Annotated in this window: 62 protein-coding genes and 1 pseudogene (1 of these 63 only partly in view); 26 read left to right on the top strand and 37 right to left on the bottom strand. The window is 64.7% G+C overall.

All coding sequences use genetic code 11. From position 1 onward, the window contains the following. Nucleotides 1–13: the 5' end (the start) of a GNAT family N-acetyltransferase gene (locus tag V2I30_RS14540; protein WP_330662905.1), read on the bottom strand. The gene continues 593 nt to the left of window position 1, outside the view; only the first 13 of its 606 coding nucleotides appear in the window; it begins with the start codon at nucleotides 11–13; its stop codon lies off the left edge, out of view. A 186-nt stretch (nucleotides 14–199) separates the two neighbouring features. Here V2I30_RS14540 and V2I30_RS14535 point away from each other — a divergent pair, with 186 nt between their 5' ends. From V2I30_RS14535 to V2I30_RS14525, 3 genes are all read left to right on the top strand, one after another. Further along, entirely contained in the window at nucleotides 200–1714 is a 1515-nt protein-coding gene (locus V2I30_RS14535) for an SLC13 family permease (protein ID WP_330662904.1), read from the top strand. Between the two features lie 216 nt (nucleotides 1715–1930). Then, nucleotides 1931–3259, top strand: coding sequence for a cystathionine gamma-synthase family protein (locus V2I30_RS14530; RefSeq protein ID WP_330662903.1), 1329 nt, complete (start codon nucleotides 1931–1933; stop codon nucleotides 3257–3259). A gap of 39 nt (nucleotides 3260–3298) precedes the next feature. Continuing rightward, a complete protein-coding gene (locus tag V2I30_RS14525; RefSeq protein ID WP_330662902.1) occupies nucleotides 3299–4123 on the top strand; it encodes an SDR family NAD(P)-dependent oxidoreductase in 825 nt (274 codons plus the stop codon). Between the two features lie 432 nt (nucleotides 4124–4555). Here V2I30_RS14525 and V2I30_RS14520 read toward each other — a convergent pair whose 3' ends face one another. Beyond that, nucleotides 4556–6424: a serine hydrolase domain-containing protein gene (locus tag V2I30_RS14520; RefSeq protein WP_330662901.1), complete on the bottom strand. Its 1869-nt coding sequence runs from the start codon at nucleotides 6422–6424 to the stop codon at nucleotides 4556–4558. Between the two features lie 168 nt (nucleotides 6425–6592). Next, nucleotides 6593–7126 (bottom strand): J domain-containing protein, encoded by a 534-nt coding sequence (locus V2I30_RS14515; protein WP_330662900.1) that lies wholly within the window; start codon nucleotides 7124–7126, stop codon nucleotides 6593–6595. 193 nt (nucleotides 7127–7319) lie between these two features. Here V2I30_RS14515 and V2I30_RS14510 point away from each other — a divergent pair, with 193 nt between their 5' ends. Beyond that, nucleotides 7320–7466 carry a hypothetical protein gene (locus V2I30_RS14510; RefSeq protein WP_330662899.1) on the top strand — a complete coding sequence of 49 codons (147 nt, stop codon included), beginning with the start codon at nucleotides 7320–7322 and terminating at the stop codon, nucleotides 7464–7466. 99 nt (nucleotides 7467–7565) lie between these two features. Here V2I30_RS14510 and pal read toward each other — a convergent pair whose 3' ends face one another. The 12 genes from pal to hisB all read right to left on the bottom strand — a co-directional run bounded on the left by pal (nucleotide 7566) and on the right by hisB (nucleotide 16318). Further along, nucleotides 7566–8090, bottom strand: coding sequence for a peptidoglycan-associated lipoprotein Pal (pal, locus tag V2I30_RS14505; RefSeq protein WP_330662898.1), 525 nt, complete (start codon nucleotides 8088–8090; stop codon nucleotides 7566–7568). Nucleotides 8091–8200: 110 nt separating this feature from the next. Further along, nucleotides 8201–9622, bottom strand: coding sequence for a Tol-Pal system beta propeller repeat protein TolB (gene tolB / locus V2I30_RS14500; RefSeq protein WP_330662897.1), 1422 nt, complete (start codon nucleotides 9620–9622; stop codon nucleotides 8201–8203). Between the two features lie 2 nt (nucleotides 9623–9624). After that, complete coding sequence (locus V2I30_RS14495; RefSeq protein ID WP_330662896.1) at nucleotides 9625–10428, bottom strand: TonB C-terminal domain-containing protein; 804 nt, start codon at nucleotides 10426–10428, stop codon at nucleotides 9625–9627. 12 nt (nucleotides 10429–10440) lie between these two features. Next, nucleotides 10441–10887, bottom strand: coding sequence for an ExbD/TolR family protein (locus V2I30_RS14490; RefSeq protein WP_330662895.1), 447 nt, complete (start codon nucleotides 10885–10887; stop codon nucleotides 10441–10443). 136 nt (nucleotides 10888–11023) lie between these two features. Further along, nucleotides 11024–11734 carry a protein TolQ gene (gene tolQ / locus V2I30_RS14485; protein ID WP_330662894.1) on the bottom strand — a complete coding sequence of 237 codons (711 nt, stop codon included), beginning with the start codon at nucleotides 11732–11734 and terminating at the stop codon, nucleotides 11024–11026. Between the two features lie 4 nt (nucleotides 11735–11738). Then, a complete protein-coding gene (locus tag V2I30_RS14480) occupies nucleotides 11739–12191 on the bottom strand; it encodes a YbgC/FadM family acyl-CoA thioesterase (RefSeq protein ID WP_330662893.1) in 453 nt (150 codons plus the stop codon). Between the two features lie 210 nt (nucleotides 12192–12401). Further along, nucleotides 12402–12785 (bottom strand): histidine triad nucleotide-binding protein, encoded by a 384-nt coding sequence (locus tag V2I30_RS14475; RefSeq protein ID WP_330662892.1) that lies wholly within the window; start codon nucleotides 12783–12785, stop codon nucleotides 12402–12404. Continuing rightward, on the bottom strand, nucleotides 12785–13102 hold the full coding sequence (locus V2I30_RS14470; protein ID WP_330662891.1) for a phosphoribosyl-ATP diphosphatase: 318 nt from the start codon (nucleotides 13100–13102) through the stop codon (nucleotides 12785–12787). Before V2I30_RS14470 ends, V2I30_RS14475 begins: the two co-directional genes overlap by 1 nt. Before the next feature lie 14 nt (nucleotides 13103–13116). Then, nucleotides 13117–13917, bottom strand: coding sequence for an imidazole glycerol phosphate synthase subunit HisF (gene hisF / locus V2I30_RS14465; protein WP_330662890.1), 801 nt, complete (start codon nucleotides 13915–13917; stop codon nucleotides 13117–13119). A gap of 175 nt (nucleotides 13918–14092) precedes the next feature. Continuing rightward, complete coding sequence (hisA, locus tag V2I30_RS14460) at nucleotides 14093–14821, bottom strand: 1-(5-phosphoribosyl)-5-[(5-phosphoribosylamino)methylideneamino]imidazole-4-carboxamide isomerase (RefSeq protein WP_330662889.1); 729 nt, start codon at nucleotides 14819–14821, stop codon at nucleotides 14093–14095. A 109-nt stretch (nucleotides 14822–14930) separates the two neighbouring features. Next, nucleotides 14931–15557: an imidazole glycerol phosphate synthase subunit HisH gene (hisH, locus tag V2I30_RS14455; protein WP_330662888.1), complete on the bottom strand. Its 627-nt coding sequence runs from the start codon at nucleotides 15555–15557 to the stop codon at nucleotides 14931–14933. Between the two features lie 125 nt (nucleotides 15558–15682). Beyond that, entirely contained in the window at nucleotides 15683–16318 is a 636-nt protein-coding gene (gene hisB / locus V2I30_RS14450) for an imidazoleglycerol-phosphate dehydratase HisB (RefSeq protein WP_330662887.1), read from the bottom strand. A gap of 180 nt (nucleotides 16319–16498) precedes the next feature. Between hisB and V2I30_RS14445 the strand changes: the two genes are divergently transcribed. The 3 genes from V2I30_RS14445 to gmk all read left to right on the top strand — a co-directional run bounded on the left by V2I30_RS14445 (nucleotide 16499) and on the right by gmk (nucleotide 18314). Then, the gene (locus V2I30_RS14445) at nucleotides 16499–17017 is read left to right on the top strand and encodes an SspB family protein (RefSeq protein WP_330662886.1); all 519 of its coding nucleotides are present in this window, start codon (nucleotides 16499–16501) and stop codon (nucleotides 17015–17017) included. A gap of 66 nt (nucleotides 17018–17083) precedes the next feature. Then, entirely contained in the window at nucleotides 17084–17554 is a 471-nt protein-coding gene (locus V2I30_RS14440) for a hypothetical protein (protein WP_330662885.1), read from the top strand. Between the two features lie 112 nt (nucleotides 17555–17666). Continuing rightward, nucleotides 17667–18314, top strand: a complete 648-nt coding sequence (gene gmk, locus V2I30_RS14435) for a guanylate kinase (protein ID WP_330662884.1) — start codon at nucleotides 17667–17669, stop codon at nucleotides 18312–18314. On the opposite strand, the gene V2I30_RS14430 is transcribed toward gmk, so the two are convergent. The 4 genes from V2I30_RS14430 to V2I30_RS14415 form a co-directional block, all read right to left on the bottom strand. Further along, on the bottom strand, nucleotides 18311–18868 hold the full coding sequence (locus tag V2I30_RS14430) for a superoxide dismutase family protein (RefSeq protein ID WP_330662883.1): 558 nt from the start codon (nucleotides 18866–18868) through the stop codon (nucleotides 18311–18313). The two genes, gmk and V2I30_RS14430, sit on opposite strands and share 4 nt — an antisense overlap. A gap of 128 nt (nucleotides 18869–18996) precedes the next feature. Further along, nucleotides 18997–19803 carry an SDR family oxidoreductase gene (locus V2I30_RS14425; protein ID WP_330662882.1) on the bottom strand — a complete coding sequence of 269 codons (807 nt, stop codon included), beginning with the start codon at nucleotides 19801–19803 and terminating at the stop codon, nucleotides 18997–18999. Between the two features lie 118 nt (nucleotides 19804–19921). After that, nucleotides 19922–21061, bottom strand: a complete 1140-nt coding sequence (locus V2I30_RS14420; RefSeq protein ID WP_330662881.1) for an acyl-CoA dehydrogenase family protein — start codon at nucleotides 21059–21061, stop codon at nucleotides 19922–19924. Between the two features lie 93 nt (nucleotides 21062–21154). Beyond that, nucleotides 21155–22348 carry an acyl-CoA dehydrogenase family protein gene (locus V2I30_RS14415; protein WP_330662880.1) on the bottom strand — a complete coding sequence of 398 codons (1194 nt, stop codon included), beginning with the start codon at nucleotides 22346–22348 and terminating at the stop codon, nucleotides 21155–21157. Nucleotides 22349–22517: 169 nt separating this feature from the next. Here V2I30_RS14415 and V2I30_RS14410 point away from each other — a divergent pair, with 169 nt between their 5' ends. From V2I30_RS14410 to V2I30_RS14390, 5 genes are all read left to right on the top strand, one after another. Then, nucleotides 22518–23402 (top strand): SDR family NAD(P)-dependent oxidoreductase, encoded by an 885-nt coding sequence (locus tag V2I30_RS14410; protein ID WP_330662972.1) that lies wholly within the window; start codon nucleotides 22518–22520, stop codon nucleotides 23400–23402. After that, entirely contained in the window at nucleotides 23402–24892 is a 1491-nt protein-coding gene (locus tag V2I30_RS14405) for an MFS transporter (protein WP_330662879.1), read from the top strand. The genes V2I30_RS14410 and V2I30_RS14405 overlap by 1 nt, the downstream gene beginning before the upstream one ends. Before the next feature lie 111 nt (nucleotides 24893–25003). Then, a complete protein-coding gene (locus V2I30_RS14400; RefSeq protein WP_330662878.1) occupies nucleotides 25004–26371 on the top strand; it encodes an acyl-CoA dehydrogenase family protein in 1368 nt (455 codons plus the stop codon). Nucleotides 26372–26491: 120 nt separating this feature from the next. Then, complete coding sequence (locus V2I30_RS14395; RefSeq protein ID WP_330662877.1) at nucleotides 26492–27580, top strand: Zn-dependent alcohol dehydrogenase; 1089 nt, start codon at nucleotides 26492–26494, stop codon at nucleotides 27578–27580. A 26-nt stretch (nucleotides 27581–27606) separates the two neighbouring features. After that, nucleotides 27607–28695 carry a phosphotransferase family protein gene (locus V2I30_RS14390; protein ID WP_330662876.1) on the top strand — a complete coding sequence of 363 codons (1089 nt, stop codon included), beginning with the start codon at nucleotides 27607–27609 and terminating at the stop codon, nucleotides 28693–28695. Between the two features lie 35 nt (nucleotides 28696–28730). Here V2I30_RS14390 and V2I30_RS14385 read toward each other — a convergent pair whose 3' ends face one another. Next, nucleotides 28731–30905: a S8 family peptidase gene (locus V2I30_RS14385; protein WP_330662875.1), complete on the bottom strand. Its 2175-nt coding sequence runs from the start codon at nucleotides 30903–30905 to the stop codon at nucleotides 28731–28733. A 423-nt stretch (nucleotides 30906–31328) separates the two neighbouring features. Here V2I30_RS14385 and dapD point away from each other — a divergent pair, with 423 nt between their 5' ends. The 6 genes from dapD (at nucleotide 31329) to V2I30_RS14355 (ending at nucleotide 33522) form a co-directional block, all read left to right on the top strand. After that, nucleotides 31329–32165 (top strand): 2,3,4,5-tetrahydropyridine-2,6-dicarboxylate N-succinyltransferase, encoded by an 837-nt coding sequence (gene dapD, locus V2I30_RS14380; protein ID WP_330662874.1) that lies wholly within the window; start codon nucleotides 31329–31331, stop codon nucleotides 32163–32165. Between the two features lie 109 nt (nucleotides 32166–32274). Further along, complete coding sequence (locus tag V2I30_RS14375; protein ID WP_330662873.1) at nucleotides 32275–32430, top strand: hypothetical protein; 156 nt, start codon at nucleotides 32275–32277, stop codon at nucleotides 32428–32430. A gap of 103 nt (nucleotides 32431–32533) precedes the next feature. Beyond that, nucleotides 32534–32767, top strand: a complete 234-nt coding sequence (locus tag V2I30_RS14370) for a DUF2945 domain-containing protein (protein WP_330662872.1) — start codon at nucleotides 32534–32536, stop codon at nucleotides 32765–32767. 5 nt (nucleotides 32768–32772) lie between these two features. Beyond that, nucleotides 32773–32964 carry a DUF3008 family protein gene (locus V2I30_RS14365; protein ID WP_330662871.1) on the top strand — a complete coding sequence of 64 codons (192 nt, stop codon included), beginning with the start codon at nucleotides 32773–32775 and terminating at the stop codon, nucleotides 32962–32964. A 3-nt stretch (nucleotides 32965–32967) separates the two neighbouring features. Further along, a complete protein-coding gene (locus tag V2I30_RS14360) occupies nucleotides 32968–33303 on the top strand; it encodes a DUF3140 domain-containing protein (RefSeq protein ID WP_330662870.1) in 336 nt (111 codons plus the stop codon). Nucleotides 33304–33357: 54 nt separating this feature from the next. After that, nucleotides 33358–33522 (top strand): hypothetical protein, encoded by a 165-nt coding sequence (locus tag V2I30_RS14355; protein ID WP_330662869.1) that lies wholly within the window; start codon nucleotides 33358–33360, stop codon nucleotides 33520–33522. Nucleotides 33523–33529: 7 nt separating this feature from the next. On the opposite strand, the gene V2I30_RS14350 is transcribed toward V2I30_RS14355, so the two are convergent. Next, entirely contained in the window at nucleotides 33530–34897 is a 1368-nt protein-coding gene (locus tag V2I30_RS14350; RefSeq protein ID WP_330662868.1) for a dipeptidase, read from the bottom strand. A gap of 54 nt (nucleotides 34898–34951) precedes the next feature. On the opposite strand from V2I30_RS14350, the gene V2I30_RS14345 reads away from it, so the two are divergent. The 3 genes from V2I30_RS14345 to V2I30_RS14335 are packed head-to-tail and all read left to right on the top strand — an operon-like array spanning nucleotide 34952 to nucleotide 36115. Continuing rightward, a complete protein-coding gene (locus V2I30_RS14345; protein WP_330662867.1) occupies nucleotides 34952–35419 on the top strand; it encodes a cupin domain-containing protein in 468 nt (155 codons plus the stop codon). Continuing rightward, nucleotides 35416–35823 (top strand): DoxX family protein, encoded by a 408-nt coding sequence (locus tag V2I30_RS14340; protein WP_330662866.1) that lies wholly within the window; start codon nucleotides 35416–35418, stop codon nucleotides 35821–35823. Before V2I30_RS14345 ends, V2I30_RS14340 begins: the two co-directional genes overlap by 4 nt. A 10-nt stretch (nucleotides 35824–35833) precedes the next feature. Next, on the top strand, nucleotides 35834–36115 hold the full coding sequence (locus tag V2I30_RS14335; protein WP_330662865.1) for a DUF3253 domain-containing protein: 282 nt from the start codon (nucleotides 35834–35836) through the stop codon (nucleotides 36113–36115). 1 nt (nucleotide 36116) lies between these two features. On the opposite strand, the gene V2I30_RS14330 is transcribed toward V2I30_RS14335, so the two are convergent. Together V2I30_RS14330 and V2I30_RS14325 are read right to left on the bottom strand one after the other, a co-directional pair. Next, the gene (locus V2I30_RS14330) at nucleotides 36117–36368 is read right to left on the bottom strand and encodes an SWIB/MDM2 domain-containing protein (protein ID WP_330662864.1); all 252 of its coding nucleotides are present in this window, start codon (nucleotides 36366–36368) and stop codon (nucleotides 36117–36119) included. Between the two features lie 75 nt (nucleotides 36369–36443). After that, the gene (locus V2I30_RS14325; protein ID WP_330662863.1) at nucleotides 36444–37055 is read right to left on the bottom strand and encodes a YbhB/YbcL family Raf kinase inhibitor-like protein; all 612 of its coding nucleotides are present in this window, start codon (nucleotides 37053–37055) and stop codon (nucleotides 36444–36446) included. Nucleotides 37056–37369: 314 nt separating this feature from the next. Between V2I30_RS14325 and V2I30_RS14320 the strand changes: the two genes are divergently transcribed. Further along, nucleotides 37370–38851 carry a S41 family peptidase gene (locus V2I30_RS14320; protein ID WP_330662862.1) on the top strand — a complete coding sequence of 494 codons (1482 nt, stop codon included), beginning with the start codon at nucleotides 37370–37372 and terminating at the stop codon, nucleotides 38849–38851. 33 nt (nucleotides 38852–38884) lie between these two features. Here V2I30_RS14320 and V2I30_RS14315 read toward each other — a convergent pair whose 3' ends face one another. From V2I30_RS14315 to V2I30_RS14305, 3 genes are all read right to left on the bottom strand, one after another. Next, a complete protein-coding gene (locus V2I30_RS14315) occupies nucleotides 38885–39337 on the bottom strand; it encodes a COG3650 family protein (protein WP_330662861.1) in 453 nt (150 codons plus the stop codon). 131 nt (nucleotides 39338–39468) lie between these two features. Then, nucleotides 39469–40053, bottom strand: a complete 585-nt coding sequence (locus tag V2I30_RS14310; protein WP_330662860.1) for a fasciclin domain-containing protein — start codon at nucleotides 40051–40053, stop codon at nucleotides 39469–39471. 185 nt (nucleotides 40054–40238) lie between these two features. Further along, nucleotides 40239–40583, bottom strand: coding sequence for an HPF/RaiA family ribosome-associated protein (locus V2I30_RS14305; RefSeq protein ID WP_330662859.1), 345 nt, complete (start codon nucleotides 40581–40583; stop codon nucleotides 40239–40241). Nucleotides 40584–40731: 148 nt separating this feature from the next. On the opposite strand from V2I30_RS14305, the gene V2I30_RS14300 reads away from it, so the two are divergent. Next, nucleotides 40732–41157: a pyridoxamine 5'-phosphate oxidase family protein gene (locus V2I30_RS14300; protein WP_330662858.1), complete on the top strand. Its 426-nt coding sequence runs from the start codon at nucleotides 40732–40734 to the stop codon at nucleotides 41155–41157. A gap of 197 nt (nucleotides 41158–41354) precedes the next feature. Here the strand turns inward: V2I30_RS14300 and V2I30_RS14295 are convergent, their stop codons facing one another. The 4 genes from V2I30_RS14295 to V2I30_RS14280 all read right to left on the bottom strand — a co-directional run bounded on the left by V2I30_RS14295 (nucleotide 41355) and on the right by V2I30_RS14280 (nucleotide 42825). Continuing rightward, a complete protein-coding gene (locus V2I30_RS14295; protein ID WP_330662857.1) occupies nucleotides 41355–41663 on the bottom strand; it encodes a hypothetical protein in 309 nt (102 codons plus the stop codon). 173 nt (nucleotides 41664–41836) lie between these two features. Then, nucleotides 41837–42061: a hypothetical protein gene (locus V2I30_RS14290; RefSeq protein ID WP_330662856.1), complete on the bottom strand. Its 225-nt coding sequence runs from the start codon at nucleotides 42059–42061 to the stop codon at nucleotides 41837–41839. A 101-nt stretch (nucleotides 42062–42162) separates the two neighbouring features. Next, nucleotides 42163–42378: a cold-shock protein gene (locus tag V2I30_RS14285; protein WP_330662855.1), complete on the bottom strand. Its 216-nt coding sequence runs from the start codon at nucleotides 42376–42378 to the stop codon at nucleotides 42163–42165. Between the two features lie 264 nt (nucleotides 42379–42642). Beyond that, a complete protein-coding gene (locus V2I30_RS14280) occupies nucleotides 42643–42825 on the bottom strand; it encodes a hypothetical protein (protein WP_330662854.1) in 183 nt (60 codons plus the stop codon). A gap of 258 nt (nucleotides 42826–43083) precedes the next feature. On the opposite strand from V2I30_RS14280, the gene V2I30_RS14275 reads away from it, so the two are divergent. After that, nucleotides 43084–43797 (top strand): DUF2726 domain-containing protein, encoded by a 714-nt coding sequence (locus V2I30_RS14275; protein ID WP_330662853.1) that lies wholly within the window; start codon nucleotides 43084–43086, stop codon nucleotides 43795–43797. Between the two features lie 16 nt (nucleotides 43798–43813). On the opposite strand, the gene V2I30_RS14270 is transcribed toward V2I30_RS14275, so the two are convergent. The 6 genes from V2I30_RS14270 to V2I30_RS14245 all read right to left on the bottom strand — a co-directional run bounded on the left by V2I30_RS14270 (nucleotide 43814) and on the right by V2I30_RS14245 (nucleotide 49483). Further along, on the bottom strand, nucleotides 43814–44002 hold the full coding sequence (locus V2I30_RS14270) for a hypothetical protein (RefSeq protein WP_330662852.1): 189 nt from the start codon (nucleotides 44000–44002) through the stop codon (nucleotides 43814–43816). Between the two features lie 75 nt (nucleotides 44003–44077). Further along, entirely contained in the window at nucleotides 44078–44335 is a 258-nt protein-coding gene (locus V2I30_RS14265) for a cold-shock protein (RefSeq protein ID WP_330662851.1), read from the bottom strand. A 236-nt stretch (nucleotides 44336–44571) separates the two neighbouring features. Further along, nucleotides 44572–45108 carry a DUF3833 family protein gene (locus tag V2I30_RS14260; protein WP_330662850.1) on the bottom strand — a complete coding sequence of 179 codons (537 nt, stop codon included), beginning with the start codon at nucleotides 45106–45108 and terminating at the stop codon, nucleotides 44572–44574. Nucleotides 45109–45113: 5 nt separating this feature from the next. Next, complete coding sequence (gene thiC, locus V2I30_RS14255) at nucleotides 45114–47006, bottom strand: phosphomethylpyrimidine synthase ThiC (RefSeq protein WP_330662849.1); 1893 nt, start codon at nucleotides 47004–47006, stop codon at nucleotides 45114–45116. Nucleotides 47007–47184: 178 nt separating this feature from the next. Continuing rightward, on the bottom strand, nucleotides 47185–48051 hold the full coding sequence (locus V2I30_RS14250) for an AraC family transcriptional regulator (RefSeq protein WP_330662848.1): 867 nt from the start codon (nucleotides 48049–48051) through the stop codon (nucleotides 47185–47187). A 67-nt stretch (nucleotides 48052–48118) separates the two neighbouring features. Then, entirely contained in the window at nucleotides 48119–49483 is a 1365-nt protein-coding gene (locus tag V2I30_RS14245; protein ID WP_330662847.1) for an MFS transporter, read from the bottom strand. A 259-nt stretch (nucleotides 49484–49742) separates the two neighbouring features. Between V2I30_RS14245 and V2I30_RS14240 the strand changes: the two genes are divergently transcribed. After that, on the top strand, nucleotides 49743–51935 hold the full coding sequence (locus tag V2I30_RS14240) for a TonB-dependent receptor domain-containing protein (RefSeq protein ID WP_330662846.1): 2193 nt from the start codon (nucleotides 49743–49745) through the stop codon (nucleotides 51933–51935). Nucleotides 51936–51988: 53 nt separating this feature from the next. Next, complete coding sequence (locus V2I30_RS14235) at nucleotides 51989–52993, top strand: DUF6607 family protein (protein WP_330662845.1); 1005 nt, start codon at nucleotides 51989–51991, stop codon at nucleotides 52991–52993. A gap of 97 nt (nucleotides 52994–53090) precedes the next feature. Here V2I30_RS14235 and V2I30_RS14230 read toward each other — a convergent pair. Continuing rightward, a pseudogene (locus V2I30_RS14230) lies at nucleotides 53091–53289 on the bottom strand (hypothetical protein); the annotation flags it as partial.

Below are 53289 nucleotides of genomic sequence, written 5' to 3'. Positions count from 1 at the left end.
GCTTGGTAGCCATGATCAATGCTTAGACATCCCTGCCGAGCTTGCCAGTCCAGTCAGCTACCGGGCCGAGCCTTTCCGGATCGATCCACAGATCAGAAGTACTTAGTGCCTTGCACTACAGCCGTCGCGCCGAGACAAGAGCGAGTACTCTGGCAGTTAGGCTGGCAGACAGGGACACTGGGGAAGGGAACAGCTTCGCATGACCGCGCGCCGGATCGGCCTGTTTCTCGGCCCTCTCGCATTCGCGCTGACGGCGCTTTTCCCCGCGCCTTCGGGCATGAGCGACGGGGCGTGGCTGGTCGCCGGACTCACCGTGTGGATGGCGGCCTGGTGGATGACCGAGGCGGTGCCGCTGGCGGTGACGGCGCTGCTCCCCTTCGTGTTGCTGCCGCTTGCAGGCGTGATGGATGCGCGCGCGGCGGCGAGCGCCTATTATGCCCCGATCCTGTTCCTGCTGCTGGGCGGGGCGTTCATTGCGCTGGCGATCGAGCGCACCGGCCTGCACCGCCGCCTGAGCCTCGCGATCCTCAAGGCGATCGGGTCGGACGGGGGCCAGGTGCAGCTGCTGCTTGCCTTCATGATCTCGGCAGCCCTGCTCTCGAACCTCATCTCCAACACCTCGACCGCGCTCATCATGATGCCGATGGCGCTGGCGGTGCTTGCGGGCGGGGGAGGTGCCGCGGTTCCAGGCCACCCTCTCTGCCGCCCTTCCTCCTTTGAGGATACCATTCCGGGTGGAAGGGCGGGGGAGAGGGTGGCTGGGCATGCGAGCGACAGTGAACCGCGCACGAGCGGCCTTTACGGCGCGCTCCCGATGGGCATCGCCTTCGCCGCCACCATCGGCGGGCTCGGCACCATCGTCGGTTCGCCCACCAACGGGATCGCGGTGCAATTGCTGGACGACATGATCGGGTTGCAGATCACTTTCGCGCAATGGATGTTCTTCGGCGTTCCGATCATGGTGGTTGGCGTGCCGATCGCCTGTTTCGTCGTGGCGCGGGTCCAGAACGTCGCGGGCCACCCGTTCGACGTCGGTGCCGCGCGCGCGGCTATCGACGATGCCGCGCCATGGTCGAGCGCCGAAAAGCGGCTCGTGCCCGTCATCGCGATCACCTTCGTGGCATGGATGACGCAGCGCTGGGTCGCGCCGCTGCTGCCCGGCGGCAGCTGGACCGACGGGACAATCGCCGTCATCGCCGCGCTGTCGCTGTTCCTGCTGCCCGACGGGACCGGACGCCCGTTGCTCAAATGGCACGAGGCCGACCGCGCGCCCTGGGGCGTCATCCTGATGTTCGGCGGCGGGCTGGCGTTGGCAGCGGGAATGCAGGCTTCCGGATTGGCCGAGTGGCTGGGGCAGTCGCTGCTGCCGTTGGAAGTCATGCCGCTGGTCGTCGTCGCGCTGGCGATCGTCGCGATGATCGTGCTCGTCACCGAGTTCGCCAGCAACGTCGCCACAGCCAGCGCGATCATTCCCGTGGTCGCCAGCCTCGCCGCCGGCCTCGGTCTTGGCGAGCAGGCGATCCTCATCGCCATGCCCGCCGCGCTCGCCGCCAGCTGGGGCTTCATCCTTCCCGCCGGGACCGGCCCCAACGCGATCGCCTGGGCAACTGGACGCCTACGGATCGAGAAGCTGGTCCAGGCGGGCATCGTCCTCGATCTTCTCGGCATCGGCCTTATCGTCGCGTTGGTCTGGGCGATGGCGAGCCTAGGATAGCGCGCCGACCGGGCGTCGCCTTCCTCCCCCGGCGCGCCCGCGCCAAACCGGTTGCTCCTGTAACCACCGCACGCTAGTCGGCACAGGCATTCTCGCGGCCAGGGGAGAGGCGTTCCTGCGGAGGTTAGGAACGGGCGCCCCGCGCGCCCGAACTGTCCCCGCCTGCCATCGGCTCCTGCCTTCCTGGGAGCGCACATACGAAGGAAGGTACCCACCATGACCGACCGTCCCGTCGACCAGAACTCCGCCACCGATACGCCGACGCCGCGCCGCAAGCCCAAGCCCGAACGCACCGAGATCGACGGGCGTCCCCTGAAGCCCTCGACGCTGATGATGGGGCATGGGTTCGACCCGGTCCTGTCCGAAGGCTCGCTGAAGGCGCCGATCTTCCTCACCTCGACCTTCGCCTTTCCCAGCGCCGCCGACGGCAAACGGCATTTCGAAGGCATCACCGGCAAGCGCGAAGGCGGCGCCGAGGGCCTCGTCTACAGTCGCTTCAACGGCCCCAACCAGGAGATACTCGAAGACCGCCTCGCGATCTGGGACGGGGCCGAAGACGCCCTCACCTTCTCGAGCGGCATGACCGCGATCTGCATCTTGATGCTCGCCTATGTAAGCCAGGGAGACGTTATCGTCCATTCCGGCCCGCTCTACGCAGCGTCCGAGGGCTTCGTTGCCAAGGTGCTGTCCAAGTTCGGCGTCACCTATGTCGACTTCCCCGCAGGGGCCAGCCGCGAGGAGCTCGATGCGGTGCTGGCGAAGGCCAAGGACCAGGCAGCCGAGAATGGCGGCAAGGTCGCGATGATCTACCTTGAAAGCCCGGGCAACCCGACCAATGCGCTGGTCGATATCGAAGCGGTCAAGGCGGCGCGCGACGACGCGCTCGACTGGGACTGTCCGATCGCCATCGACAACACCTTCCTCGGCCCGCTGTGGCAGCGCCCGCTCGAGCATGGGGCGGATATCGTCGCCTATTCGCTGACCAAGTACGTGGGCGGGCATTCGGACCTTGTCGCCGGCTCGATCGCGGGCGCGACGAAGTGGATGGATCCGGTCCGCGCCCTGCGCAACACGATGGGCGGGATCGTCGATCCCAACACTGCATGGATGCTCCTGCGCAGCCTCGAGACGGTCGAGCTGCGGATGGACCGTGCCGGCAAGAACGCGGCTGAGGTCTGCGCCTTCCTCAGGGATCATCCCAAGGTCGAGCGGTTGGGCTATCTCGGCTTCATCGAGGACGAGCGCCAGCGCGACATCTACGAGCGTCATTGCCTCGGTGCCGGTTCGACCTTCAGCGTCTTCCTGAAGGGCGGGGAGGAGGAGTGCTTCCGCTTCCTCGACAACCTGACCATCGCCAAGCTCGCGGTGAGCCTCGGCGGCACCGAGACCCTGGCGAGCCACCCCGCCTCGATGACACATCTCTCGGTCCCCCATGCCCGCCGCCAGACGCTCGGCATCACCGACAGCCTGGTGCGCATCAGCATCGGGATCGAGGATGCCGGCGACCTGATCGCCGACTTCAGGCAGGCGCTGGAGCACGTCTGAATCCCCTCCCCCTGGAGGGGTGTCACGCAGGGAACACGCATGGCTACATCGGACAAACCCGTCCTTCTCGTGATCGGCGCCGGCGCCGGCATCGGCGGCCATGTCGCCGCGCGCTTCGCTCGTGAGGGCTACCATGCGGTCCTCGCAAGGCGCTCGGACGAGGAGGGCTTGCAGCGCCTCGTCGCCGAGATCGAGGAAGCGGGCGGGAGCGCGACCGGGACTCTGCTCAATGCCAGCGAGGACGGGACGATCGAGGAGCTGGTCGAGCATACCGAGCACGATGTCGGCCCTATCCATTGCGCGCTCTACAACCTCGGCGCGCAGATCGGGAACCGCGCGCTTCACGACACGCCGCACCGCACCTTCGAGCTCGGCTGGCGGCTGGGCTGTTTCGGCCTGTTCCGCCTCGCCCATGCGGCCTTTCCGGCGATGGTGGGACGTGGCCACGGGACCCTGCTCGTCACCTCCGCCACGGCCGCGGTGCGCGGGAACGAGGGTCAGCACAGCCACGCCGCCGCGATGGCCGGACGCCGGATGCTGTGCCAGACGCTCAATGCCGAGTTCGCACCCCAGGGCATCCATGTCGCGCATGTCGTGGTGGACGGCAGCGTCGATGCGCCCGACACACTGGGCAAGCTGCTCGGCGACCGGTTCGAGGCCTACAAGGCGTCCAAGGGCGAAGACGGCGTGATCGACCCCGCCGCGCTCGCCGAGACCTACTGGCACCTCGCCCAGCAACCCCGCAATGCCTGGACCCACGAGCTCGACCTGCGCCCCTGGACCGACACGCCGTGGTGGAACGACATACCGATTGGGGCGATCGACACGGGCACCTCCGATTCGCGGGGTCCGCGCTCGAAGTGACGCCGGATTGACGTGCGGCCGGACGCATGTCCTACATGATGGAACAGGTGGAACACGGTCCAGAGGCAAAACCGCCCGAAGTGTCACCTTGGCGGCGCAAAGCGTAACCTTGGCGCGTGAAGTGTCACTTTTTTCGAGCAGACTGTCACCCTTGCGCTCATGACCGACACCGTAGCGCGACGCAAAGTGTGACCTTGGCATTTGCGCAGTGTCATCCTGCACGGACCACGATGGGGCCATACCCGGTGCGTCGGTCGCCGCGAAAACCTCAACCTGCCGTTGCATGGCGGTGATTGGACCAGATCGAGGGGAAGTAGGAAATGACCGTGTCCGCTACGGGGTGGGGAGCGGGCGATCGGACTCTAGCTAGTCCTGGGATGCAAGCTCCAAATTCGCAAGGCTTAATCTAGCGCTAAGTCGAGGACGCTCCTCTCAATAGTCGTACCATTCCCATGAACTTAATTCTTCTTCGAGCAGAGGCATTTCGGCCCCACGTTTGAAAGCAGCCTCGACGACGGCACGGATCAAAGCGAGACCGGCCCCGCTGCTTGTCGCGATTACGACCGCATCACGCGCTTCAGGATCGACAACGATCAGCGTGCGTGCTCCCATCGCGCTGCCGCCATGGCCGAATATGGGTAATTTGCCATCGGCGATCGGATCGAAAACGAAAAAACCTTCCCCGATTTGTGAATTGTCGTCTTCTTTGCGAAGCGTTTCCGGGTTCGGCGTCAAAACGCGCGCCCAGCTCGTTGGTGAAAGGCCTGCGCCATTCGCCAGCCATGCGGCATACTGGCCGAGATCGGCAGCCGTCGCGACCAGATCGGAAGCCGCGCTCGCCTCTTCGGTGGGCTTGTCGAAATCGAATGCGTAATCGCCGAAGTGGAACCCGGCGGCGTGCTCGTCACCATCGGCAGGCCACAGGAACGACATCGCCTGTGTGTCCGCCGGTCCGAAAACGTATTCCCCCGCCAGTTCCTGCAGCGACGCATTGAACTTGCGAATGAGCGCGCGGCGAGCATACTCGTAGGCTTCGCCCGAATACGACTGCGCCGATCCCAACTCGCCTGCAAAGGCAAGCTGTTCCTCGCCACGCCAGTTGGGCAAGGTTGTGAGGTGGCGAAGCGCCATTCGGAAAGTCAGCGCGAAATGGCGTGGATCGTTCGCAAGATCCGGGTCGACCCAGTATTTGGCGAGCCTTTCATCGAGGTCGAGAAGACCGCGTTCGGCTAATGAAATCATCGTCATCGCCGTGACGGTCTTGGTCACCGATTCCATTCCAAACAGCGTCTGCGCTCCAGCCGGAGCACCATCGAGTTCAACGCCATAACTCTCGGCAAAGACTGGGTTGCCGTCTTTCACGACAGCAACGGCCGCGGCCTTGATCCCGGCCCGATCGAGGATTGCAGGTATGAGTTCGCGGAGTGGTTCGGAAGCCGTTTGCGCGACGACTGGGCTGTCGAGGTTCGCATCTTCGCCGTCGCCAACGTTGATCGAGACAGTCGAACGCTTCAACCCGATGCGGGAATCCAAGGCGAAAACCGCGTAGTCTCCCGCAGGCAAGCGCAGTCTGAAGCTGCCATCGCCCTCGACCGGCCCTTCGATCCGCGCGTCGGAGGATCGGGCGACGACCCGCATGGGAGGCGATAAGTCACGACCCCCTGTCCACTCGACCGTGCCTGATAGTGATGCCACGCGATCGCCCTCGTTCAGAAGCATCAGGTCCCCGAGCTTTCTGCGGTTTCCGCTCATCCCTGCGGATCCGGGCCAAGAGAAATCGCCTTGCGAGGTAGACATGGAAACGCCGAGGCCAATCACACGGCCTGTCCTCTCCGGAAGCCGTATGGTCCACTCGACCCCGCCCGGAATAGCCTTACCGCTCGCAACCGGTCTGTGGATCGACTGCATCACCGTCAGTTCGTCATCTTGAAGGGCAAAGTGCATCGGCCGGTCGAGCACGCTCGTATGCGCCGGGTCCAGAAACAGCTCCATCCGTTCGGCGTCGCCCTCTGTCCGGACACGCAATACCATGTTCCCGGCGTGGAAGCACTTCATCTCCAGCATTAGTTCCGATTGCGTGTCGAGGCGCTGGAACCGATTGGCCTCGCAATTCGCGGCGAGCGTATTACCGGTATGGGCCGCCACCGGCGTGGGTGAGAAGGCGAGAATGCCGAGCATCGAAATTGCAGCCGAAGCGACGCATGATCTGCGCATCATGGGTTCCTTGTTCGAGATAATGGACTGGATTGGTGAGCTAATTCCCCTGCGCACGATGTCGAAACCTTTCGGATCAACCGCCAAGTCAGTCGGTCGAAAGGAGATCTTTTCTCGGCCTTGAAGTTAGCGGTGGGGCCTATCCCAGTTTCTCCAACCGGGAGGTAGGCGTAAGGTCGCTTGTTTAAGCTGCGAGCCATGGGACGATCCTGACTCGCGATTCAATGTACCAACCCGCGTCGAAACCCGCCGCCCCTATCCCTTCCACTCGCGCCGCTCCTCGGCGGCGCGCAGGACTTCGTAGGCGACCTGCAGTTTCTGAAACTCCGCGGCCGCTTCCTCGTCACCCGGTTTCACGTCGGGGTGCACTTCCTTAGCCTTCGCGCGGTACGCTTTCTTCACCGCGGGGAAGTCCGCGTCGGCCTCCAGTTCGAGCACGTCGAGCGCGCGCATTTCGTCGGGGCTGCGCGAGCCGTCGCCCGAGCCTGACCAGCCGTAATGCGAGGCCTCGGCATAGCCGGCGCTTTCCTGGCGCTCGGCGTGCTGGCGGGCTTCCTTCTGCTCCTTGTCGAGCCCTTCGAAATAGTCCCAGCCGCGGTTGTATTCCGCCGCATGTTTCTGACAGAAATACCAGCGATCGGGACTGTTGGGCGATTTGGGCGCGGGGCAGTGGCCCGGCTCCTCGCAGCCGTGGCGATCGCAGATGCGCACATTGGTCGCCTCGCGCGAGGAACCGTAACCGCGCCAGCGAGGGAAACCCCAGTCGTTGGATCGCCGAGCCTTAGGCATGGCGGCGCATCATCATGTCGTTGGTCGGATCAGGCACGCGCTCAATCTAGGGGGACTGGCGGCTATTGGAAAGGTGTGGGAACCAGTTGCGGCTTGAAATGTTGCATCGCAACACGTTCTTCACTTCCCCGTGGCAGGACGCATTTCCACCAAACACGACACCTCCGACGAAAGAATGACGGCAACCTGAGCGATGAGCCAGCAATTGACGATCTCCAGCCTCGCCTCGGCGCTTGCACTGGTCTGCCTGTGCCTGGTGGCGCGGGCGGGGAGCGACGGCGAATTGCGGCTTGGCCAGGACGGCATCGTCATGGAGGCGGACGGCGGCAGTTCCAGCTGACCGGCGCGTCCTCGCCGCACCAATCCCCATCCCTTAAACGCGAAAACGCCCGCCTCGCGGCTTGCGAAGCGGGCGTTTCGTTCTTTCCGGTAAGCGCGATCAGTTGATGACGACGCTCGCCGCGCGCCGGTTCTGCGACCAGGCTTCGGGATTGGAAGCCAGCGCCACCGGGCGTTCCTTGCCATAGCTGATGGTGCGGATGCGGTCGGGCGTCACACCCAGGCTGACGAGGTAATTCTTCGCCGAATTCGCGCGCCGTTCGCCCAGCGCAAGGTTGTATTCACGCGTGCCGCGCTCGTCGGTGTGGCCTTCGATGGTGAAGGTCAGCTGCGGATATTGCGCGAAATACTGTGCCTGGCTCTGCAGCGCGGCGGCATCGGTGCTGTCGATATTGTAGCGATCGGTGTCGAAATAGACCACCGTGGAGCCGCCCACCGCATTCTCGAAATGGGCCTGCGTGCCCACGCTCGCAACGCTCGACGCGCTCGGCGTGGGCGTCTGCGTCGTGGCAGCGGCGGCGGGCGCGGGGGGAAGCTCCTCGGGCGCCTCCTTGGAGCAAGCGCCGAGCGCCAGAGTGGAGGCCGCGAGGGCAAGGGTGGCTGCCTTTGAAACAGAGATATTCATGGTATCGTCTCCGAATGGTGCCCTTGCGTTTGGCCGCAAGGTCTAAGGTTGGTCTGGGCACTTCGCCGGGGCGACCGCCTTGAAGCGCAGGTCTTGGCAGTTTTTCCGCGTCAGGGCCGGATCGGCCCCCAGGCGGGATCCGACGCGTCCACCGGCGTCGGCAATCTCCTCTCATTGCGACCGGTCAGGTCGACTTGCCACAGGGAGGACCGCCCGGAATTGCGGGTGGTCCTGAAGAACTGGATGATGCGCCCGTTGGGGGCCCAAGTCGGCGCCTCGTCCTGCCAGCCATCGGTAAGAATGCGCAAATTTCCCCCCGTTGGCGTCATGACCGCGACGTTGAAATCCCCGGCGATGCGGGTGAACGCGATCTGGTCGCCGCGCGGGCTCCATTCCGGGGTCGCGCAGCGTCCACCGAAAAAACTGATGCGCCGTTGATTGGTTCCGTCCGCATCCATGACATAGCATTGCTGCGAACCGGAACGATCGCTCTCGAACACGATGCGGCGGCCGTCGGGCGAGTAGGAGCCGCCGATGTCGATCCCCGGCGTATCCGTTAGCCGGGTGGAGCGCCCGCCGGTGACGGGCACGCGGTAGATGTCGGTGTTGCCGGCAACCGCCATCGAATAGAGGATGTGCTGCCCGTCGGGCGACCAGCGCGGCGCGAGCGTCGGATCGCGGTTTTCCGTCACCAGCGTCTGTTCGCCCGAGCCGATGTCGTAGACATAGATGCGCGGGTTTCCATCGACATAGGAAAGATACATGATCTTCGAATAGTCGGGCGAATAGCGCGGGGTGAGCGCGGTCGCGCTGCCCAGCGTCAGAAAGCGGTGGTTCGCGCCGTCCGAATCCATGACGGCTAGGCGCTTGACCCGGTTATCCTTGGGACCGGTTTCGGCGATATAGGCGATGCGGCTGTCGAAGAAGGGGCTTTCGCCGGTCAGCCGCGCATAGATGAGGTCGGAGCATTTGTGCGCCGCGCGGCGCCAGTCGGCGGGCTGGACGACCCAGCCTTCGCGCACCAGCTCGTCCTGCAGCGCGACGTCGTAGAGATAGCAGCCAACCACAAGGCGATCGTCGTCGCGCGCGCGGACATAGCCGTGAACCAGCATCTCGGCGCCGCGCCCGCTCCAGCTGGGCCAGGCAGGGGCGGTGATCTGCGTAAATTCGGGGCGCGGCAGGCTGTCCGGGCCGGTCGGGGCGAACAGGCCGTTATTGCGCAAATTCGCGGTGATGATCTGCGCGATCTCGCGGCCCAGCGCCGCGGTGCCCTGGTTGCTGGCCGGGGTGGACGTATCGCGGTCGGTCGCGAAGGCGGGGATCGCGATGCCGAGATCCTCCCATTCGCTTTCATCGGTGGTCGATCCGGTCAGCCCGCCCGCCTGCGCGTCGCGTTCCTCGGTTTCGAACGCCGTCTCCACCGCGGCGCCGTCGCCCACCGGCTGCTCGAGATCCTCGTTCTGCGCGGTGAGCGGGGCGCTCAACAACAGCGCCGCCAATGCAAGCGCGGGGGTGGTCAATGTGGTTATCATGCTCACAGCCTTCTGTCGAACCTCCATTCGGAGATGTTCTTCCATGCTTCGTAATATTCGTCCGGCAGATCGAAGGGCGCGGCGCGCTGGACGGCGCGGATCGCGCGCTCTGCATGCAGGGGCGCCTGCGGACGGTTGGAATCGGTCACCCCGCTCTGCCCTACCACACGCGGCGCTCCGGCGAGCGAACCGTCTTCGTTCAAGCGAAAGGCGAGCACGGTGACCAGTTGTTCCGCATCGAGGCCCGAAGGTGCGTCCCAATAGGGTCGCAGCTGGCGGTTGATCGCCTGTTGCAGCGACGCGCGCGCGCTGCGTCCGATCTGCGAGGCGGGGACGCGGGTTTCGTCGGTGTTGGTCGCCGCGCCCTGCCCTTCGAGGAAATTGTCGCCGATCCGGCTGCCGCCCGGTGCTCGCGACGAACGCTCGACCGGTGCCTGGCGCTGGGGCTCGGGACGGCGGCGTTCGCGCGTGTCGCTGGGGGGCGCGGGGCGCGGCTGAGTGCGCGCTTCGGGCCGCGGCGGGGGCTTGCGCTCCGGCTGCGCGGCATCGGGTGCATCCTCGGCTTCGGGTGCGGGTGCCTCGGCAAGCGTCGGCGCGATCGCGGCGCGGCTTTCGCGGACCGGTGACGGCGCGGTGGATTCAAGGCTGACATCGGTGGCGAGGCTGACGGTCACGCGATTGGGGATCGGCGGGGGCGCGGGGTTCCAGAACGCCTGCACCGCCAGCAGAGCCGCGAGCGCCGCATGCAGAACCACCGCGACCACAAGGCCGATGCGGTCTTCGCTGCGAAAGGTGCTCTCGCCCATACTCACCCACCGCTATGGCGCGGTAACTGAACCGTCGGTGACCAGCGAGATGGACGTGAACCCGGCGCGGCCCAGCTCCCCCATCACCGCCATCACCCGGCCATAATCGAGCCCGCGATCGCCGCGCAGCACGACGGTCGGCAATTCGCCCTCGCCGCCGCGCTCGATCGCGGTAAGGGCCTGCGGGAGCTCGCCCACCGGCACCGCATCATCGCCGATATAGACCCGGCCATCGCCATCGATGCTGATCGTGACCTGCTCGGGCGTTTCCTCGACCGGGTTGGCGCGGCTTTCGGGCAGTTCGATTGGAACGCCGACGGCCGGCAGCGTCACCGTCACCATGAAGATGATGAGCAGCACGAGCATGACGTCGACCAGCGGGGTGACGTTGATCTCGGCCATCGCCGCGCGGCGCGAGCGGCGGCCTTTGCGCGGCGAGGAGGCGAGGCCCATCGCCATCAGATTGCTCCTCGCCGAGCGGACACGCCGATCGGCTGCGAAGCGGCCGCAAGGGCGACTGCCCGCCCGCAGCGGGCGCAGCTATGCTGCGCGTCTAGCGAGGACCGCGCGCCCGGATGGGTGTGCGGAAAACAGGTCATGCCTTGTCCAATTCGCGGCTCAGCCCGGCATGGACCTTGTCGGCAAAGCGCTGCAGCTTCGCCTCGTAGACATTCACTGACTGGCTGAAGCGGTTGTAAGCGATCACCGCGGGGATCGCGGCGAACAGGCCGATGGCGGTCGCGAACAAGGCCTCCGCGATGCCGGGCGCGACGACCGCGAGCGAGGCGGATTGCTGCGCGCCGATCTGGAAGAAGCTGTTCATGATGCCCCAGACCGTGCCGAACAGGCCGACGAAGGGGGCGACAGAGCCGGTGGTCGCAAGGAAGGTGAGCTTGGCCGAAAGATCGTCGGCTTCCTCGGCGACCTGCCCTTCCATCGCCGCGCCGATACGCTCGCGCGAGGCAGCCCGGTCGACCGGTGAATTGCGGGTCGAGCGCTTCCACTCGTCGATCCCCGCGCCCGCGACCCGCGCCGAGGGTACGCTGTTGCGAAGCCGCCGACCCAGCACGCTCTCGCGGTCCTGCGCCTCCCAGAAATCGCCTTCATAATGGCGCGAGCTCTTGTTGAGCTTGCCGATCCGCAGCGAGAAGGAGACGATAATTGCCCAGGTCCAGATGCTGGCGAGGATCAGGCCGATCATCACCGCCTGAACGACGATATCGGCCTGCAGGAACAGTTCGATCGGATCGAGCCGGGTGGGGCTGGTTGCCCCGCCCGCAATCGCGCCCAAGAGGTTCAGTAGCACTCCTTCAACCGTCCTTTCCGGTCATGAATTCGCGAAACGCGGCGCGCCATTCTTCAGGCTGTCTGCGAGGGCGGCCCTCGGGCGTCAGAAAACCGGCGCGCACCTCAGCGCTCGCCAGCACATCAGCGCCCCGCCGCGCAATCTGTTCCATGCGCACGCTCGCTGCACCGATTTCGCTGGCGGTCGTCTCGATGACGACATCGTCGTCGAGCCTGGCCGGCTGGCGATATTTGATCGCGATTTCGGTGACCGCATAGGCGCCGTCCCCGGCCTCGATCCCGGCTCGCTGGTCGATGCCCAGCAGGCGCAGCAGGTCGGAGCGTGCCCGCTCGAACCAGCGCAGGTAATTCGCGTGGTAGGTAATGCCCGAAAGATCGGTGTCTTCGTAATAGACCCGCACCGCATAAAGATGCCGCGCGCCGTCAACGACGCCTCCGGGTAGGTTGGGTTGCACCATTTCGTAAGGCCACCTAGCGCAGCATGGATTCGCTGCAAAGCCGCCATTGTGCTTGCCCTCATGAATGGCGGCGAAACGAATCGGGCTTGCGGTTAAATGCATGGCAATCCCTCCCCCCTGAGGGGGAGGTTAGGTGGGGGTGTGCGGCGTTGGTAATCCGCGCCGAGCACCCACCCCCGGCCCCTCCCTCAAGGGAGGGGAAAAGAGAGATCACCCCTTTTTCCAGATCATCGGCCCCAGCGGCTCGCCGCCGAAGATATGGACGTGGAGGTGCGGCACTTCCTGCCCGCCATGCGCGCCGACATTGGCCATCATGCGATAGCCCGGTTCCACCAGCCCCTTCATCCGCGCAACTTCGCCAACTGCGCGCACGAAGCCCGCTATCTCCTCCGCGCTCGCCTTGGCCGAGAAATCGTTCCAGCTGACATAACGGCCCTTAGGGATAACGAGCGTGTGAACTTCGGCCTGCGGGTTGATATCCTCGAAGGCGAGCGCCCAGTCGTCCTCGTAGACTTTGTTGGACGGGATGTCGCCGCGCAGGATCTTCGCGAAGATATTGTCGTCGTCGTAGGGCTCGGTCGGGTCGATCGGCATTATGCGTCCTTCCTGCTGGCCTTTTCCGCGATCCCCGATAGCCCTTCGCGGCGTTCGAGTTCGGCGAGGACGTGGTCGAAGCTCACTCCCTTGGCGTCGAGCAGGACCAAGAGGTGGAAAAGGAGGTCCGCGCTTTCGCCGACCAGTTCCTCGTTCGATCCCGAGAGCGCCGCGATCACTGCCTCGGTCGCCTCTTCGCCCAGTTTCTGCGCGATTTTCGGCAGACCCTTCGCGTTCAGCTTGGCGACGTAGCTTTCCTCGGGCGAGGCGTTGCGCCGGGCGGCGATGGTCGCTTCGAGGTGGGCGAGGGTGTTCATGGTGGCGATGTCGCTCAAACCCCCCGCGCCGGCAACCCCGCATCGCGCAGCGCCTTGTGCGCGTCGGCGACGGAATACGTACCGAAATGGAAGATCGAGGCGGCCAGAACGGCGCTGGCATGGCCGTCGCGCACGCCTTCGACCAGATGTTCGAGCGTCCCCACTCCGCCGCTCGCCACCACCGGGATGCTCACTGCATCAGCGATGGTGCGCGTAAGTTCGAGGTCGTAGCCAGCTTGCGTCCCGTCGCCGTCCATGCTGGTGACGAGCAATTCGCCCGCGCCCAACTCCGCGACCTTTGTCGCGTAATTGAGCGCATCGATCCCGGTGGGTTTGCGCCCGCCATGGGTGAAGATTTCCCAGCGCAAGGTCGGATCCGGTGTTTCGCCCACGACCGGCACCTCGGGCGCCACCCGCCGAGCATCCACGCTTGCGACCACGCATTGGCTGCCGAATTTCCGCGCGATTTCGCCCACCAGTTCGGGCCGGGCGACCGCGGCGGAATTGATCGCCACCTTGTCCGCTCCCGCCAGCAGCAACGCCCGCGCATCCTCGACACTACGCACCCCGCCGCCAACTGTCAGCGGCATGAAACATACCTCCGCCGTACGCTTGACGATATCGAGCAACGTCCCACGCCCTTCGTGGCTGGCGGAAATGTCGAGGAAGCACAATTCGTCCGCCCCCGCCTGGTCATAGGCCTGCGCCTGTTCGACCGGGTCGCCGGCATCCTTGAGGTCGACGAAATTGACGCCCTTGACCACACGGCCCTCGGCGACGTCGAGGCAGGGAATGACGCGGATGCGGACGGTCATGATGGGTTCTCGGCTTCGCTCGAACCAGTCCTTCGAGATGGTTCAGCCTTCGGCTTCACGTCCTCAGGACGAACGGAGGTAGGGTAGTAAATCTCCAGACTACCCTTCGCCCTGAGGAACGAGGACGCAGTCCGAGTGTCTCGAAGGGCCTGTTCGAGCGTAGCCGAGTGCAAGCTCACCCCCTCGCCCCCATCTGGATCGCCGCGGCAAGGTCGAGCCGCCCCTCATAAAGCGCCCGCCCCGTGATCACCCCCTCGATCCCCTCATGTGCGTGCATCGAGAGGACGTGAATGTCGGCCAGCCCCTTGACCCCGCCGCTGGCGATCACCGGGATGTCGACCCGCTGCGCAAGCTCTACCGTCGCGTCGATATTGACGCCCTTCAGCATCCCGTCGCGTCCAATATCGGTGAACAGTAATGCGGCGACGCCCGCATCCTCGAACCGGCGGGCGAGGTCGACCACGGGCACGTCGGACACCTCGGCCCAGCCTTCGGTCGCGACCATGCCGTCCCTTGCATCGACCGCGACGACGATGCCGTTCTCCCATTCGCGCGCCATCTCCTTGATGAAATCGGGATCCTTGAGCGCGGCGGAACCCATGACGATGCGCGCGACGCCGAGCTCGAACCAGCCCTCGACCGCCTTCGCATCGCGGATGCCGCCGCCCAATTGGACGTAGCCGGGAAAGCGCTCGACGATGGCCTTCACCGCATCGCCGTTGCGGCTCTCGCCCGCGAAGCTGCCGTCGAGATCGACGACGTGGAGGTGCTCCGCACCGGCTTCGGCGAAGATCATCGCCTGCGCGGAGGGATCGTCGCCATAGACGCTGGCGCGGGCCATGTCGCCTTCGGCCAGACGCACCACCTCGCCGCCCTTGAGGTCGATGGCGGGGAAGACGATCATGGGCTCACTTGTCCCTTCAGTGTCATCCCCACGAAAGCGGGGACCCGCGGCGAGTTTGCGACCAGCGCATTCTGGGTTCCCGCTTTCGCGGGAATGACAATAAGGTGGTTCACGGCCGCCATGCGAGGAACCTTTCCAGCGTCTCCAGCCCGTAGGCCTGGCTCTTTTCCGGATGAAACTGCACGCCGGCGATATTGCCCCGGCTGACGGCGGCGACAAGGCCTTCGCCATGATCGGTCAACGCCGCGACGTGATAGGGATCGTCGGCGACGAAGTGATAGGAGTGGAGGAAATAGGCCTCGCCTTCCTCGATCACCTGATGCCCTCGCGCGTGGGGCATGATTGCGACATCGTTCCAGCCCATATGCGGCACCTTTATCGCTGGATCGTGCGGCTCATTTCTGCGCACCTCGCCCGGAATCCAGCCCAGCCCCTTGTGGCTGCCATGCTCCAGGCCGCGCGTTGCCAGCAACTGCATACCCACGCAGATGCCGAGGAACGGCGCGCCGCCGATCTCGACCCGTTCGCGCAAAGCCTCGATCATGCCGGGGACAGCCTTCAGCCCGTCGGCGCAGGCCTTGAATGCGCCCACGCCGGGAAGCACGATCCGGTCGGCCGCGCTCACGACCTTCGCATCGGCGGTCACCTTAACCGTCGCACCGACCGCTTTCAGAGCGTTGTGAACCGAATGCAGATTGCCCGCGCCGTAATCTATTAGAGCAACCTGCTCAGCCATAGCGAAACCGATCGGTTGCGCAGCAACCGCAAGGGCGACTGCCCGCCCGCAGCGGGGCCGCAGCGGAGCGGAGGCCGTCTAGCGAGGACGCGCGCCCGGATGGGCGTGCGCAAAACACAAACGCCTTACCCACCGAGCTGCCCCTTCGTGCTTGGGATCGCCCCGCCCTTCCTCGGGTCGCGCTCGACACCCTGGCGCATGGCGCGCGCGAAGCCCTTGTAGAGGCTTTCGCAGATATGGTGATTGTTGGTGCCGTAGAGCAGTTCCATGTGCAGCGTCAGCCCCGCCGACTGCGCGACCGAATGAAACCAGTGCTCGATCAGCTCGGTGTCCCATTCGCCGAGCTTTTCCTGCGTGAAGCCTGCCTTCCACACGAAAAAGGGCCGCCCCGATATGTCGAGCGCGACGCGGGTCAGCGTCTCGTCCATCGGCGAATAGGCATGGCCGTAGCGCCCGATCCCCGCCTTGTCGCCCAGCGCCTGCGCGATCGCCTGGCCCAGCGCGATCGCCGAATCCTCGGTGGTGTGATGTTGATCGACGTGAAGGTCGCCCTCGACCTTCATCGACACGTCGATCAGCGAGTGCTTGGAGAACTGTTCGACCATGTGATCGAGAAAGCCGATGCCGGTTGCGACCTCGTACCGCCCCGTGCCGTCGAGATCGACGCGGATCGCGATTTTGGTCTCCGCGGTGTCGCGCGCGATCTGGCCTGTACGCGCGGGGCCCGTTCGCGCAGTCGATTTATCGAGGGAATCTGCCATATATCTGCGCGCTATAGGCGGCCCCCGCTTGTGTGCAAACGCCGTAGTTTCCTCTCGGTCGCCCGTCGCCTGCCGGTGCTTGCGCGGCGCCGGCCTCGGTAAGCAGCGCGACAATCGCGTCCGCGCCTTCACGAAACGCTTGACCCGCGCCGCGCGCTTGGTCACGCTCCCGGCCCTGTGATGAGCGAAGATACGCCCGATAGCCTGATCCCCTATGACGAGATCGTGCAGGAAGCCCTGCGCGCCGTCGTCGGCCGCGTGCTGGGCGAGATCGAGCGCGGCGGCAGCGAGTTGCCGGGCAATCATCACTTCTACATCACTTTCAAGACCGGGGCGGCGGGCGTTTCGATCCCCGCCCATCTGCGCGAACGGTTTCCCGACGAGATGACGATCGTGCTGCAGAACAAGTTCTGGGACCTCGACGTGCGCGAGGACGGCTTCACCGTAGGCCTTTCGTTCAACCAGATCCCGGCCAAGCTCGAAATCCCCTATGCCGCGATCACCGCCTTCGTCGATCCCGCGGTCGATTTCGGCCTGCAATTCCAGGCGTCGGTCGCCGAGATGGAGCCCGAAGCGCACGAAGATGCGGAGAACGACGCCGAGATTGCCAGCGATGGGTCCGGCGATGGGGAGAGCGAGGAGGGCGCGGCCGACGACGGCTCGAACGTCGTCACCGTCGATTTCGGTCGCAAGAAATAGCCGCTATCGCAAAGCGCGATCTGCCCCGCGCGGAAACAAGCTGCCCGTTCGCGAGTTGATTGGGGCATGAGCGACAAAAATCCTGCAAGAAAACGCGACCGCGCCAAGGCCAAGGCGAGCGAACTTACGGAAAAGGCGCTCGAGCGCGACAAATTGGCGAGCGAATTCGTTCGCCCGAGCGAACAGAGCAAGCGCAAGCGAAGCCTGCTCGCGCCCAGCCCCAATCCGGCGACCAATCTCGTCATCGTCGACATCTTAGTACGAGGGGCCGCCCGGCTGATGCGCAAAAAGCTCGAACGCAGCGTCGCCAAGGCGGGTTACGGCGATGAGAGCAAGGCGAGCGAGCTTGTCAATGGACGCTCCACCGCGACCTCGCTCGGCCTTTACGGGGCGAGCAAGCTGGCGACGCGCTCACCCCTCGGCCTTGGCATGGTCACCAGCGCGCTGATCGCAAAGACGCTCTACGATCGCGGCAAATCACGCCAGGCGCGGCTACGCTCGGCGCAAGATTCGCCTCTCGGGCCCGAAGACGAATAAACGCGGGAGGACAGGGCAGAAGAGCCGTCGCGTTTCGCGGCCCTCCCCCGCTTCCCGTCGTTCCCGCTCTGCGACGCTTGATTTACCCCGCCAGGCTGGGGCAGGGGACGCTATGGACGCCATCAAGAGCATCGACAAACTGCACCGGCGCGGGCTGCTGTTCATCCTGTCTTCGCCTTCAGGTGCGGGAAAGACCACCCTATCGCGTAAGCTGCTCGAAGCCGATCCCGACATTCGCCTGTCGGTTTCCGCCACCACCCGCCCCCCGCGCCCCGGCGAAAGGGACGGTGTCCACTACCACTTCGTCTCCGACGCGGCCTTCGACGCGATGGTCGAAGCGGACGAGTTCTACGAATGGGCGCATGTCTTCGGCTATCGCTACGGCACCCCCAAGGGGCATATCCGCGAGGGGCTGAAAGAGGGGCAGGATTACCTGTTCGACATCGACTGGCAGGGCACGCAACAGCTGAAGCAGAAGGACGATCAGGATGTCGTCACCGTCTTCGTCCTGCCGCCGAGCCTCCCCGAACTGCGCCGCCGCCTCGAAGCGCGCGCGCAGGACAGCGACGACGTGATCGACGAGCGCATGGAACGCGCCCGCGCCGAAATCAGCCACTGGGCCGAATACGATTACGTCGTCATCAATGACGATGTCGAGGAATGCTTCGCGCGGGTACGCGAGGTGCTGGATGCCGAGCGCATGCGCCGCACCCGTCAGACCGGACTGATCCCCTTCGTGCGCGAGCTGATGGGGGGTTAGCCCTCCGCCACCTCGAACACACCGCAGGCGATTCGATCATCGTTGCCGGGTGCCGTTTCCATCGCCGGATCCGCCTCGCGCTGGTGGATCATGAAGGACGCGCCATCGCCGCTCATCATCGTCTCGAAGCTTTCCTGCGTGGCGAGCGTGTATTCGAGCATACCGGCGCCGTCTTCGCCGACCGTGACCGTGGCATTGTCGCTATCGTTCGCCGGATCGTCGTCGCCAAGGCCTAGCGCGGCGTCGAACGGCGCCCAGTGCGGGCCGGCGGCCATGAAGTCGGGCTCGCACGCGGCGGTGTCGTGAATATGCGCGCCGTGCTCGCCGGGCGACAGCCCCTCCACGGCAATACTGAGCGCAATTCCGCCCTCGGCCTGGCGCGCGGTGGCGGTGCCGATCTCTTCGCCCGCCGCATTCAGCAGCACGGCGCGGGCTTGCTGGTCGCCGATGGCGGCTGTGGCCTCGGCGGCTGGTTCCGCCTCCACTGCATCGTCCGCGCCCCCGCATGCGACGAGCGAGAATGCGAGAAGGGTGGCAGCAAGATGGCGGGTCATGGGCTTGAGGCTCCTGTCGGTCTAGGGTTTCAATGCGCTGCGGCTGCGGATGAAGAGCGCGCAGGCTAGCGCTAAAACAACCGTCCGACAGATCGACGGTTCCGATTCCTCCGTCCGGTCAGGCCAGATCACCCGCCCGAGGGATCGACGAAATTGCCCGCGCCGACATTGGCGTTCACCACCCCGCCGTCGATCGCGATGGTCGTGCCCACCACGTAATCGCCCGCGCGGCTCAGCAGGTAGATCGCGCCGCCGGCCATGTCCTCTGTGACGCCGACGCGCTTGGAAGGAATGCCCTTGGAAACCGAGTCCTCGTTGTCGCGCGCGGCGCGGTTCATGGCGCTGGGAAAGGCGCCGGGGCCGATGCCGTTGACGACGATATTGTCGCCGATCAGTTCGGCCGCCATCCGCCGGGTCAGATGGATGAGGCCTGCTTTCGATGCCTGGTAGGGATAGGTCGGCCAGGGATTGGTCTTCATCCCGTCGATTGAAGCGATCATCAGCACCTTGGCCGGTTTTTCGGGCGTGCCCGCGGCCTTCAGCAGAGAATGCAGTTTCTGCGTCAGGAAGAACGGCGTCTTCACGTTCAGATCCATCGTGCGGTGCCAGCCAGCCTCGCTGAATTCGGTGAACGGCTCACCCCAGGCGGCGCCCGCATTGTTGACGAGGATGTCGAGCTTGTCCTCCTTCGCCGCGATCTCGTCGGCGAGTTGCTGGATACCGTCCATCTGGGAGAGGTCCGCAACGAAGCCGATGACCTTGTCGCCCAAATCGGCAACCGTTTCATCGACCTGTTCCTTCTTGCGCGCGCAGATATAGACCCGCGCCGCACCAGCGGCGAGCAGCCCCTCGACGATCATCCGCCCGATCCCGCGCGAGCCACCGGTAACGAGCGCTACGCGGCCCTCGAGGCTGAAAAGGTTCTGTATGTCCATTATGATGCTTCCTCTCTCGTCATCGCGAGCGAAGCGAAGCAATCCAGAGCGTATCGCTCAGCGGCTCTGGATTGCCACGTCGCCTGCGGCTCCTCGCAATGACGAGGAGTGCTTGGTCTCAATACCCGCTCAATTCCGCGACCCGGTTGGCGTGATAATAGGCATCGCCCAGGAACTCGGAGAGCGCGCGGTCGCGTTTCATGTAGAGGCCGATATCGTATTCGTCGGTCATGCCGATGCCGCCATGCATCTGCACGCCTTCCCTGACCGCGAGGCCGGCGGCTTTCGCGACCTTGGCCTTGGCGACGGAGGCGAACAGGTCCGCGCTTTCGGCGCCCGCATCGAGCAATTGCTGCGCCTTGATCGTTGCGGCGCGGGCGATCTCGACCTCGGAATAGAGATGCGCGGCGCGGTGTTGCAGCGCCTGGAATTCGCCGATCAGCTTGCCGAACTGCTTGCGCTGCTTGAGGTAGTCGACCGTCATGTCCATCGCGCCGCTGGCAACGCCCACGCCTTCGGCGGCCGCGCCCACGCGGCCCGCGCTCAGCATGGCATCGAGAATATCGCGCCCGCCATCGACCTCGCCGATCACCGCATCGCCGTCCAATTCGACCCCGTCCAATATGATGTGCGAGGCGACCGAACTGTCGACGAGCCGCACCGCGTCCTGACGCATCCCTGCCGCATCTTTGGGCACCGCGAACAAGGTCACACCGTCCGCGTCCTCGTCGCTGCCCGATGTGCGGGCAGCGACCACGATCATGTCGGCGCTCGCTCCGTGCACGACGAAGCTCTTGGAGCCGCTCAGCTTGAACCCGTTGCCCGATTTTTCGGCACGGGTGGCGATACGTTCGGGCCGGTGTTTCGCGCTCTCGTCGATGGCAACGGCGAAGACCCTCTCGCCCTCGACGAGACCGGGGAGATAGCGCTGTTTGATCTCGCTCGATCCGTGCTTCAGCGCGCTTGCGGCGAGCACCGATGAGGTGAGGAAGGGCGAAGGCGTCAGGTTGCGCCCGATCTCCTCGAGCACGATGCCCGCCTCGACATGGCCGAGACCGAGCCCGCCGTCGGCCTCATCGACGAGGATGCCGGTGAAGCCCATTTCTGCCATCTGCTTCCACAGGCCGTGGCCGAAACCGTCCTTGCAATCGCGGTCGCGCCAGTGGCGCAGCTGCTTGGCGATATTGCCTTCCTCGGCCATGAAGCCGCTGGCGGTATCGGCGAGCATCGCCTGATCGTCGTCGTGATAAAGTGGCATGTCTTTCCTCTCCGCACCCGTCATCCCGGACTTGATCCGGGATCGGTCCGAAATTGTGAGCGGCCCCGGATCAAGTCCGGGGCGACGAATTTGTTACCCGCCCGGCAATTCGAGAATGCGCTTGGAGATAACGTTCAGCATCACCTCGCTGGTGCCGCCCTCGATCGAGTTGGCCTTGGTGCGAAGCCAGCTGCGCGCGGGCTTGCCGCCGCTCGTATCCTCGCTCTCCCATTCGAGGCTGCGCGAACCGCCCGCGCTCATCATCAATTCGTGGCGACGCTTGTTCAGCTCGGTGCCGACATATTTCATCATGTTGGGCTGCGCCGGGTGGCCCTTGCCCGCCTTCATCTCGTCCATGAAGCGTTCCGACATCGCGGTGAAGGCGAGCGCGTCGACGTCGAACAGGGCAAGCTCGCTGCGCAGGACGGGCGCGATCTCGTCGCCGGTTTTTCCCGCATGCCGCTTCATCGCGGCGCCGATCGCCGCGGTGCGCTCGCCCCCGCCCATGCCGGAGATCATCTCGCGTTCGTGGCCAAGCAGATATTTCGCAACGTCCCAGCCGCGGCCGATCTCTCCGACATAGCCCGGCACATCCTCGCCATAGGATTTGGGCACCTTCACATCATCGAAGAAGGTTTCGCAGAACGGACTGTTGCCGCTGATGAGGAGGATCGGCTTGGTCGAGACGCCCTCGCTCGCCATGTCGAACAGCATGAAGGTGATGCCGCCATATTTGTTCTGCTTGTCGGTGCGCACGAGGCAGAAGATCCAGTCGGCCTCGTCGGCATAGGAAGTCCAGATTTTCTGGCCGTTGACCACCCATTGGTCGCCCTGATCGTCGCCATAGGTCTGCATCGAGACGAGGTCCGAGCCGCTGCCGGGTTCGGAATAGCCCTGGCACCAGCGGATTTCGCCGCGCGCGATTTCGTTCAGGAAACGCTGCTTCTGGCCTTCGGTGCCGAATTTAAGGAGCGCGGGGCCGAGCATCCAGATGCCGAAGGAGGATAGCGGCGGGCGCGCGCCGATCGCCGCCATTTCCTGGCGCAGCACCTTGGCCTCGGCCGCGGAGAGCCCGGCGCCGCCATATTCCTTGGGCCAGCTCGGCACGGTATAGCCCTTGTCACGCGCCGCCTCGAACCAGGCTTTCTGCGCTGCGTTCTTGAAGGTCGCGTTTCGGCCACCCCAGTAGACATCGTCGTCGTCGCGGACCGGCTCGCGCATTTCGGGCGGGCAATTGGCTTCGAGCCATTCGCGTGTTTCCTCGCGGAAGCTCTCCAGATCGGCCATGGGTGTTCCTCTCGCTTGCATTGCGTGCTTGACGCCGACGTTATCGTGATTCGCGCCGAGGTCGCAAGCGTCTTGGCTGCATGGCAAGCCGGAAGGGCATGCCGTAACGTCCGCGCGAATGCTCGCGATTAGGTTGCAAAGTCGAACCGGGTGGATGACAAGCACCCCCATGCGATTCTCCGACAAGATTGCAGTCGTCACCGGTGCGGCTTCGGGCATCGGCGCGGAAACCGCGCGGCTGTTCGCGCGCGAGGGAGCCATTGTGTTTGCGGGCGACATCGACGAGGCGGGCGGCGCGAAACTCGCGGCGGAGGCCGAGGGCGATATCCGCTTCGTTCCCTGCGACGTCACCGATCCCGCCGCGATCGAGGCGCTTATGAACGCAGCCGCGGGCGTGGACGGCGGGATCGACATCCTGATGAACAACGCCGCTGCCGGCGGGGCCCGGGCGAATATCGACGAGATCGAACCTGCCGACTGGGACATGACGATGAACCTCGTCCTGCGCTCGGTCGCGCTCGGCATCCGCTATGCCGTGCCGCACATGAAGGGGCGTGCCTCCACGAAAAACGGCGGCGCGAATATTGTCAACGTCTCGAGCGTCGCGGCGGTGGGGCCGGGCTATGCGCCGACCGCCTATTCCGTCGCCAAGGCGGGCGTGCTGCACCTCACGAAATGCGCCGCCGCCGATCTGGCGCAATTCGGGATCAGGGTGAATGCGGTGCAACCCGGCTTCATCAACACCAATATCTTTACCGCCTCGCTCGACGTTCCAGGCGAGATGAAGAAGCTCGCCAACGCCGCCATCGCCCAGATCTCCTCCAACGCGCAGCCTGTGCGGCGCGGCGGGCAGAGCGCCGACATCGCCGAGGCGGTAGCCTATCTCGCAGGCGCGGGCGCCGGCTTCGTCACCGGCACCTCGCTGATCGTCGATGGCGGAATTACTCTGGGGCCGCGCCATAGCTGGGACCCGGAGGAGCCGGGCCTGTTTTCCGCGCTCGAGAAGATGGAAGAGGACATGAAGGCGAAAGCGGGCGAGGCGGCACCGGACTGATGCAAGCCGCAGCCGGCCCGCTTTCGACCCGCCTGAATCTCGTCCACGGCTTCGGCGCGGTCGCCTTCGGGGTCAAGGATTTGGGCTTCTCCTTCTTCCTGCTCATCTTCTACAATCAAGTGCTGGGCATGGACGCCCGGCTGGTCAGCCTCGCGCTGCTGATCGCGCTCTTGGTCGATGCGGTGATCGATCCGATCATCGGCAATCTTTCCGATCGCACCTACACGCGCTGGGGACGCCGCCTGCCTTGGCTCTATGTCGCGCCGATCCCGCTGGCGGTGGTGTGGGTGCTGTTGTGGTCGCCGCCGGGCGGCGAGGCGCCAAGCTTCGCCGGACTGGTCGGGATCGCCATCTGCGTGCGCATCCTGCTGTCGGCTTGCGAAGTCCCCTCGGTCAGCCTGGTGCCCGAACTCACGCAGGATTACGACCAGCGCACCACGCTCTTCCGGTTTCGCTTCTTGTCGGGCTGGATGGGCGGGCTGACGATGATGGTGCTGGCCTACACGGTCTTCATGCCAGGGCAGGACGGGCTTTTGCAGCAGGAGGGTTATTTCGCCTTCGGGCTGTTCGGCGCGGTGCTGATGGCGGCGTCGGTGATCGGCTCGGCGGCAGGGCAGCACTATCTCGTCGCGCGCCTGCCCGAAACGCGGCCTGCACCCTTCACCTTCAAAGGCGCCTTCGCCGAGATCTTCGAGGCCTTTTCGGAGAAGAGCTTTCTCATCTTCGGCGCAGGCGCCCTCGCCGCCTATGTCAGCCAGGGGATGCTGTTTTCGATCCTCAACTACCTCAACCTCTTCGTCTGGCAATTGACGCAGACCGACCTCATCCTGCTCCCGGCTACCTTGTTCCTCTCGGTCGTCCTCATGTTCGTCGTGGTCGGGCCGATGCACCGCGCCTGGGGCAAGGCGAAAACGGCCATGATCGCGGCGATCGGATCGATGATGATCGGACTTACGCCCTACGCCCTGCTGCTCGCCGGTATCTGGCCGGAGGTGGGGACCGCCGCTTCGACCTACGGCTATTTCGCCTTCCTGCTGTTCGGCAACACGCTGGGCGTGGTGATGATGATTTCTGCCACCTCGATGATCGCCGAAATCGTCGAAGCGTTCGAGGAGCGCACCTATCGCCGGGCGGAGGCGGCGTTCTATTCGGGAAATTGGCTGATCCAGAAATGCGCGACCGGGGCGGGCATCTTCGTTACCGGACAGATCATCGGCGCCGCCGGGCTCGCCGCTGATGCCGATCCGGGCGCGGTGCCGGCACAAACGATTGCGGACATGGTGCTCTATTTTGGCGGGGCGAGCGCAGTGCTGGCGCTGATCGCGGCCTATTGGCTCGGCCGCTTCCCGATCAGCCGCGCCGAGCATGAGGCGCGGCTCGAAAGGCTGGCGGCGCGCAAGGACGCAGCGCCGCCGCAAACCGCGCTCCCCGAAAATCCGATCGGCAACGCCTCGCGCGCCAGCCCGGATGGCAGCCCGCTCGCGCCCTGACCACCCGATCTGAGTATAGTGCCCTTCCCAAAATCAAGGGTTGGCGCGCCCGAAGCGCTCTGCCACTCTTGATCAGAAGAGATTCGAACGAGAGACGAGAGGAACGCCCCCATGGATTTCGAACCCACCGAACGTCAGGCCTATTGGCGCGATCGCGTGCGCAATTTCATCGAGAAGCACATTCGCCCCAATCTCGATACCTATGCCGAGCAGGATGCCGAGGGCGACCGCTGGAAGGTCATCCAGATCATCGAGGATAAGAAGAAAATCGCGAAGGACGAAGGGCTGTGGAACCTCTTCATGCCGCCGCGCAATGACAGCCACCACCATGTCGATGAGACATTCGAATTCGAAGGGCCGGGCCTCACCAACCTCGAATACGCGTTGTGCGCCGAGGAAATGGGCCGGATCGGCTGGGCGTCGGAAGTCTTCAACTGCTCCGCGCCCGACACCGGCAATATGGAAGTCTTCCACCGCTACGGCACGCGCGAGCAGAAAGAGGAATGGCTCAAGCCCATCATGAACGGCGAAATCCGTTCCGCCTTCCTGATGACCGAGCCGTTCACCGCTTCCTCGGACGCGACCAATATCGAAACGAAGATCGAGCGCGATGGCGATGAATATGTCATCAACGGGCGCAAATGGTGGTCTTCGGGCCTCGGCGATCCGCGCTGCAAGGTCGCGATCGTGATGGGCAAGACCGATTTCGGAGCCAAGCGCCACGCGCAGCAATCGATGGTGCTGATGCCGATCGATGCCAAGGGCGTGAACATCATCCGCCACCTGCCCGTCTTCGGCTATGACGATGCGCCGCACGGCCATATGGAAGTCGAAATGAAGGACGTGCGCGTCCCTGCCTCCAACATGCTGCTGGGCGAAGGGCGCGGCTTCGAGATTGCGCAAGGGCGCCTTGGCCCGGGCCGTATCCACCACTGCATGCGCACGATCGGCGTCGCCGAAGAAGCACTCGCCAAGATGTGCCGCCGGCTTCAGGAGCGCGAGGCGTTCGGCAAGCCGATCTACAAGCATTCGGTCTGGGAAGAGCGCGTGGCGCGCGCCCGTATCGATATCGACATGACGCGCCTTCTCTGCCTCAAGGCCGCCGACATGATGGACAAGGTCGGCAACAAGTCGGCCAAGCAGGAAATCGCCATGATCAAGGTGCAGGCGCCCAACATGGCGCTGAAGATCATCGACGATGCGATCCAGGCGCATGGTGGCGGCGGCGTGTCGAACGACTATGGCCTTGCGAGTGCCTATGCGCATCAGCGCACATTGCGCCTCGCCGATGGCCCGGACGAGGTTCACGCCCGCTCGATCGCGCGCATGGAGTTCGGCAAGCATGCGCCCAATGAAGGCCCCAGCGCCAACGCCCTGCGCGCCAATGGTGCGGCGGGCGGCGCCCATGCTGCGGGCAGTGCGGCTGCGAGCGCAACCGCGATGGGAATGAGCAGCGGCGAAGTCGGCGCGGCGCGTTAAAGCACAACAAAAACAAACCCGCTCGTGCTGAGCCTGTCGAAGCACCGCACTTCTTTGAGCGATGGTCCAGAAGTGAAGGACGGCCCTTCGACAGGCTCAGGGCGAGCGGGAACGTAATATATGGCAAAAGCCGCAATTCTTGAAAAACCCGGCGAGGGTCTGACCATCGGCGAGATCGAGCTCGCCGATCCTCTGCCGCACGAAGTGCTGATCGACACCAAGGCGTGCGGGCTGTGCCATTCGGACCTGCACTTCATCGACGGCGCCTACCCCCATGCCCTGCCCTGCGTGCCCGGACACGAAGCGGCGGGCGTGGTCCGCGCGGTCGGCAGCGAAGTGTCGAGCGTCAAGCCCGGCGATCACGTCGTCTCTTGTCTCTCCGCCTTTTGCGGTCAGTGCGAGTTCTGCGTTACCGGTCGCATGGCGCTTTGCCTCGGCGCTGGCACGCGGCGCGGCAAGGGCGAGAAGCTGCGCCTGACGCGCGGCGGCGGAGAGCCGGTTCACCAGATGCTCAACCTGTCGGCACTCAGCGAACAGATGCTGATCCACGAAAATGCCTGCGTCGCGATCGACAAGGACATGCCGCTCGATCGCGCCGCCGTCATCGGCTGCGCGGTGACGACGGGGGCGGGGACGATCTTCAATGCCTGCAAGGTGACGCCGGGCGAAAGTGTGCTGGTGGTCGGCTGCGGCGGCGTCGGGCTCGCCACGATCAACGCGGCGAAGATCGCCGGAGCGGGCATGGTCATCGCCGCCGATCCGCTGCCCGAAAAGCGCGAGCTGGCCAAGGTGCTGGGCGCAACGCATACAGTCGATGCGCTTGCCGAGGATGCCGCGAAACAGGTGCTCGAGTTGTCGGGCGGCGGGGTGCATTGGGGGATCGAGGCGGTGGGCCGGCAAACATCCGCCGATCTCGCGGTCGCTTCGCTGCGGCGCGGGGGAACCGCGGTGATCCTCGGCATGATGCCGCTGGACTGCAAGGTGGGCCTCGGTGCGATGGACCTGCTCGGCGGCAAGAAACTGATGGGCGCGATCATGGGCATGAACCACTTCCCGGTCGACCTGCCGCGGCTCGTCGATTTCTACATGCGCGGCCTGCTCGATCTCGACACGATCATCGCCGAGCGCATCGGGCTGGACGAGGTCAATAAAGGTTTCGACACGATGCGCGCCGGGCACCATGCGCGCAGCGTGGTGGTGTTCGACTGATGGCAGAGCAGAACAAGGCGAGTGGCATGCCCGACATCGATTTCGACAAGGAGATGGTCGGCACGGTCGAGGTCGAAGGGCAAGACAAGCTCGATCTGGACGCGCTCACCGCCTGGTTCGAGGCCAATGTCGAAGGCTTCGCCGGACCGATCACTTACACCAAGTTCAAGGGCGGCCAGTCCAACCCGACCTACAAGATCGAGACGCCCGGAAAAGATGGGGGGGGCACGAATTATGTCCTGCGCCGTCAGCCCTTCGGCAAATTGTTGCCCAGCGCCCATGCGGTGGACCGCGAATACAAGGCGATGACGGGTCTTTACCCCACCGGCTTTCCCGTGCCGCGAACCTATGGTCTTTGCGAAGATCCGGAGGTCATTGGCTCCAAGTTCTTCGTCATGAGCATGGCCGATGGGCGGTCCTTATGGAACGGCGCGCTGCCCGGGATGGAGCCCGAGCAACGCCGCGCGATCTACCACGCGCTGATCGACACGATGGCCGAGCTGCATCTGAACGATCCGGAGAAGATCGGGCTTGGCGATTATGGCAAGCCGACCGATTATTGCGCGCGCCAGATCGCGCGGTGGTCCAAGCAATACAAGCTCTCCGAAACCGAGCACATGCCGCAGATGGAGCGGATGATCGAATGGCTGCCCGAGACGATCCCGCCGCAGCACGAAAGCAGCGTGGTTCACGGCGATTACCGGCTCGACAACGTTATTTTCGCAGCCGACGAGGATCGGATCATCGCGGTGCTCGATTGGGAGCTGTCGACGCTGGGCGATCCGATCGCCGATTTCAGCTATCTCATGCTCAACTGGCACAATCCGGCCGACGGACGCGCGGGGCTGCTCGGGCTCGATCTGGAAGCGCTGGGCATTCCAAGCCAGGAAGAGGCGGTCGAACGCTATGTCGCGCGCACCGGCTATCCGGTGCCGCCGATGGACTGGTATTTCGCCTACAACCTGTTCCGCCTCGCCGGGATCATGCAGGGCATTAAGAAGCGCGTGATCGACGGCACCGCCTCTTCCGCGCATGCTAAGTCGATGAGCGAACGGGTCGCCCCGCTGGTCGAGCGCGCTTACATGTTCGCGCGTGATGCCGGGATGCCTGAATAGGATATCCCGAAAAAAGGACGCATGCCTGAATAGAGCTAGAAGGCGTTCGTGAGGCTGACGAGCGCGCCGGCATCGCTTGGCGCCTCGGTGATATGGCCAGGTTCGCGGCGGTAATAGATGCTGGCGGCGAGCGTTCCGATCGACATTCTGCCGCTCCAGGCCAGTTCGCCGATCAACTCGCGCCCCGCGGGACTCAGCGACAGCGATTGCCGTCCGATCATCGCGCTTTCGCTGGCATAGTCGTAGGCGATGGGCAGATCGAAATCGAGCGTTCCGCCGGTAACCCGCAGCGGCTGGCTGACCCGCAGGCCGAAAGCATCGCCGGGCAGGACAGTCGAACGCCGCGTCAGGTCGAGCGACCAGCCGCGCGTGGCGATCCGGCCCCCGGCGGCGATCGCCGAACTGCCGCGCGGTGTGGTGCTGCCGACGCGAAGGCTCGCACCAAGCCGCCACTTTGCGCCGAGCGGATAGCCGATCCGGCCATCGATAAAGACGCTGTCCGCCCCAGCTACGCCCAACGCCGGCGTGAAATGCGCGCCGAGCAGCGTCTCCTCCTCCTGCAACCAGGACAGCGCAAACCCGGTCTCGAGCGCACCCCAGCGGCGATCCGCGGCAAGCCCGATCCGCGTCGTCGGGCGGCTTTCGGCTTCACCCGATGCCGCGCCGCCGAACTCGCGCCAATCGCCGAGCCAGGCGCGCCCGCGCTCGGCGGAGACGGTCAGACCCCACGACCCCACCATATGGCGGCTGGCGAACGCAACGTCGCTGCGCGCGAGAAAGCCGCTGTCGCCGCCCGCTTCCCCCGCGATGCGGAAAGCCGCACCCGAAGCGCCCTGCATCTGCGCGACCAATCCCTCGGCGCTTTGAGACAGGGCGAAGCCGACTTTCATGTCCGGGGCGATCGCCGCGACGATCCGCGATGCGAGCACACGCGTGCCATGCGCCTCCTCGCTCGTCAGCTGCAAGGGCTGTGACCAGCCGAGGCCCGCCGCGCGGCTCCCCTCGCCCACCGTCACCGCCAGCGACAGCGCCCCGTTTCCAGCCGAACGCGTATGCGCGCCCGGCCCCACCGCGCCGCGCAGGCGCTGGACCTGCGCGGCATTGGCGGTGCGGCGCGACAGATCGAGCGTGTAGGCACGATCGTAGCGGTCGGTAACGATGGTGCTCAGCTGCGCGCTTTGAAGCGCATCGCCCATCGCCGCCGATCCGACGGCGAGCATGTCGCTCGTCAACAGCGCCGCATCGGTGCCCGCGATCCGTGTCGTGCCCGACGGCTGGAACGCGGCGGCGATATCGAGAATGCCGGTGCCGTAAGTGCTGTCGATCCCCGCGGCGCCCGCATCGCGTGCGGTGTCGAGCAGGATTTCGACGATCTCGGCCCCGGTCAGGTTGGGAAAGGCCTGCGCCAGCAGCGCGACCGCGCCCGAAACTTGCGGCGCGGCGAAGCTGGTGCCCGAAAAGACCGTCACGAATTGCTGGTTGCCGACCGTCTCGACGAAGATTTCGCCGTCTTCGTAAACGCAGCAGATCCGCTCTCCCAGAGCCGTGATATAGGAGGCGGCGTTGGGACCGGCGCGGTTGCTGAAGCTCGATATCGTCCCGTCCTGATCGACCGAGCCGACGACGATGACATTCGCCCCGCCCGCGGCGATGAGATCGTTACTGAAAGGGTCGACCTCGCCCACCGGCAGACCGTCATTGCCCGCCGCAACCACGATGACCAGGCCCGCCGCGGCGGCTCTGGCGACCGCAGCTTGAAGCTCGGTGGATGCGTTGCCGCCGCCAAGGCTCAGATTGACCACCGCCGCGCCGGTTTCCACCGCGACATCAATCCCGCGCGCGATGTCGCTATCGAGGAAACTGCAACCCAGCGAAGGGTCCTGCGGCGTGTCGTTGCCGCAGCTTCCGGGGCGGTCGGCGCGCAAAGCCAAGACCTGCGCATCGAAGGCGATGCCGAGAACGCCGGCGTCGTTGCGCCCGCCGGCGGCGACGAGCGCGACATTGGTGCCGTGATCGTCCTGCGGATCGATGCCGCGATCGTTGCCGGCGACATCCTGCGAATTGGGGTGGATGCGACCGGTAAATTCCGGGTTGTCGCTGTCTAGGCCGCTATCGACGATGGCGATGATCTCGCCCGTTCCGGTTGCGCCATCCTCCCACGCGGCGACGGCGCCGTGGAAGTTCGGACCGTCCGATTGGCCGAACTCCACCGTATCGAACGCGCCGGGCGGCGGAGGGGGTGGAGGCGGCGGAGGCGGTGGAGGGGGCGGCGGCGGTGGGGGTGCCGGCGGCGGCAGGACCGCGACGCCGGGCCCGCCGCCGCCCCCGCCACCGCAAGCGGCGAGCGCGGCGCAGGCGAATGCTGCTGCGGCGACGCGAGGCCAGCGCCTTCGCGAATGCTTCATAGGTTGTGCAGGTCCGTCAGCCATGCGCGCCGATCCTCAGCCGAGATACCCCACCAGGTCCCTCCCATAGGCGCAGGCACCGCGCGCATTCAAGGCGATCGGCAACAATGCGTAGTCTCGGCAGGGTCTTGGAGGTCGCCCCGCCGTCCTCCCGCCCTTGCCGCTGGCGAAGCTGCAAGCTAGCAGCTTCGTCGCACGACCGGACGGCGCAAGGAGACACGGCCCAGCATGACCAAAGCATTGATCGATCAGATCGAGGAAGCCTGGGAGGCGCGCGACACGCTTTCGCCGGGAAGCGACGTGCGCCACGCGGTCGGCCAGGCGATCAAGCTGCTCGACAATGGCGAGGAACGCGTGGCCGAGCCCGACGGCGAGGGCGGCTGGCGGGTCAATCAATGGCTAAAGAAAGCCGTGCTTCTCTCCTTCCGCCTCAACGACAACCGCGTGATGGAAACCGCCGCCGGCGGCGAATCCGCCTATGACAAGGTGCCTCTGAAATTCGCCGGCTGGGGCGACAGCCGCTTTAGCGAGGCGGGCTTTCGCGCGGTGCCGGGCGCGATCGTGCGGCGTGGAAGTTTCATCGGCAAGGGCGCGGTTCTGATGCCGAGTTTCGTCAATATCGGCGCCTATGTCGGCGAAGGCACGATGGTCGATACCTGGGCGACGGTCGGCTCATGCGCGCAGATCGGGAAGAACGTCCACCTGTCGGGCGGCGCCGGTATCGGCGGCGTGCTCGAGCCGCTCCAGGCCGAACCCGTCATCATCGGCGACGGCGCCTTCATCGGCGCGCGCGCGGAAGTCGCCGAGGGCGTGCGCGTGGGCGAAGGCGCTGTGCTGTCGATGGGGGTCTATCTCGGCGCATCGACCAAGATCGTTGACCGCGCCACCGGCGAAGTGCATCGCGGCGAAGTGCCGCCATATGCCGTCGTCGTCCCCGGATCGCTGCCGGGCAAGGACTTGCCGGACGGCTCGCCCGGCCCATCGCTCTATTGCGCTGTGATCGTCAAGACGGTCGATGCGCAGACCCGCTCTAAGACCGGTATCAACGAGCTGCTGCGCGACTAACCCGGTCCCCTTTCCCTCGCGCAATCTTCCCTCGCACCCGCCCGGGTGCGCAATCGCCTCTTTCCCGGGCGACGTCCTCTCGGCTATAAGACATCCAAACGGAGATTGTATGGCATACGAAAAAGACAACGAAGTCCACATCGAGGACGATGACGCTCGCGCGGCGAGCACGCCTGGCATCCTGCGGTGGATACTCGGCATCAGCCTGGTTCTCGCCGTGGTCGCGATGAGCCTGGTCTGGATCATTCCCGCACTCTTTGCCTGACGTCGAACGGGCTCTTGCCCCCTGCGTCCGTTAGTGCGCGCCTCCCGGAACGCTGCGAGCGAGCTTGCGTTGTCTCTCCCGTAAACCCTTTACGGAGACGACAATGAGCAATTCCAACAGCTTCCAGACCAACCAATACGTAAAATGGGAATGGGGCGATGGTTATGGCAAGGGCCAGATCGAAGAGCGCTTCGAAAAAGAAGTGACGCGCACCCTGCAGGGCAGCGAAGTCACCAAGGACGGCGATAAGGACAATCCCGCCTACCTGATCAAGCAGGAAGACGGCGACAAGGTCCTGAAACGCGGGTCCGAGCTCGAAGACTGGGACAAGGACTGAGCGCCGTGCCCAAGGCCAAGAGCAAAGCACAGCAACAGGCGGCGGGCGCAGCGCTCGCCGCCAAGCGCGGCGAGCAGGACAAGTCCGACCTGCAGGGTGCGTCGGTCGAAATGTATGAAAGCATGTCCGAAGACGAGCTCGAGGAAATGGCCTCGACCTCGCGAGAGGACCTGCCCGACACCGCGGACGAGGACTGAGCCATGGACAGCGACGAGAAAGACGAGATCTACGACACGTTCTACGACCGCGTGAACATGCAGCCCAAGGAGCTCGAGGAATGGCTCGAGACCGAGGAATCGAAGTCGGTCGGCGACAGCGATGACGGCGAGAGCACCGGCCACAAATCGGGCCGGCGCATCGTGGAGATCAAGCGCACGAATAAGGACGACCTGACCGACGACCAGTTCGAGCACATGAACAAGGTCAACAACTACATCAAGCGCCACCTCTCGCAGCAGCCCGACGGCGATGTCGAGGACACCGACTGGCGCTACAGCCTGATGAATTGGGGCCACGATCCGATGAAGGACGATTGAGGCGCGTAACCGATCGCGCGCCGGCGGCGAATGGGGGCATGAATGGAATGATCCATGTCGACCATGCCTGCCCAACCCCGCATCCCCGCACGCGCTACAGCCATCGCCATACGCGCCGAGGTCGATGACGACCTGACGCCCTATGTGCTTATCGCCAGTCTGACGCTCGCGATCGCGGCGATGAGCCTCGCCTGGATCGTCCCGGCGCTATACCTCTGAAGATCGCCTAATCCGCCTCCGGGATCAGCCGCTCGATCGGCGGCTGCCCGGCGGCGCGCGCGGCGTAGCGTTCGGCTTCGCGCAAGACGCGCATGGCATTGCGGCTCGCGATCAGTTCGAGCTCGACCTGCGAATAGCCGCGGCGCACCAGTTCGGCGAAAAGCTGCGGATAGCCGCTCACATCCTCGAAACCGTCGGGCCCGGTCGGCATGCCGTCAAAATCGCCGCCGATGCCGATATGTTCGACGCCGATCGTGTCTCTGATGTGATCGATGTGGTCGGCCATGTGCCCGATCGTCGTCGCCGGTTCGGGATTGGCCGCGTCCCATTGGGCCATCGCCGCCTCGACGATTCCCGGCTGTCCCAGATTGAGCGACTCGAGCCGGGCTTCTTCGGCAACGCGCGCGGCATACCATTGACGTCTTTCCTCGTTGAGAAAGCCGGGAAGCCCCACCACCATTACAATACCGCCATTCTCGGGCAGGCGCGCGAGCACGCTCTCGGGCACGTTCCTCGCATGGCCATTGACCGCCCGCACGCCCGAATGACTGAAGATTACCGGCACGCGCGAGGCGTCGAGCGCGTCGTGCATCGCCTCTTCGCTGACATGGCTGAGATCCACCAGCATACCGATCCGGTTCATCTCGCGCACCACGTCCTTGCCGAAATCGGTGAGGCCGCCATGCTCGGACTCGTCGGTCGCGCTGTCAGCCCAGGGGGTGTTCTCGCTATGCGTCAGCGTCATGTAGCGCGCGCCCAGGTCGTACATCTGGCGCAGCACGGCGAGGCTCGATCCGATCGAATGGCCTCCTTCCATGCCCAGCAGCGACGCGACGCGGCCATTGGCGATGGCGGTCTCGATGTCGCCGGAGGTTTCGGCATAGGCGAGTGCGTCCGGATAGCGCGCGATCAGCCGCTTCATCACGTCGATCTGCTCCATCGTCATACGCACCGCTTCGGGTTCGGAAAGGCTGACGGGCACATAGACCGACCAATATTGTGCGCCGACCCGGCCTTCGCGAAGCCGCGCGAGGTCGGTGTGCATCACCCGGCCTTCGGGATGGGCCGCGCCGGTATCGGTGGTGTCGGTGAAGTCGAAACCGCCCAACTGATTGTCGAACCGTGCGCGCAGCTGGATCGGCAGATCGTTATGCCCATCGAACACCGGCGCGATGTCGAGCGCGACGAGCGCGGCTTCGAGCGCGGGATCGGGTGCGGGCGCGGGCGCCGGTTCGGTCGCCACCGCGGCATCCTCGATCGGCGGCGGCGCTGTATCCTGCGCGGCAAGCGGGGCGGCGGCGAGACTTACGAGCGCGAGTAGCGGAAGGATCGCGGGAAGGCGCGGGCTCTGGGTGCGGCGCTGGGCAGGTTGCATAATGGGGCTTTCTCCCGATAGGACTGGCCCCCGAAGCGACTGGGAGCGGCGAGAATGAACCCGAATAGCGCGGCCGGGCTGATCGAACAATTGGGCTTGGCGCGGCATCCCGAGGGCGGGTGGTATCGCGAGACCTGGCGCGGCGCCCCCGGCGCGGACGGACGGGCGAGCGGCACCGCGATCCAGTTCCTGCTGGCAGCGGGCGAAGCGTCGCACTGGCACCGCATCGATGCGGACGAGCTCTGGCTGTGGCAGGGCGGCGACCCGCTTGAATTGCGCACTGCCGACGGGGACGAGAAGCGTGTCAGCACCGTCGTGCTCGGCCCCTCCCCCGCCTCCGGACATGAGCTGCAAGCCCGCGTTCCGGCCGGAGCCTGGCAGGCGGCGCAGCTGCAATCCTCGGCCGTCGGCTATTGCCTCGTCTCCTGCATCGTCGTCCCGGGCTTTGAGTTTTCCGCCTTCGAACTCGCGCCGCCCGGCTGGTCGCCCAACTCCACACCCAATCAGGACGCTGCCGCATGATCCGCGTTGTCCTGAGATTGGTGCTCGCCGCATTCTACGGCTTTGCCGGGGTAATGCATGTCCTCCGGCCAGAGCCGTTCCTGTCGATCATGCCGGAAATGGTGCCCTACCCCGAGGCGATCGTCTTCTGGACGGGCGTTGCCGAGATCGCGGGCGCGATGGCGCTCGTCCAGCCCTTCGACATCCGCCTGCGCCGCGCCGCCGGGATCGGACTTGCGCTCTATGCGCTGTGCGTGTGGCCGGCAAATATCAATCACTTCGCAATGGACATGGCGCGCGAGGATGGCGGGCTGGGACTGCCCTATCACGTGCCGCGCATGCTGGCGCAGCCGGTCCTTATCGTGTGGGCGTTGTGGGCGGGAGAGGTGCGTATTCCGCACCGCAAGGATGCGCGTGCCGGGTAGCGAGATGTCCGTGACCCCTTCGCCGAACGTCGCAGAAGACGCTATCGCCGAATTGCTGGCGCAGCGCGGGCCCGGCAAGACGATCTGCCCGAGCGAGGTCGCCCGCCGTCTCGCCGGCAAAGGCGGCGACTGGCGCGCGCTGATGGCGGGGGTGCACGAAGCGGTCGATACGATGCTGGGGCGCCGCGACATCGCCATTTCCTGGCGCGGTCGGCGGCTGGACCGGCGCCGCGGTGCCTATCGCATCGCCACGCGCCGGTCCGCCTCGAGGGAAGCCGTCAGCTTCCGCTAACTCAGCTGAGGTGCTTGGATACCGCAGCCGTCATCTTGAACATCGAAATCTGGTCGTGGCCGATCACCGCGCCCAGCTTCTTGTCCGGATTGATCTGCCGTTTGTCCTTGGAATCCTGCAGGTCGTTCGCCTTGATATATTCCCAGACCTTCGAGGTCACCTGGGCGCGCGTCATCGGACCCTTGCCGACGACGTTCTCCAGATCGCTCGACAGGTTCACCGGCTTTTGCAGTGCGTTGGTCTTTGCTGCCATATTCAGTCTCCCTTGTTTTCTACGCTATTGCTCTTGGATTATGCGAGCGGCCACCATGCCGGCGACCGCGGCGGATCAGGTCATGTCCCCATCTATCGGATCGTCGATCATGCTGGCATCGGCGGCCTCGACCCCGGTGAACTGCGCGTGGAGCACGCTGCAACCGGTGACGGAACCCTCGATCGCATGGATCAGCTCTTCGCGGCTCGCCCCCGGCATGAGGGTCAGCGGCAGATCGGTCGCGAACAGCTGAAACACGTAGTCGCGCGTCTCCCCGATCGGCGGGTCCGGCAGGAGCCATTCCGAATTGCCGTGCGCGTTCTTGCCGGTGCGCGGCGGGGCCTCTCCTTCAAGCAGCTTGCCGCGCTGTCCGGCGAGTCCCCAGACCAGCCAGTGACACGCCGGCTCGCCCGCTGCACCGGCGCCGCCGGTGGCGTCCTCGACGATCACGATCAGCTCCTGCGAACCCGGCGGCGGCGCCGTCCATTCGAGCGGCGGCGCGACTGCGTCCTCTTCCGTGGCGGTGAAACACGGATCGAGCTGCCCGCCGGCTGCGAATGCCGGGCTCGAAAGCTTGAGCCCCCCGCGCTCGAAACTCTTCGCATCGCCGAGCCGGGCGATCGCGAGACCGGGATGGCGCGCGGATTCGGGCAGGGCGCCGGTCAGCCAGCTTGGCAGTTCAGGCATGATTCTGTCTTTCCATTCCCCGCCTGCTAGTCGAGGGATGCTGCCGAGACGAGGGGAAAGGCGGCGATTTGCCCCGGTTTGTTGCGGAAAAGCGCTCATACGCGCGTTCCTGGCGGCGGAAATGGCTGCCCGGGCGGCGCAGATAGTGACCGCGCGTCGGTCCGCGCCCGCCCTGCGGCACCCCTCCCAGCACCCTGCACATCATACCTACGCAGATCGGACTTGCCGTTCGTGCTCGGGCAGGACATGAAAGGCTGGGGGGTCCGCTGGTGGAGGATCGCCCACCTTGTCGTTTCGGAGTCGCGATCTTTCCCATGCCCATCCATTCCTTTCCCTCGCCCGTCCCTGCTGCGCGTACCGCGCTTACCGCGACGCTCGCTATCGCGCTCGCGGCCTGCGGCGGCGGCGGGCCGAGCGACCGGGGGCCGATCGCCGGCCCCAGCCCGACGCCCGTTCCATCGCCGACCACCACACCCACGCCGCCCCCGCCGCCGACCGGCACCTGCGCGATCCAGAACCAGCTGCAATTCGCCGACGACGTGCTCGAGGAATGGTATCTCTTCCCCGATCTGCTCGCTGATGTCGATCCCGCCGCCTTCAATTCGGTCCAGGGCTTTCTCGATGCCCGCGTCGCGCCCGCGCGCGCGCAGCGGCGCGATGTCGGCTTTACGTTCGCCACCTCGATCGAGGAAGAGAACGAGCTCATCAATTCGGGCTCGAGCGCGGGCTTCGGTATCCGGCTGAACTACGACACGGTGAACAACCGCGTCTTCGTGCTCGAGGCCTTCGAAAACGGGCCGGCCTTCGATGCGGGCTTCGATCGCGGCGTCGAATTGCTCGCGATCGGCACCAACGGCTCGAACCTTGAGTCCGTCGGCGCACTGCTCGCCTCGGGCGGGGTCGGCGCCGTGGTCAACGCGCTCGGTCCGTCCGATCCGGGCGTCACCCGTACCCTGCGGTTCGCGCGGCCCGATGGCACTGTCATCACTGCCACCGTGACGAAGGAGGAATTCGCGCTCGATCCGATCTCCGACCGCTATGGCGCCCGCATAATCTCCGATGGCAGCAGGACCGTCGGCTACGTCAATCTACGCACCTTCATTATCGCCGACGCGGCGGACCAGCTGCGCGAAGCCTTCGCGCTGTTCAACGCCAACGACGTCACCGAACTGGTCCTCGATTTCCGCTACAATGGCGGCGGGCTCGTGAGCGTTGCGGAGACGCTCGGCGACCTACTGGGCAAAGGGCTGGAGGGGCAGGTCTTCAGCGAGACCATTCTGCGGCCCGAAAAGTCGGAATTCAACGACACCGCGCTGTTCAGGGCCGAGCCAAACGCCCTGCGCCCCGAAAAGATCGCCTTTATCACCACCGACGCCAGCGCTTCGGCGAGCGAGCTCGTCGTCAACGCGATGTTGCCCTATTTCGAACCGGAGGACATCGCGATCATCGGCCAGAACACGTCGGGCAAACCGGTGGGCCAATTCGCCTTCGACCTCGAGGAATGCGACCTGCGCATTCGCGCGGTGACCTTCCGCACGGTCAATGCCAACGGCAATGGCGAGTACTTCAATGGGCTTGCCGATGTCGTCCCCAACACCTGCCGCGCCGACGACGACTTCACCCGGCAATTGGGCGATCCGGCGGAGGATTCGCTGGCGACCGCCCTGTCCTTCCTACGCGGCGAAAGCTGTACGCCTATCGCTAGCAGCATCACCGCGCAAAGCGTGCGCGGGCGCAAGATGCTGACGCCGGCCAATCGCAGCGCGGCGCAATGGCAGATCCCGGGTCTGTTCTAAGCGCCTTACACGGTAGCTATCCTGCACGGCCGATCACGGCGCCGGATCGCCGGTGAAAGGCGCCGCGTCGGTATAGGCGCAGCCGAACAAGGTCTCCTCGCCCACGGCCAGCGTTGCGGTAAACGGATAGACGCGGTCGCTCATGCCGTCCGAGCATTCGCCCGGCGTGAGCGCGAGGTTGACCGCACGGCCGTCCAGCTCGCCCGAATAGCCGAGCCCGTTATTCCCGGCAAAGCGCGTGGCTGTAAAGGCGGATCCGTCGATATTTTCAGGGGTCGCATAAACCGCCTGGTAGCGCCCACCCTCGGGCGAGATTTCAAGCTTCCAGAACGGTTCGGTGCCGAGCGCGGTAATCGTCTCGTCCGCCGCGATGCCGGCAAACGGTTCGGCGTCGCGGCTGATATCGCCCGGACTATCGGCGCAGCCGGCGATAAATGCGCTCGCGCAAAACGCGATCGTATAACGGGCGAAGGGGAGCATCCTCATCGTGCGCGCCCTATCATGCGCTCGCCGGCGTAGGAAAGCGGCGCTTGGCCCCACGCCGCGGGCCGGAAGCGAAAGCGGGCGGGCCGCATGGTGCGACCCGCCCGCTTTCAACGTAATCTTGGCAGTCCGAATTACTGCGGCATCAGGACGGTGTCGATCGCGTGGATCATGCCGTTCGAAGCCTCGACATCCGTCGCGGTCACGCGCGCGGTGCCGCCCGTCGCATCGGTAAGCACAACGGCATCGCCGTCCATCATCGCGGTCAGCGTGCCGCCATTGACGGTGTTGATCTCGTAGCCTTCCTCACCCGCATCGGCGATCGCCGCGGTCAGCGTGGCGGCGTCGATCGAGCCTTCGACGACATGATAGGTGAGGATGTTGCCGAGCGTATCGGTGTCTTCGGTAGTCAGCGTTTCCAGCGTGCCGTCGGGCAGCTTGCCGAAGGCGTCGTTGGTCGGCGCGAAGACCGTGTACGGACCTTCGCCCGACAGCGTTTCGCCGAGTTCGGCGGCGGTCACCGCTTCGACCAGGGTCGAGAAGTTCTCATCGCCCTGCGCGACCGCAACGATCGTATCGGGCGCAGTCGCCTCGTCCGCCATCGCGGTTTCGTCGGCCACCATGGCATCGTCGGTATCGGCATCAGGGGCACACGCGACGAGTGCCAGGGCGCTGGCGGCGGCAAGAGTGGTCGCGAACGTATTCTTGATCGAATTCATAGTCGTTTTCCTTTGGGAATCAGTTCATTACTGGAAATTCAGCAGCAGCGTCGCGCATTATTGCGCCCGCTCCAATTACCTATACAAAAGCATGTCTGCCGCAGTTGTTCCAAGAAATGTGGTAAAATTGGGGCGGGCCGCTGGCGCCGCCACTGGCTCATCGTGCGCGCGCTTAATGCCCTTGCTCAAAGCACCTTGTCGGGCCGCGCGGCGTGCTTGTCCTTCTCGCCCTTGCCGAAGTGCCGCTCGAGCCGCTGCGCCAGCGTATTCGCCGCCTTGCGCGCGGCGTCGTCGACCTTGTCCGCCTTGCCGTGCACCCCGATCGGCTTGCCGCCGCGCGGGCGCGCCTCGATCATGCATTCCTTGTCGTCCGCCCCGTGCTTCGAACTGTTCACGTCGCGCACATGCACCTCCACCCGCGTCAGCCGGTCCGCGAACCGCGCGATCTTCTCGCGCACCATGTCCTCGATCCGTGTCGCCACGTTCTCGGTGCCCATGACGCTGCTGTCGGAGTTGAATTGGAACTGCATCGGGGGTTTCTCCTCTTTTGGTCTTGATCCACTCATCTGGAGACGAAGCCCCGCGCCCGCAAGCGGTATTCGATCGGGCACGGATGCGCCTCGGATGCGTTGATCGCGGGAAAGCCTACTCCCCTCGCTTCGACCACAAGGAGCCCACATGGCCGACCGCACCCTTTCCCAGATCACCAAGACCCTGCGCGACATCGACATCTGCATGCTCGTTACCAAGACCGGCGCCGACGCCCAGATCGCCGCGCGCCCGATGTCCAACAACGGCCAGGTCGAGCGCGATGACGCCACCACCTATCACTTCGCCACCGACGATGGCCGGATCGACGACGACCTCAAACGCTCGGACGAGTGCGGCGCGACCTATGCGAAGGGCGAGTTCTACGCCGCCGTTCAGGGCACCGGCACGCTAATCCACGACCGCGCGGTGATGGAGAAGCACTGGACGCCCGAGCTGGAGAAGTGGTTCGAGAACGGTCTCGACACCGAAGGCCTGATCCTGATCGAAGTCCGCCCCGCGCGCATCGCCTGGTGGGAAGGCCGCGAGGATGGCGAGGTCGTGATCGAAGGCTGACCCGGCGCGGGTTTTCCAACGCGATGGAACAGGTGGAACACGGTCCAGGGCGGAAAACCATGATTGTGTCACCCTACGCGGCGAAACCGTAACACTGGCGCGTGAAGCGTGAACCTGGGGCGCGCGAAGTGTCACCCGGCGGCGGCAAAGTGTCACGCTCGGGCGCTGCGAAGTGTCACCTTGGCCACCGCTCGGTGTCACTCTGCACCGCGCGTCGCATCGTGGTCGGGTCGCGCGTTTGGAGGCCCCTTGGCCAGAAGCGGATGGACGGGCTTACCCCGCTGCCCCGTCCCCGCCGACGCCTTACGGTTCGCCGCCACTTCCATCGCCGCGTCCCAGTATCTCGCAAATTCGGGAGCCCGCGCCCGCAGGCGATAGGCCGACTGGCGCGTCATGCCGACCGAGCGGGCAGCAGGCGCGACCTTCCCGGTGCGGGCGAGGAGTTTGAGGAAGGCCGACGCCTTGGCGCCGGTCCAGCGGGTGAGATCGGGTTTGGTGGTGGACATGGCGCCGAGGATTAGGCGCGCCGCTTACGTGTAGGAAAGCCCGCCCGCCGCACGTCATCCCCGCGAAAGCGGGGACCCAGGGCGGAGCCGTAAGCGCGGCAGCAATGGCGCCGCGTCCGCGGAAATCAGGCTAAAGTGAAGGCGTCATACCCCTCTATCAGGAGCGCTGCGCGTTACTCCGACGCGGCGGCTTCGGCGGCCTCGGCCTCGCGCTTGGCGATGCGGGTCGCTTCGGCTTTTTCGCGGGCCTCAACGGTTCGGCGCGCCTGATTCGCCAGCGTCATCCAGCTCTTTTGCGCGCGCAGTTCACGGGTCTTCACGTTTTCAAGCGTCGCGTCTTCGGCGCGCTGTGCCGCTTCTTCGGCACGCTCTTTGTAGAATTCGAATGTCTGAACCATTGTGTTGTCCCCGTTACGAGATGGAAGGGATCCCCCCCGGCGATGGAGCGGCGGGCGATGACCGCGATTGGCAAACCGCCCGCCGCTCCTTTGCTCACGCGTCAGTCGGCAGCGGACAGGTTGACCGCGCTTTCCTTGCCGTTGCGGCCGGTCTCGACCTCGTAATTGAGACGCTGCTCCTTATCGAGCCCGTGCATGCCCGCGGCCTGAACGGCGGAGATGTGGACGAAGCTGTCGGCCGAGCCGTCGTCGGGCTGGATAAAGCCATAGCCCTTGTCGGTGTTGAAGAATTTCACGGTGCCAGTTTTGCTGGACATATAATCGTTCCTTTCAAGAACGTGGGTGTTGCCGCGCGGCGACATGCCGGGCGGTCGTGCGTCATTCGTTCAGATGAAAGGAAGTCGTCGTCCGGTTAACGCCGGGGCCGGTTGGGTGTCCCTATTGGGGCAGCCAGATGGCAAGCGGCGGAGCGCAAATTTCGAAGTCCGTCGCAAATTCCGACGTCAGCGAGAGATGGTCTAGCAGGGAATTGCGGGAAAAGCTAATTATTGTTCGCGGCCGGTGTTTTCAGCGCTCCGCGTTCAATGTCCCGCCCGTATCGCCCAGCGATGATCGCCCACCCCGCTCGACCGGCGGTGATCGCGGATGCGTTTGGCGTAATATTCGACGAGATCGAAATAGGTTTCCCGATCCGCCCGGGTGTTGCTGGCCCGCTGGTTCATCACCGCGCGCTGGTGATTGGAGAGAAGCTCGTTGAGGTCCATGTCGTGCATCCTTCCGTTCCCCGCTCGCACGCCGAACAGGCGCGGATGCGGCTTGGCCCTAGGCCGGCTAAGAGGCGTAATGGAAGGAAGGGGGCGCACGTGAAGCGCCGCAGGCCGTCGATCGCGACTGGTAGCTGAGGTGTTGTATACAGGTAAAACGGCTGGATGGCTAGCGGTTATCGTGGTGGTGGCGGGGCGAGGTTAGCTGGCGAGAGACTGCCCGGTGGTGGACATGGCGCGCAAGACTAGGCGTGCGGCGTGCGTGCAGGAAAGATTTCTCAACTTCTCCCGATTATTGTCCCACAAAGTAGAAATACGGCAGGGCGAACGATGATTGAGATGTTACTGAATAGCACGTGGCCCCTGGCCGCCATTATCATGGCAATTACGCTGTTCTTCGCGTCGCTCATATTAGCGATGCAGGTCATCTTGGAAAAGCACAAGATCGCGAAAAAGAAGGCCTATTGGGCGGGTCGCAAAGGGAGGTCACAAAAGGAATCAAAGGCGGATTTCGCCGCCGACCAATTGAAAAAGGTCAGTGCAGCGCCCTTCACCGCGCGCGCCCTTCTCAACCGGTCCGAGGCCAAGGTGTTTCAGACCTTGGATGCCGCCGTAATCGCCCGCAATCCGCGATGGCAGGTGATGGCACAGGTCTCGCTCGGTGAGTTTCTCGCAAGTCCCGACAGGGACGCGTTTTTCGCAGTGAATTCCAAGCGCGTGGATTTCGCACTGATGGATGAAAATTGCCGCGTGGTGCATGCCCTGGAATATCAGGGGAGCGGCCACCACAAAGGCGAAACCGCCGCCGCGAGGGATGCGGTAAAGAAAGAGGCGCTGAGGAAAGCCGGCATCGGCTATCACGAAGTGGTCGCCGGCCACACCACGCCGAGCGAACTACGCGCGCTCGTCGAGAAGCTTGTGCCGACCTACCATGAACGGGTGCGGGCGTTTGGCAAAGCGGCGGCGCGGTAGGCTATAAGCGCCGCATTCAAGTCCTATCGTCGGTGGAGCCCGTAATGGGTTCCTGCGAGGGTTTGTCTCCCTTGCGCAGCGCGCGCAGTTTCTTGGCGATGACCGTGATCATGTCGAATTCGGTCTCGCGAGCTTTTACCGTGTCGGCCTCGTGGGCTCTCGCCGAGGAAAGCCTGTGAGCTCGCAGCAATTCTTTTATCTTCATCTCGTTCTCCCGCAATCCGCAAAAGCATCACCGGGGGCGGGGCCAAATGGGCCTGCCCCCGGCAATGTCGGACGATCAGCCCTGTTGCTTTCGGGCCTGGTCCTTCTGGCCTTCAGGCGACTTGCCCTGTTCCATTTGCAGGCTGGTCGCGTGGACCTTTCCGCCATTCACTTCGCGAGTCTCATAGGCGTAGGCCTGACCGGCGCGCGGTTCCTGTCCCTGCTGTTGCAGGTCGGACTTGTTGAACGGCAGCGCGTCGCCGCCCTTCTCGGGGGTGATCATGCCGCTGCCCTTGGCAGTGTCGTATGATTTGATTTTGCCGGTATGGGCCATGGTGAATACTCCTTCTGTCTCGCGCAGACGATCGAAAGCGATCGCTTGTGCGCGATGCTAAAAAGCGGAGATGTGGGGAAAGGAATACTTCTGAATATTCATGACCGTCGATCACGACTGGTAGCAAGCTTATATATGGGTATCATGAGGAAGATTGCAATCAAGCCCGCGCTATTATTTGCAAATACTTGGGACGAACAATCGAATGCGGGGCCTACGACCAAGATTTTACGCCTTCAATCCGCCCGCACAATCTCCTCGCTGAGCACCGCCACCGTCGCGCCTAGCAGTTCGATGCGCGTCGCGTTGGTCGCGCGTTGGCCGCCGGGAGCCAAGGTCACGGTTTGGGTGACATCGTAATTGCCGTCCATCGTGTAGCGCACCGTCATCATGTTGCCGCGCGTCCAGATGCGGACCGGGCCGAAGACATCGGAGAGCCGCGCATCATAGACGCCCTGCCCCTTGGCCTGCGCGGTCATGATGCGGGTGCGGACTTCCTTTTCGCCTTCGTAGATGTCCTGTGTCAGCACCAGCCTTCCGTCGGCCTCGACCAGGCCCACGCTTTCCACGCGCACCGGGACCGTGCCGAGCACACCCTTGTCGAGTTTGCCCGTGCCCATAGTGCGCCCTGCGAAGAAAGCGATCGGATCGAAGGCGGGCGCCTCCGCCCGCGGGACCATTGTGAAGCCCTCCTCGGGCAGGCTCGCGCAGGCGGGAAGCCACAGCGCCATGAAGGCGACGGCGATGATACGGGCCGGTTTTGCGAACCCCATCGCCGCTATTCCGCGGCGTCTTCAGGCAAATACAACCGCTCGCCCTTCTCCTTGTACACCCGGCTCATCTCTTCCATCCCCTCGCGGTTCGCCTCGCGCTCCGCTTCCGTGTTCTCCCCCTTCAAATCCTCGCTCGCCAGGTAGCTGTCGGCGTTCTGCTTCGCTGCAAACTCGCGCACTTCCTGGCTGATCTTCATCGAACAGAATTTGGGGCCGCACATCGAGCAGAAGTGGGCGGTCTTGGCGCCTTCTGCGGGGAGCGTCTGGTCGTGGTATTGCTCGGCAGTGTCGGGGTCCAAGGACAGATTGAACTGGTCGCGCCAGCGGAATTCGAAGCGTGCCTTCGACAGCGCGTCGTCGCGCACCTGCGCCGCCGGGTGGCCCTTGGCGAGGTCGGCGGCGTGGGCGGCGAGTTTGTAGGTGACGACACCCACCTTCACATCGTCGCGGTCGGGGAGGCCGAGGTGCTCCTTGGGCGTGACGTAGCAGAGCATCGCGGTGCCGTACCAGCCGATCTGCGCCGCGCCGATGCCGCTGGTGATGTGGTCGTAACCCGGCGCGATGTCGGTCACGAGCGGGCCGAGCGTGTAGAACGGCGCCTCGCCGCACGCCTCCAGCTGCTTTTCCATGTTCTCCTTGATCTTGTGCATGGGCACGTGGCCCGGCCCCTCGATCATGACCTGCACGTCCTGCTCCCAGGCGCGCTTGGTGAGTTCGCCCAGCGTGTAAAGCTCGGCGAATTGCGCTTCGTCATTGGCGTCGGCGATAGAGCCGGGGCGCAGGCCGTCGCCCAGCGAATAGGCGATGTCGTAGGCTTTCATGATCTCGGTGATCTCGTCGAAGTGCTCGTAGAGGAAGCTCTCCTTGTGATGCGCGAGGCACCATTTCGCCATGATGGAACCGCCGCGGGAGACGATGCCGGTTACGCGCTTGGCGGCGAGCGGGACGTAGGGCAGGCGCACACCCGCATGGATGGTGAAATAGTCGACGCCCTGTTCGGCCTGCTCGATCAGCGTGTCGCGGAAGACTTCCCAGGTGAGGTCTTCGGCCACGCCGCCGACTTTCTCGAGCGCCTGGTAGATCGGCACGGTGCCGACCGGCACGGCGGAGTTGCGGATGATCCATTCGCGCGTGTCGTGGATGTTGCGGCCCGTGGAAAGGTCCATGATCGTGTCCGCGCCCCAGCGGGTCGCCCACACCATCTTGTCGACTTCCTGCGCAACGTCGGATGCGACGGCGGAGTTGCCGATGTTGGCGTTGATCTTCACGAGGAAGTTGCGCCCGATCGCCATCGGTTCGCTCTCGGGATGGTTGATGTTAGAGGGGATGATCGCACGGCCCCGCGCGACTTCGCTCCGCACGAATTCGGGCGTGATGACATCGGGGATTTCCGCACCCCAATCCTCGCCATCGCGCACGAAGTCCTTGGCGATCTCGCGGCCAAGGTTCTCGCGCTCGGCGACGTATTCCATTTCGGGGGTGATGATGCCCTGCCTAGCATAGTGCATCTGGGAGACGTTCATGCCTGGCTTGGCGCGCAGCGGGCGTTTCACAGTGTTCGGAAATTGCGGGACGCCGCCCGAACGGTCGGGGCCGAGCTGGCCGTTGTCTTCCGGCTTCACCTCGCGCGCGTCGTATTCCTCGACATCCCCGCGCGCGCGAATCCAGTCCGTGCGCTTTGCGGCGAGGCCTGCATTGATGTCGATAGCAACGTCAGGGTCCGTGTACGGGCCGGAGGTATCGTAGACCCGCACCGGAGCCTCACCGCCTTCAAGGTCGATCTCGCGCATCGCGACCTGCACGCCGGAGCCGGTGCGCGCGCCCACGTGAATTTTACGCGAGCCGCGAATGGGTCCGGTGGTTACGCCGATTTCTACGGGGGAATTGATGTCGGCCATTTACGCTCTCCTAGTGACGGAGTGCGGGCCCAAACCTCACGACCGGCCCACTCCCTCCGCCGATGCTAATCGGTTCAGGTTCGACGGGTCGGACAGCGCCACCTGCCCCTCTCAGCGAAAGCTCGCTCCCCGGGGATGGGAACGGCATAGGCTCTCGCGGCCGCGTCGTCCAGAGCGGCTAGGTCGAACCGAGCTTCCAACGCCTCTCGCGCTCGGCGAGCCACGAGGTCTTCTCCTCATCGCCGGTCGCTTCGCGGCCATCGGGCCAGAAATACCGATAGGGCAGGGCCAGCTCGGCTTCGTAGCTGCGCGAAAATTCGCGGCGGTTCATGCCGGTAATCCTGCGCATCTCGTTCAGGTAATGCGGCAGATCGGCATAGGCGAAGTCCGCCGACAGCTCAGGGCGCTCGCTCGTTTCGGCTGCGCGCCAATGCGTGCGGGCGACGCGAATTCCGCGCGCGATGCGCTTGGGCGTTCGTCCCAGCCGCTTCGCGCAGGCACGCTCGAGCGAGCGGGTGGTGCAGCCAAGGTCGTCTGCGGCCTCTGCAATTATCACGTCGCCCTCGCGGGCCAGCGCGTAGTGCCAGAAGCGTTCGGCAAGGCCAGCGGGAGCCGCCGCGGGAAGGCAATCGAGCAGCGCTGTATCGAGCGCGCGGAACTGGCTCACGGCATCCTTGGGAGCGGCCCGCAAGGTCCGGTCGATGCCCGCAAGGATGGGGTGCCGCTTCGGATCGACATCGACCACGCCCGCCTCGCGCTGCATGTCGATGCCCAGCATCCTGTCATAGGCGCCCGGCGCAACCCGCATGGTCAGGACCGGGTCCGATCCCAACGAATAGCGAACAAAGACCGGGTCCGTGTTCACCCCGAACAGGGCCGAAGCGTCGCGCCGCACCCCGTCCACCTCGATCTGGGTGTCGGAGATGTTAAAGGCGACAAGCCCCGCGCCCACCGTCATCTGGTCGCGCAGTTCCATCGCGAAGAACCCATAGCTTTCGACGAGCCCGGCGAGCTTCTCGTCGGGCAAGGCAAGCGCGATCGACATGCGCCGCTTTATGCGGAGCATGCGCGTCTCAAGTCAATCGCACCGAAGGCCCCCTCATTGAGCGCAATCAAGCGGCGGCTAGCTTCCCACCGATGGTCTCTTCGGCTTGCCGCTTGCCGTCGCTCATGCCCTCGCGCTCGTAGAGCCGGTAGCGCGACAGCAGCGCAAGCCCGATGACGACGCCGACGATCGGCAGGATGCTCGACGATGCGATGATCGCGCCAAGGGTGGCCTCGCTCTGCTCTGCATTGGCGACGAAGCCGCTCAGTTGCAGGAGCCAGCCAAGCGCAAAGCCCGTGGCTGCGCCGCCGATATTGCCGACCAGACGATAGATCGTCATGTAAATGCCCTGGCGCTGCCTCCCGGAAAGCCGCGCATCGTAATCCGCAATATCGCCGAGCATGGCGAAGTTCACCGATGCCGCCCCCCCGGCGATCCCTGCGAGGATCGCAAGCGTGAGGTAGAGCGGGAACCCTCCCCACAGGACGAACGGGATCAGGGCGAACACCAAGAGCCACAATTGCAATCCCTTGGTCCAGATCGCGCGCATTCCCCAGCGCGGGATCATGGCATACCAGGCGAAACCCGTGACCCGCTGAATGACCAGGTAGGCGGCGAAGATGACGGCGATCATGTCGGGGCGATCGATCACATAGCGCAGCATGTAGGGCACGCTGAAGGCGAGGCTTGTAAAGGCGAAGCTTTCGGCGAACTGCACCCCGATAAGCTGGCGGTGATAGCCCACGCCAAGCACCTCTTTCAGCATGCCGAACACGTTGCGCTCGACCTTTGTGTGGCGTGCGGGAAGCTCCTTGAGCAGGGGATAGAGCGCGAGGGTCAGCACCGTGACGAGCGCGCCCAGCCCGATGGCCCATGGCATCATGGCGGCGCGGGGGTCTTCGGCTTGGAGCACGTTCTGCCCGACGAAGTTCATGGCGATGACGCCGGGAATGACGAGAAAGGGAACCAGAATGGCGTAGAGGGTACGGCGTCTGGGCGTCTTCCCGGCCTCGATCCCGATGGCGCGGATCGGGATGCTGCGCAAGGTGAAGGTGGTCTGCACCCATATGAGTGCGAAGAAGATCCAGACGATCGTGCCGATTTCGCCCAGCCCTTCCGGAACCAGCCAAAGCGCGCCTGCAAAACAAGCCATCAAGCCGCCTGCAAGGATGAAGGGTCGGCGTCTTCCGGCCTTGCTCTCCGACCGGTCGGACCATGTGGCGATGGCGACATCCGAAACCCCGTCATAGATGCGCGCAATTGCGAGCAAAGTGCCGACGACGGCGGGGGCGACGAGCAGGACGTCGGTTGCATAGATGAAATAGAAGTTGGTGAAGAAGACGCCGAGCATGGTCGCCGGGATGGTGGTGAGCGCATAGAACAAGAGGCCGCGGCGATAGACCGTTTCCGGATTGTCGATGATCGCCGCCATGATGCGTGCTTCCCCCATTGCTTGAGCGCATGATGGCCAAGCATCGCGTGGTGCCGCTTGAACAAATGCGACAAAGTGGTTTTCGCGCGATGTTTCAGGGCGTGGCGCGGGGGTGACGAGGGCAATGTGCGGTGTCGGAAGAGAGAGAACTAAAAGGACGCCACCCACACCTTTTCTGCAAATGATTATCAAAACTATGTTGACGCCATTCGATCTCTTTCTGTAACTGCGAATCACTCGCACTTGCAGAAAGAGATCGATGAGACGCCCGCTTCGTATCCCCCTCGGCACCACGCTCGCCTCCGCCTTCTCCCTTGCCATTGCCCTCGCCGCCGCGCCTGCTGCGGCTGAAACGGCAGCTGAGGCTGTCGATGACAGCGCGTCTGGCGCCGCAGCCGCACCCATCGTCGGCCAGATCACCGTTGTCGCGACCCGCAACCCGACAGAAGCCTACGATTTCCCCGGACAGGTCACCGTGGTCGAACGCGAGGAGATCGAGGATTTCAACGCCTCTACCTTGCAGGACATCTTCGTCGCGATCCCCGGAGCGACGTTCGATTCCGGCCCGCGGCGCACGGGCGATACGCCCAATATTCGCGGCCTCGGCGGCAATGCCGTGCTGATCTTTCAGGACGGCGCACGGCAGAGCTTTGCCTCGGGCCATGACGGGCGCTTCTTCATCGATCCCGAACTGGTGCAGACCGTCGAAGTCGTGCGCGGGCCGTCCTCGGCGCTTTACGGCTCAGGCGCACTGGGCGGTGTGATCGCGACCCGTACGGTCACCGCACGCGATCTCGTCGAGGATGGCGAGCGTTTTGCGGTGAAGCTCGCCACCGGATACCAGTCGGTGAACGACGAATTCCGCGTGGGCGGCACGGTCGCAGGTCAGTCCTCGGACGGCGTGTGGGATGCGCTCGGCCATTTCACCTACCGCACCGCGGGCGACATCGAACTGGGCGACGGCTCCACCCTCCCCGCCGATGACGAGATCACTTCCTCGCTCTTGAAGCTTACCACCCGGCCCAGCGACGCGTTCGAAATCAGCGCTTCCTACACCCGGTTCGAACTCGACGCGACCGATCCACAGAACCCGCAAGGGGCGAACCTTGCTGGACCCGACAACGAACTCGTCTTTCGCGACATCGTCAGCGACACGGCACAGGTAGGGCTGAACTGGAACCCGGCGAGCGATGCGATCGACCTCAATGCCGTAGGCTACTATTCGCGCAACGGCGTGGAGGAGGACACGATAGGCACACCGCGCGTCGCGGACCGCGAGGTCGAGACCTTCGGCGTGCTCATCGACAACCGCTCGCGCTTCGATCTGGGCGCCGGATCCAGCCTCACGCTCACCTATGGCGGGGAATATTACCGCGACGAACAGACCGGCCTAGACACCGCGACTGGTGACGGGACGCGCGGCGGGGTGCCGGATGCCGAGACCGATTTCATTGGGCTGTTCGTGCAGGCCGAGCTGACCCTCGCCGATCTCGGCGCCATTCCGGGCGAGCTCAGTGTCATTCCCGGCATTCGCTGGGACTCCTTCCAATCCGAGGCCGAGGGAGAGGTCTTCGAAATCGACGACGACGAATTCTCGCCAAAGATCGGCGTCTCCTACAAGCCGATCCCCGAGCTGCTGTTGTTCGGCAATTACGCGCTCGGTTTCCGCGCGCCCTCCTTCAACGAGGCCTTTGCCGACGGGACGCATTTCGTGATCCCGGACCTTTCCGCCGCGCCCGGACCGATGGGGCCGCGCTTCGTCTCGAACCTCTTCATCGGCAACGCCGCCCTCCAGCCCGAGGAATCGGAGAGCTACGAATTCGGCGCCGGGCTCGACCTGCCGGACCTCATCGCAGACGGCGACCGGCTGACGATCAAGGGCTCCTACTACGAAAGCGATGTCGACAATCTCATCGGGCTCGACGTCAACATTCCCGCCGGCTGCTTTACCCCCAGCCCCTTCGTTCCGCCTTGCGGGACGGGCGCCGAATTCGGGAATACCAGCCAGAACATCAACATCCGCAACGCCGAGATCAGCGGGATCGAAGTCGAGTTCGACTACCGCTCCGACTGGTTCTACGCACGCGGCAATTTCTCTTCGATCGACGGGGTGGACGCGGATAGCGGCGCGTTCCTCGAAGGGGTGCTCCAGCCCGATATCCTGTTCGTCGATCTCGGCTCGCGCATCGGCGAGACCGGCCTACGCCTAGGCGCGCGCTTCACCCTCGCGACCGAGTTCGACGAGGTCAACGATCCCCTCGAAGTCCGCGACGATTACCTGCGCTCCGACATCTACCTCGTCTACCAGCCCGACACCGGGCCGTTGCGCGATTTCCGCGTCGATCTGGGCGTCGACAACGTCGCCGACACCGCCTTCGAAGTGGTCAATGCCGGCGTCTTCCAGCCCGGCCGCAACTTCAAAGCCGCGCTTTCCTGGACAAAAGGCTTTTGATCCTTCGACTGTTATTGTATATCATTCTCACTAGCGCAAAGGATGGAACTGCCATGCTTCGACTTTCCAAGACCCTTCTCGCCTCCGGCCTCGCCGCCGCCGCCCTGATCGCCGCTCCGGCCCCGGCACTTGCCGACGATCCGATCGAACGCAGCGAAGCTGCCGAAGCCGCCGCGTTCAAGGCCGACCGCGAGCGAATCCTCGCAATGGCGGGCGACTTCAAGGTCACATTCGACATGCAGGAATCCACCGCGTGGCTCGAAGGCTATGAGCCGATCGATGCCAAGGTCTCCGGCGGCTATGAAAGCGTGCGCGTGATCGAGGATACGGGCGAGCGGATCGTGCTCCAGCACCTCCTCGTCGTCGGTTCGGAAGAGAACCCCTATGTCGTCAAGCACTGGCGGCAGGACTGGCAGTACGAGCCGACTGAAATCCTCACCTACCAGGGCGGCGACAGCTGGGAGCTAACCCCCGTCCCCGAACCCATGCGCGCCGGTCGCTGGTCGCAGACCGTCTACCAGGTCGACGACAGCCCGCGCTATGCTGGCTGGGGCCAGTGGGAGGAGACCAATGGCACGGTGCGCTGGCGCTCCAACTGGACCACCCGCCCGCTCGCCCGCCGCGATGCGACCCGCGATCCCATCTACGATCGCTATATCGGGATCAACCGCCACCAGATTACGCCGACGGGCTGGATCCACTGGCAGGACAACACCAAGATGATGCCCGCGGAAGACGGCAGCGGCGAGCTGGTTCCGGTGGTGCAGGAATATGTCCTCAACACCTATGAGCGCTTCGACGACTACAACGTCGCCGCAGCGGAAGGCTATTGGGATAAGACGAGCGATTACTGGCAAGCCGTGCGCGCCAAGTGGGATGAGGTCGCCGCAGCCAATGGCGGCATCCGCATCGCGCAGGAAGCCAATTACGGCACCGATATCGCCGCCGAGCTCCTGAAACTCGCCGACGAGATCAAGGACGGCGAAATGGCATCCGAAGAGGCTGCGCGCGAAGCGGTGGCCCTGATCGAAAACGGCACCGCACGCGGCGGCGGTTGAACTACCCTCCAAGCGGTGCGTCGCCCCCCAACTAACGGCGCATCGCTCTTGGCCCGCTTCGCTTGCGTAAGCGAAGCGGGTCTTTTTTTCGCCCCGGTCAGTCGCGGGTGACGACGCCGCTCTTGAGGCACAGCGCGAGCAGCACCGTCGCCAGTACGCCCGATCCGCCCGCGAGCGGAAATTCGCCAAAGACATCGCGGCCTGCCGCCATGGAGGCAGCGTTGGCGATTATCGCGATGACGCCCACAAGCGCGGCCAGTCCGCCGATCGCCTTGGCGAGCCCACCGCCCGCTTTC

Origin of the sequence: Erythrobacter sp., assembly GCF_036351135.1 — a bacterium.
GTDB lineage: Bacteria > Pseudomonadota > Alphaproteobacteria > Sphingomonadales > Sphingomonadaceae > Erythrobacter.
The sequence above is the reverse complement of the archived record's forward strand: the minus strand, read 5'-3'. Positions and strand labels throughout refer to the sequence as shown.

What these genes read in the sequence shown, in the direction of transcription:
- V2I30_RS14535 (WP_330662904.1), top strand. Translation starts at nt 200, where the DNA reads ATGACCGCGCGCCGGATCGGCCTGTTTCTCGGCCCTCTCGCATTCGCG.
- V2I30_RS14280 (WP_330662854.1), bottom strand. Translation starts at nt 42,825, where the DNA reads ATGGACCTCAACGAGCTTCTCTCCAATCACCAGCGCGCGGTGATGAAC.
- thiC (WP_330662849.1), bottom strand. Translation starts at nt 47,006, where the DNA reads ATGGCCGACATCAATTCCCCCGTAGAAATCGGCGTAACCACCGGACCC.
- V2I30_RS14285 (WP_330662855.1), bottom strand. Translation starts at nt 42,378, where the DNA reads ATGTCCAGCAAAACTGGCACCGTGAAATTCTTCAACACCGACAAGGGC.
- V2I30_RS14515 (WP_330662900.1), bottom strand. Translation starts at nt 7,126, where the DNA reads ATGCCTAAGGCTCGGCGATCCAACGACTGGGGTTTCCCTCGCTGGCGC.
- V2I30_RS14445 (WP_330662886.1), top strand. Translation starts at nt 16,499, where the DNA reads ATGAGCGAAGATACGCCCGATAGCCTGATCCCCTATGACGAGATCGTG.
- hisA (WP_330662889.1), bottom strand. Translation starts at nt 14,821, where the DNA reads ATGATCGTCTTCCCCGCCATCGACCTCAAGGGCGGCGAGGTGGTGCGT.
- V2I30_RS14350 (WP_330662868.1), bottom strand. Translation starts at nt 34,897, where the DNA reads ATGCAACCTGCCCAGCGCCGCACCCAGAGCCCGCGCCTTCCCGCGATC.
- V2I30_RS14260 (WP_330662850.1), bottom strand. Translation starts at nt 45,108, where the DNA reads ATGGGGTTCGCAAAACCGGCCCGTATCATCGCCGTCGCCTTCATGGCG.
- V2I30_RS14355 (WP_330662869.1), top strand. Translation starts at nt 33,358, where the DNA reads ATGTCGACCATGCCTGCCCAACCCCGCATCCCCGCACGCGCTACAGCC.
- V2I30_RS14510 (WP_330662899.1), top strand. Translation starts at nt 7,320, where the DNA reads ATGAGCCAGCAATTGACGATCTCCAGCCTCGCCTCGGCGCTTGCACTG.
- V2I30_RS14525 (WP_330662902.1), top strand. Translation starts at nt 3,299, where the DNA reads ATGGCTACATCGGACAAACCCGTCCTTCTCGTGATCGGCGCCGGCGCC.
- V2I30_RS14480 (WP_330662893.1), bottom strand. Translation starts at nt 12,191, where the DNA reads ATGGTGCAACCCAACCTACCCGGAGGCGTCGTTGACGGCGCGCGGCAT.
- V2I30_RS14320 (WP_330662862.1), top strand. Translation starts at nt 37,370, where the DNA reads ATGCCCATCCATTCCTTTCCCTCGCCCGTCCCTGCTGCGCGTACCGCG.
- V2I30_RS14415 (WP_330662880.1), bottom strand. Translation starts at nt 22,348, where the DNA reads ATGGCCGATCTGGAGAGCTTCCGCGAGGAAACACGCGAATGGCTCGAA.
- V2I30_RS14270 (WP_330662852.1), bottom strand. Translation starts at nt 44,002, where the DNA reads ATGAAGATAAAAGAATTGCTGCGAGCTCACAGGCTTTCCTCGGCGAGA.
- V2I30_RS14340 (WP_330662866.1), top strand. Translation starts at nt 35,416, where the DNA reads ATGATCCGCGTTGTCCTGAGATTGGTGCTCGCCGCATTCTACGGCTTT.
- V2I30_RS14325 (WP_330662863.1), bottom strand. Translation starts at nt 37,055, where the DNA reads ATGCCTGAACTGCCAAGCTGGCTGACCGGCGCCCTGCCCGAATCCGCG.
- V2I30_RS14290 (WP_330662856.1), bottom strand. Translation starts at nt 42,061, where the DNA reads ATGGTTCAGACATTCGAATTCTACAAAGAGCGTGCCGAAGAAGCGGCA.
- V2I30_RS14410 (WP_330662972.1), top strand. Translation starts at nt 22,518, where the DNA reads ATGCGATTCTCCGACAAGATTGCAGTCGTCACCGGTGCGGCTTCGGGC.
- hisF (WP_330662890.1), bottom strand. Translation starts at nt 13,917, where the DNA reads ATGACCGTCCGCATCCGCGTCATTCCCTGCCTCGACGTCGCCGAGGGC.
- V2I30_RS14300 (WP_330662858.1), top strand. Translation starts at nt 40,732, where the DNA reads ATGGCCGACCGCACCCTTTCCCAGATCACCAAGACCCTGCGCGACATC.
- dapD (WP_330662874.1), top strand. Translation starts at nt 31,329, where the DNA reads ATGACCAAAGCATTGATCGATCAGATCGAGGAAGCCTGGGAGGCGCGC.
- V2I30_RS14490 (WP_330662895.1), bottom strand. Translation starts at nt 10,887, where the DNA reads ATGGCGATGGGCCTCGCCTCCTCGCCGCGCAAAGGCCGCCGCTCGCGC.
- V2I30_RS14475 (WP_330662892.1), bottom strand. Translation starts at nt 12,785, where the DNA reads ATGCCGATCGACCCGACCGAGCCCTACGACGACGACAATATCTTCGCG.
- V2I30_RS14310 (WP_330662860.1), bottom strand. Translation starts at nt 40,053, where the DNA reads ATGAATTCGATCAAGAATACGTTCGCGACCACTCTTGCCGCCGCCAGC.
- V2I30_RS14265 (WP_330662851.1), bottom strand. Translation starts at nt 44,335, where the DNA reads ATGGCCCATACCGGCAAAATCAAATCATACGACACTGCCAAGGGCAGC.
- V2I30_RS14245 (WP_330662847.1), bottom strand. Translation starts at nt 49,483, where the DNA reads ATGGCGGCGATCATCGACAATCCGGAAACGGTCTATCGCCGCGGCCTC.
- V2I30_RS14240 (WP_330662846.1), top strand. Translation starts at nt 49,743, where the DNA reads ATGAGACGCCCGCTTCGTATCCCCCTCGGCACCACGCTCGCCTCCGCC.
- hisB (WP_330662887.1), bottom strand. Translation starts at nt 16,318, where the DNA reads ATGGCAGATTCCCTCGATAAATCGACTGCGCGAACGGGCCCCGCGCGT.
- V2I30_RS14315 (WP_330662861.1), bottom strand. Translation starts at nt 39,337, where the DNA reads ATGAGGATGCTCCCCTTCGCCCGTTATACGATCGCGTTTTGCGCGAGC.
- V2I30_RS14395 (WP_330662877.1), top strand. Translation starts at nt 26,492, where the DNA reads ATGGCAAAAGCCGCAATTCTTGAAAAACCCGGCGAGGGTCTGACCATC.
- V2I30_RS14495 (WP_330662896.1), bottom strand. Translation starts at nt 10,428, where the DNA reads ATGGGCGAGAGCACCTTTCGCAGCGAAGACCGCATCGGCCTTGTGGTC.
- V2I30_RS14400 (WP_330662878.1), top strand. Translation starts at nt 25,004, where the DNA reads ATGGATTTCGAACCCACCGAACGTCAGGCCTATTGGCGCGATCGCGTG.
- tolB (WP_330662897.1), bottom strand. Translation starts at nt 9,622, where the DNA reads ATGATAACCACATTGACCACCCCCGCGCTTGCATTGGCGGCGCTGTTG.
- V2I30_RS14345 (WP_330662867.1), top strand. Translation starts at nt 34,952, where the DNA reads ATGAACCCGAATAGCGCGGCCGGGCTGATCGAACAATTGGGCTTGGCG.
- V2I30_RS14420 (WP_330662881.1), bottom strand. Translation starts at nt 21,061, where the DNA reads ATGCCACTTTATCACGACGACGATCAGGCGATGCTCGCCGATACCGCC.
- V2I30_RS14250 (WP_330662848.1), bottom strand. Translation starts at nt 48,051, where the DNA reads ATGTCGATCGCGCTTGCCTTGCCCGACGAGAAGCTCGCCGGGCTCGTC.
- V2I30_RS14425 (WP_330662882.1), bottom strand. Translation starts at nt 19,803, where the DNA reads ATGGACATACAGAACCTTTTCAGCCTCGAGGGCCGCGTAGCGCTCGTT.
- V2I30_RS14235 (WP_330662845.1), top strand. Translation starts at nt 51,989, where the DNA reads ATGCTTCGACTTTCCAAGACCCTTCTCGCCTCCGGCCTCGCCGCCGCC.
- V2I30_RS14305 (WP_330662859.1), bottom strand. Translation starts at nt 40,583, where the DNA reads ATGCAGTTCCAATTCAACTCCGACAGCAGCGTCATGGGCACCGAGAAC.
- gmk (WP_330662884.1), top strand. Translation starts at nt 17,667, where the DNA reads ATGGACGCCATCAAGAGCATCGACAAACTGCACCGGCGCGGGCTGCTG.
- V2I30_RS14375 (WP_330662873.1), top strand. Translation starts at nt 32,275, where the DNA reads ATGGCATACGAAAAAGACAACGAAGTCCACATCGAGGACGATGACGCT.
- V2I30_RS14530 (WP_330662903.1), top strand. Translation starts at nt 1,931, where the DNA reads ATGACCGACCGTCCCGTCGACCAGAACTCCGCCACCGATACGCCGACG.
- hisH (WP_330662888.1), bottom strand. Translation starts at nt 15,557, where the DNA reads ATGGCTGAGCAGGTTGCTCTAATAGATTACGGCGCGGGCAATCTGCAT.
- V2I30_RS14430 (WP_330662883.1), bottom strand. Translation starts at nt 18,868, where the DNA reads ATGACCCGCCATCTTGCTGCCACCCTTCTCGCATTCTCGCTCGTCGCA.
- V2I30_RS14390 (WP_330662876.1), top strand. Translation starts at nt 27,607, where the DNA reads ATGCCCGACATCGATTTCGACAAGGAGATGGTCGGCACGGTCGAGGTC.
- V2I30_RS14370 (WP_330662872.1), top strand. Translation starts at nt 32,534, where the DNA reads ATGAGCAATTCCAACAGCTTCCAGACCAACCAATACGTAAAATGGGAA.
- V2I30_RS14405 (WP_330662879.1), top strand. Translation starts at nt 23,402, where the DNA reads ATGCAAGCCGCAGCCGGCCCGCTTTCGACCCGCCTGAATCTCGTCCAC.
- V2I30_RS14360 (WP_330662870.1), top strand. Translation starts at nt 32,968, where the DNA reads ATGGACAGCGACGAGAAAGACGAGATCTACGACACGTTCTACGACCGC.
- pal (WP_330662898.1), bottom strand. Translation starts at nt 8,090, where the DNA reads ATGAATATCTCTGTTTCAAAGGCAGCCACCCTTGCCCTCGCGGCCTCC.
- V2I30_RS14295 (WP_330662857.1), bottom strand. Translation starts at nt 41,663, where the DNA reads ATGTCCACCACCAAACCCGATCTCACCCGCTGGACCGGCGCCAAGGCG.
- V2I30_RS14470 (WP_330662891.1), bottom strand. Translation starts at nt 13,102, where the DNA reads ATGAACACCCTCGCCCACCTCGAAGCGACCATCGCCGCCCGGCGCAAC.
- V2I30_RS14440 (WP_330662885.1), top strand. Translation starts at nt 17,084, where the DNA reads ATGAGCGACAAAAATCCTGCAAGAAAACGCGACCGCGCCAAGGCCAAG.
- V2I30_RS14330 (WP_330662864.1), bottom strand. Translation starts at nt 36,368, where the DNA reads ATGGCAGCAAAGACCAACGCACTGCAAAAGCCGGTGAACCTGTCGAGC.